This window comes from Acidovorax sp. WCS2018Noco2-16 (genome assembly GCF_031843945.1).
GTDB lineage: Bacteria > Pseudomonadota > Gammaproteobacteria > Burkholderiales > Burkholderiaceae_C > Paracidovorax.
Map to the genome: position 1 here is coordinate 227796 of NZ_JAVTJJ010000003.1, position 54397 is coordinate 282192.

Annotated in this window: 60 protein-coding genes and 1 riboswitch (2 of these 61 only partly in view); of the genes, 33 read left to right on the forward strand and 27 right to left on the reverse strand. The window is 68.0% G+C overall.

All coding sequences use genetic code 11. The annotated features are described in order from the left end of the window. The 6 genes from RQI28_RS10495 to RQI28_RS10520 form a co-directional block, all read left to right on the forward strand. Positions 1–191 carry the final stretch of a recombination-associated protein RdgC gene (locus RQI28_RS10495; protein WP_311222083.1) on the forward strand. Its footprint begins 814 nt before the window's first position, so only the last 191 of its 1005 coding nucleotides appear in the window; its start codon lies off the left edge, out of view; it ends in the stop codon at positions 189–191. 123 nt (positions 192–314) lie between these two features. Beyond that, positions 315–704, forward strand: coding sequence for a DUF6152 family protein (locus RQI28_RS10500; RefSeq protein WP_311222084.1), 390 nt, complete (start codon positions 315–317; stop codon positions 702–704). 45 nt (positions 705–749) lie between these two features. Further along, positions 750–1241, forward strand: coding sequence for a DUF2214 domain-containing protein (locus tag RQI28_RS10505; protein WP_311222085.1), 492 nt, complete (start codon positions 750–752; stop codon positions 1239–1241). 164 nt (positions 1242–1405) lie between these two features. Then, positions 1406–3856, forward strand: coding sequence for a TonB-dependent hemoglobin/transferrin/lactoferrin family receptor (locus RQI28_RS10510; RefSeq protein ID WP_311222086.1), 2451 nt, complete (start codon positions 1406–1408; stop codon positions 3854–3856). 60 nt (positions 3857–3916) lie between these two features. Continuing rightward, positions 3917–4456: an EF-hand domain-containing protein gene (locus RQI28_RS10515; RefSeq protein ID WP_311222087.1), complete on the forward strand. Its 540-nt coding sequence runs from the start codon at positions 3917–3919 to the stop codon at positions 4454–4456. 61 nt (positions 4457–4517) lie between these two features. Further along, positions 4518–5771, forward strand: coding sequence for a nucleoside recognition domain-containing protein (locus RQI28_RS10520; protein WP_311222088.1), 1254 nt, complete (start codon positions 4518–4520; stop codon positions 5769–5771). A 17-nt stretch (positions 5772–5788) separates the two neighbouring features. On the opposite strand, the gene RQI28_RS10525 is transcribed toward RQI28_RS10520, so the two are convergent. Further along, entirely contained in the window at positions 5789–7060 is a 1272-nt protein-coding gene (locus RQI28_RS10525; RefSeq protein WP_311222089.1) for an MFS transporter, read from the reverse strand. A 65-nt stretch (positions 7061–7125) separates the two neighbouring features. Here RQI28_RS10525 and RQI28_RS10530 point away from each other — a divergent pair, with 65 nt between their 5' ends. Further along, on the forward strand, positions 7126–8031 hold the full coding sequence (locus RQI28_RS10530) for a helix-turn-helix transcriptional regulator (RefSeq protein WP_311222090.1): 906 nt from the start codon (positions 7126–7128) through the stop codon (positions 8029–8031). Between the two features lie 137 nt (positions 8032–8168). On the opposite strand, the gene RQI28_RS10535 is transcribed toward RQI28_RS10530, so the two are convergent. After that, on the reverse strand, positions 8169–9086 hold the full coding sequence (locus tag RQI28_RS10535; protein WP_311222091.1) for a LysR substrate-binding domain-containing protein: 918 nt from the start codon (positions 9084–9086) through the stop codon (positions 8169–8171). A gap of 235 nt (positions 9087–9321) precedes the next feature. Between RQI28_RS10535 and RQI28_RS10540 the strand changes: the two genes are divergently transcribed. The 9 genes from RQI28_RS10540 to RQI28_RS10580 all read left to right on the forward strand — a co-directional run bounded on the left by RQI28_RS10540 (position 9322) and on the right by RQI28_RS10580 (position 17401). Beyond that, a complete protein-coding gene (locus RQI28_RS10540) occupies positions 9322–10014 on the forward strand; it encodes a substrate-binding domain-containing protein (RefSeq protein WP_311222092.1) in 693 nt (230 codons plus the stop codon). 68 nt (positions 10015–10082) lie between these two features. Continuing rightward, positions 10083–11111: an amidohydrolase family protein gene (locus RQI28_RS10545; RefSeq protein ID WP_311222093.1), complete on the forward strand. Its 1029-nt coding sequence runs from the start codon at positions 10083–10085 to the stop codon at positions 11109–11111. Between the two features lie 160 nt (positions 11112–11271). Next, positions 11272–11955: a 4-carboxy-4-hydroxy-2-oxoadipate aldolase/oxaloacetate decarboxylase gene (gene ligK, locus RQI28_RS10550; protein ID WP_311222094.1), complete on the forward strand. Its 684-nt coding sequence runs from the start codon at positions 11272–11274 to the stop codon at positions 11953–11955. 53 nt (positions 11956–12008) lie between these two features. Further along, a complete protein-coding gene (locus RQI28_RS10555) occupies positions 12009–13016 on the forward strand; it encodes a tripartite tricarboxylate transporter substrate binding protein (RefSeq protein ID WP_311222095.1) in 1008 nt (335 codons plus the stop codon). 49 nt (positions 13017–13065) lie between these two features. Then, positions 13066–14052: a tripartite tricarboxylate transporter substrate binding protein gene (locus tag RQI28_RS10560; protein WP_311222096.1), complete on the forward strand. Its 987-nt coding sequence runs from the start codon at positions 13066–13068 to the stop codon at positions 14050–14052. Between the two features lie 58 nt (positions 14053–14110). Next, a complete protein-coding gene (locus RQI28_RS10565; protein ID WP_311222374.1) occupies positions 14111–15046 on the forward strand; it encodes an amidohydrolase family protein in 936 nt (311 codons plus the stop codon). Between the two features lie 13 nt (positions 15047–15059). Then, complete coding sequence (gene ligA, locus RQI28_RS10570) at positions 15060–15524, forward strand: protocatechuate 4,5-dioxygenase subunit alpha (protein ID WP_311222097.1); 465 nt, start codon at positions 15060–15062, stop codon at positions 15522–15524. A 2-nt stretch (positions 15525–15526) separates the two neighbouring features. Further along, positions 15527–16399 (forward strand): class III extradiol dioxygenase subunit beta, encoded by an 873-nt coding sequence (locus tag RQI28_RS10575; protein ID WP_311222098.1) that lies wholly within the window; start codon positions 15527–15529, stop codon positions 16397–16399. Positions 16400–16447: 48 nt separating this feature from the next. After that, positions 16448–17401 carry a Gfo/Idh/MocA family oxidoreductase gene (locus RQI28_RS10580; protein ID WP_311222099.1) on the forward strand — a complete coding sequence of 318 codons (954 nt, stop codon included), beginning with the start codon at positions 16448–16450 and terminating at the stop codon, positions 17399–17401. Between the two features lie 186 nt (positions 17402–17587). On the opposite strand, the gene RQI28_RS10585 is transcribed toward RQI28_RS10580, so the two are convergent. Beyond that, complete coding sequence (locus tag RQI28_RS10585; protein WP_311222100.1) at positions 17588–18589, reverse strand: PDR/VanB family oxidoreductase; 1002 nt, start codon at positions 18587–18589, stop codon at positions 17588–17590. Then, positions 18586–19758, reverse strand: coding sequence for an ABC transporter substrate-binding protein (locus RQI28_RS10590; protein ID WP_311222101.1), 1173 nt, complete (start codon positions 19756–19758; stop codon positions 18586–18588). Before RQI28_RS10590 ends, RQI28_RS10585 begins: the two co-directional genes overlap by 4 nt. A 216-nt stretch (positions 19759–19974) precedes the next feature. On the opposite strand from RQI28_RS10590, the gene RQI28_RS10595 reads away from it, so the two are divergent. Genes RQI28_RS10595 through RQI28_RS10610 form a run of 4 tightly spaced genes read left to right on the forward strand, consistent with a single transcriptional unit; the run spans position 19975 to position 23258 of the window. Continuing rightward, a complete protein-coding gene (locus RQI28_RS10595) occupies positions 19975–21345 on the forward strand; it encodes an aromatic ring-hydroxylating dioxygenase subunit alpha (RefSeq protein WP_311222102.1) in 1371 nt (456 codons plus the stop codon). Further along, positions 21335–21868, forward strand: a complete 534-nt coding sequence (locus RQI28_RS10600) for an aromatic-ring-hydroxylating dioxygenase subunit beta (RefSeq protein ID WP_311222103.1) — start codon at positions 21335–21337, stop codon at positions 21866–21868. The genes RQI28_RS10595 and RQI28_RS10600 overlap by 11 nt, the downstream gene beginning before the upstream one ends. Next, complete coding sequence (locus RQI28_RS10605) at positions 21865–22464, forward strand: isochorismatase family cysteine hydrolase (RefSeq protein WP_311222104.1); 600 nt, start codon at positions 21865–21867, stop codon at positions 22462–22464. The genes RQI28_RS10600 and RQI28_RS10605 overlap by 4 nt, the downstream gene beginning before the upstream one ends. Further along, a complete protein-coding gene (locus RQI28_RS10610) occupies positions 22461–23258 on the forward strand; it encodes an SDR family oxidoreductase (protein ID WP_311222105.1) in 798 nt (265 codons plus the stop codon). The genes RQI28_RS10605 and RQI28_RS10610 overlap by 4 nt, the downstream gene beginning before the upstream one ends. A 3-nt stretch (positions 23259–23261) precedes the next feature. On the opposite strand, the gene RQI28_RS10615 is transcribed toward RQI28_RS10610, so the two are convergent. After that, positions 23262–24257, reverse strand: a complete 996-nt coding sequence (locus tag RQI28_RS10615) for an AraC family transcriptional regulator (protein ID WP_311222106.1) — start codon at positions 24255–24257, stop codon at positions 23262–23264. Between the two features lie 171 nt (positions 24258–24428). Between RQI28_RS10615 and RQI28_RS10620 the strand changes: the two genes are divergently transcribed. Both RQI28_RS10620 and RQI28_RS10625 read left to right on the forward strand, forming a co-directional pair. Next, positions 24429–25667, forward strand: coding sequence for a dienelactone hydrolase family protein (locus RQI28_RS10620; RefSeq protein ID WP_311222107.1), 1239 nt, complete (start codon positions 24429–24431; stop codon positions 25665–25667). 365 nt (positions 25668–26032) lie between these two features. Beyond that, on the forward strand, positions 26033–26278 hold the full coding sequence (locus tag RQI28_RS10625) for a hypothetical protein (protein ID WP_311222108.1): 246 nt from the start codon (positions 26033–26035) through the stop codon (positions 26276–26278). A 43-nt stretch (positions 26279–26321) separates the two neighbouring features. Here RQI28_RS10625 and RQI28_RS10630 read toward each other — a convergent pair whose 3' ends face one another. Both RQI28_RS10630 and RQI28_RS10635 read right to left on the reverse strand, forming a co-directional pair. Then, the gene (locus RQI28_RS10630) at positions 26322–26783 is read right to left on the reverse strand and encodes a hypothetical protein (RefSeq protein WP_311222109.1); all 462 of its coding nucleotides are present in this window, start codon (positions 26781–26783) and stop codon (positions 26322–26324) included. 25 nt (positions 26784–26808) lie between these two features. After that, positions 26809–27447, reverse strand: a complete 639-nt coding sequence (locus RQI28_RS10635; RefSeq protein ID WP_311222110.1) for a hypothetical protein — start codon at positions 27445–27447, stop codon at positions 26809–26811. A 17-nt stretch (positions 27448–27464) separates the two neighbouring features. On the opposite strand from RQI28_RS10635, the gene RQI28_RS10640 reads away from it, so the two are divergent. Then, on the forward strand, positions 27465–28466 hold the full coding sequence (locus tag RQI28_RS10640) for an aldo/keto reductase (protein WP_311222111.1): 1002 nt from the start codon (positions 27465–27467) through the stop codon (positions 28464–28466). 75 nt (positions 28467–28541) lie between these two features. Here the strand turns inward: RQI28_RS10640 and RQI28_RS10645 are convergent, their stop codons facing one another. Beyond that, complete coding sequence (locus RQI28_RS10645; RefSeq protein WP_311222112.1) at positions 28542–29357, reverse strand: IclR family transcriptional regulator C-terminal domain-containing protein; 816 nt, start codon at positions 29355–29357, stop codon at positions 28542–28544. 213 nt (positions 29358–29570) lie between these two features. Here RQI28_RS10645 and pobA point away from each other — a divergent pair, with 213 nt between their 5' ends. The 4 genes from pobA to RQI28_RS10665 all read left to right on the forward strand — a co-directional run bounded on the left by pobA (position 29571) and on the right by RQI28_RS10665 (position 32317). After that, a complete protein-coding gene (gene pobA / locus RQI28_RS10650; RefSeq protein WP_311222113.1) occupies positions 29571–30821 on the forward strand; it encodes a 4-hydroxybenzoate 3-monooxygenase in 1251 nt (416 codons plus the stop codon). Between the two features lie 189 nt (positions 30822–31010). After that, a complete protein-coding gene (locus RQI28_RS10655; RefSeq protein ID WP_311222114.1) occupies positions 31011–31658 on the forward strand; it encodes a flavin reductase family protein in 648 nt (215 codons plus the stop codon). 30 nt (positions 31659–31688) lie between these two features. Further along, entirely contained in the window at positions 31689–32003 is a 315-nt protein-coding gene (locus RQI28_RS10660; RefSeq protein WP_311222115.1) for an antibiotic biosynthesis monooxygenase, read from the forward strand. Between the two features lie 95 nt (positions 32004–32098). Next, positions 32099–32317, forward strand: a complete 219-nt coding sequence (locus RQI28_RS10665; RefSeq protein WP_311222116.1) for a hypothetical protein — start codon at positions 32099–32101, stop codon at positions 32315–32317. A 17-nt stretch (positions 32318–32334) separates the two neighbouring features. Here RQI28_RS10665 and RQI28_RS10670 read toward each other — a convergent pair whose 3' ends face one another. After that, a complete protein-coding gene (locus tag RQI28_RS10670) occupies positions 32335–32703 on the reverse strand; it encodes a MerR family transcriptional regulator (protein WP_311222117.1) in 369 nt (122 codons plus the stop codon). An 81-nt stretch (positions 32704–32784) separates the two neighbouring features. Between RQI28_RS10670 and RQI28_RS10675 the strand changes: the two genes are divergently transcribed. Next, positions 32785–33642, forward strand: a complete 858-nt coding sequence (locus RQI28_RS10675) for an aminotransferase class IV family protein (RefSeq protein WP_311222118.1) — start codon at positions 32785–32787, stop codon at positions 33640–33642. A 17-nt stretch (positions 33643–33659) separates the two neighbouring features. Here RQI28_RS10675 and RQI28_RS10680 read toward each other — a convergent pair whose 3' ends face one another. From RQI28_RS10680 to RQI28_RS10745, 14 genes are all read right to left on the reverse strand, one after another. Next, positions 33660–34067, reverse strand: coding sequence for a (2Fe-2S) ferredoxin domain-containing protein (locus tag RQI28_RS10680; protein WP_404976887.1), 408 nt, complete (start codon positions 34065–34067; stop codon positions 33660–33662). Then, on the reverse strand, positions 34064–35068 hold the full coding sequence (gene cobJ, locus RQI28_RS10685) for a precorrin-3B C(17)-methyltransferase (protein WP_311222119.1): 1005 nt from the start codon (positions 35066–35068) through the stop codon (positions 34064–34066). The genes RQI28_RS10680 and cobJ overlap by 4 nt, the downstream gene beginning before the upstream one ends. Before the next feature lie 9 nt (positions 35069–35077). After that, entirely contained in the window at positions 35078–35752 is a 675-nt protein-coding gene (locus RQI28_RS10690; protein ID WP_311222120.1) for an energy-coupling factor ABC transporter permease, read from the reverse strand. Positions 35753–35819: 67 nt separating this feature from the next. Beyond that, positions 35820–36257 carry a cobalamin biosynthesis protein gene (locus RQI28_RS10695; protein ID WP_311222121.1) on the reverse strand — a complete coding sequence of 146 codons (438 nt, stop codon included), beginning with the start codon at positions 36255–36257 and terminating at the stop codon, positions 35820–35822. After that, positions 36254–37063 carry a cobalamin biosynthesis central domain-containing protein gene (locus tag RQI28_RS10700; RefSeq protein ID WP_311222122.1) on the reverse strand — a complete coding sequence of 270 codons (810 nt, stop codon included), beginning with the start codon at positions 37061–37063 and terminating at the stop codon, positions 36254–36256. Before RQI28_RS10700 ends, RQI28_RS10695 begins: the two co-directional genes overlap by 4 nt. Beyond that, positions 37060–37926, reverse strand: coding sequence for a precorrin-2 C(20)-methyltransferase (cobI, locus tag RQI28_RS10705; RefSeq protein ID WP_311222123.1), 867 nt, complete (start codon positions 37924–37926; stop codon positions 37060–37062). Before cobI ends, RQI28_RS10700 begins: the two co-directional genes overlap by 4 nt. Next, positions 37923–39281, reverse strand: a complete 1359-nt coding sequence (cbiE, locus tag RQI28_RS10710) for a precorrin-6y C5,15-methyltransferase (decarboxylating) subunit CbiE (RefSeq protein ID WP_311222124.1) — start codon at positions 39279–39281, stop codon at positions 37923–37925. Before cbiE ends, cobI begins: the two co-directional genes overlap by 4 nt. After that, complete coding sequence (locus RQI28_RS10715; RefSeq protein ID WP_311222125.1) at positions 39278–40402, reverse strand: cobalt-precorrin-5B (C(1))-methyltransferase; 1125 nt, start codon at positions 40400–40402, stop codon at positions 39278–39280. Before RQI28_RS10715 ends, cbiE begins: the two co-directional genes overlap by 4 nt. Then, complete coding sequence (locus RQI28_RS10720; RefSeq protein ID WP_311222126.1) at positions 40399–41094, reverse strand: precorrin-8X methylmutase; 696 nt, start codon at positions 41092–41094, stop codon at positions 40399–40401. The genes RQI28_RS10715 and RQI28_RS10720 overlap by 4 nt, the downstream gene beginning before the upstream one ends. Beyond that, a complete protein-coding gene (locus RQI28_RS10725; protein ID WP_311222127.1) occupies positions 41091–42002 on the reverse strand; it encodes a sirohydrochlorin chelatase in 912 nt (303 codons plus the stop codon). The genes RQI28_RS10720 and RQI28_RS10725 overlap by 4 nt, the downstream gene beginning before the upstream one ends. Further along, positions 41999–42826, reverse strand: a complete 828-nt coding sequence (cobM, locus tag RQI28_RS10730; protein WP_311222128.1) for a precorrin-4 C(11)-methyltransferase — start codon at positions 42824–42826, stop codon at positions 41999–42001. Before cobM ends, RQI28_RS10725 begins: the two co-directional genes overlap by 4 nt. Before the next feature lie 140 nt (positions 42827–42966). After that, positions 42967–43218, reverse strand: a riboswitch (cobalamin riboswitch). Positions 43219–43395: 177 nt separating this feature from the next. After that, on the reverse strand, positions 43396–44445 hold the full coding sequence (locus tag RQI28_RS10735) for a peptidoglycan-binding domain-containing protein (RefSeq protein ID WP_311222129.1): 1050 nt from the start codon (positions 44443–44445) through the stop codon (positions 43396–43398). Positions 44446–44539: 94 nt separating this feature from the next. Next, the gene (locus RQI28_RS10740; protein WP_311222130.1) at positions 44540–45307 is read right to left on the reverse strand and encodes a class I SAM-dependent methyltransferase; all 768 of its coding nucleotides are present in this window, start codon (positions 45305–45307) and stop codon (positions 44540–44542) included. After that, positions 45304–46215, reverse strand: coding sequence for a LysR family transcriptional regulator (locus RQI28_RS10745; RefSeq protein WP_311222376.1), 912 nt, complete (start codon positions 46213–46215; stop codon positions 45304–45306). Before RQI28_RS10745 ends, RQI28_RS10740 begins: the two co-directional genes overlap by 4 nt. Positions 46216–46392: 177 nt before the next feature. On the opposite strand from RQI28_RS10745, the gene RQI28_RS10750 reads away from it, so the two are divergent. The 5 genes from RQI28_RS10750 (at position 46393) to RQI28_RS10770 (ending at position 51726) form a co-directional block, all read left to right on the forward strand. Continuing rightward, positions 46393–47358 (forward strand): tripartite tricarboxylate transporter substrate binding protein, encoded by a 966-nt coding sequence (locus RQI28_RS10750; RefSeq protein WP_311222377.1) that lies wholly within the window; start codon positions 46393–46395, stop codon positions 47356–47358. A gap of 39 nt (positions 47359–47397) precedes the next feature. Next, entirely contained in the window at positions 47398–48471 is a 1074-nt protein-coding gene (locus tag RQI28_RS10755) for a 4-hydroxythreonine-4-phosphate dehydrogenase PdxA (RefSeq protein WP_311222131.1), read from the forward strand. 43 nt (positions 48472–48514) lie between these two features. Beyond that, the gene (locus tag RQI28_RS10760; RefSeq protein WP_311222132.1) at positions 48515–49687 is read left to right on the forward strand and encodes an L-rhamnonate dehydratase; all 1173 of its coding nucleotides are present in this window, start codon (positions 48515–48517) and stop codon (positions 49685–49687) included. 8 nt (positions 49688–49695) lie between these two features. Then, positions 49696–50625, forward strand: a complete 930-nt coding sequence (locus RQI28_RS10765) for a dihydrodipicolinate synthase family protein (protein WP_311222133.1) — start codon at positions 49696–49698, stop codon at positions 50623–50625. Between the two features lie 336 nt (positions 50626–50961). Beyond that, positions 50962–51726: an extensin family protein gene (locus RQI28_RS10770; protein WP_311222134.1), complete on the forward strand. Its 765-nt coding sequence runs from the start codon at positions 50962–50964 to the stop codon at positions 51724–51726. A 49-nt stretch (positions 51727–51775) separates the two neighbouring features. On the opposite strand, the gene RQI28_RS10775 is transcribed toward RQI28_RS10770, so the two are convergent. The 4 genes in view from RQI28_RS10775 to RQI28_RS10790 are tightly spaced (at most 44 nt apart) and all read right to left on the reverse strand, a layout consistent with a single transcriptional unit that may run on beyond the window. Continuing rightward, complete coding sequence (locus RQI28_RS10775; protein WP_311222135.1) at positions 51776–52711, reverse strand: ParB/RepB/Spo0J family partition protein; 936 nt, start codon at positions 52709–52711, stop codon at positions 51776–51778. Between the two features lie 9 nt (positions 52712–52720). Then, the gene (locus RQI28_RS10780) at positions 52721–53269 is read right to left on the reverse strand and encodes an alpha/beta fold hydrolase (RefSeq protein WP_311222136.1); all 549 of its coding nucleotides are present in this window, start codon (positions 53267–53269) and stop codon (positions 52721–52723) included. A 44-nt stretch (positions 53270–53313) separates the two neighbouring features. Beyond that, positions 53314–54111: an AAA family ATPase gene (locus RQI28_RS10785; protein WP_311222137.1), complete on the reverse strand. Its 798-nt coding sequence runs from the start codon at positions 54109–54111 to the stop codon at positions 53314–53316. Between the two features lie 42 nt (positions 54112–54153). Next, positions 54154–54397 carry the 3' end of a LysE family transporter gene (locus tag RQI28_RS10790; RefSeq protein WP_311222138.1) on the reverse strand. 371 nt of this gene lie beyond the right edge of the window, so the window shows 244 of its 615 coding nt (coding positions 372–615); its start codon lies off the right edge, out of view; it ends in the stop codon at positions 54154–54156.

The window sequence follows — 54397 nt, forward strand, 5'->3', positions numbered from 1 at the left end:
CCGACGTGGCCATCGCCACCGGCGAGCTGAGCCAGCTGATTCCCGACCTGATCGAAGCGCTGGGCGGCGAAGGCCGCACCGGCCTGGGCGACGCCGCGCCTTCTGCATCGGCAAACGCAGCGGCCGGTGCCGACCAGCGCCCCACCGCAGCGGCCCAGGCGGCGCCGGACGACGACGACGCGCCTTTCTGAAGCAGCCCGCCCACATGCCGTGGGCGGCGAATCCAACGTGGGCGATGGGGGCATGGTTTGGTGCCGTCGCCCGCTGCATGCAGGATGTGATGCCCATCGATCACTCACCCCGGAGGCTTCGCCATGTCATCTGTCCGCCGTCCATTCACCCCCTTCGCACTGGCCGCAACCCTGCTGGCCGCTGGTGCCGCACACGCGCACCACGGCTGGTCGTGGGCTGAAGAGGCCCAGAGCGAACTCGCCGGCACCGTGCAGCGCGTGCAGGTGGCGCCGCCCCACCCGTGGATCGACGTGAAGACCGCGCAGGGCGTGGTCTGGCGCGTGGACCTGGGCAACCCGACGCAGACCGAGCGCTCGGGCTTTGCGGAGGGTTCCGCCAAGCCGGGCGATGCCATCACCGTGGTGGGCAACCGCGACAAGGACAGCTCGCGCCAGCGCATGAAGGCGGTGCAGATCAACGTGGCCGGCAAACCTTATGTGATGTATCCCGAGCGCATCGAGACCAAGCGCTGAGCGACGGCACCTCCTTCTCATCTCGTTTTTTGCGCACAAGCCGCCATGGACACCGGCTGGTTCACGTCGTTGCTGGATGGCCTGCCCGCGCTGCCGCCAGTGGCGTGGCTGGTGCGGTCCGGCACGGCCTACCTGGTGGTGAATGCCGCACACATTGCCGCGCTGGGGCTGGCTGTGGGCGCAGCCGTGCTGCTCGATCTGCGGCTGCTGGGCATTGCCGGCAGGCGGCTGCCGCTTGCACTGATCGGCCCCTTCCTTTCGCGGGCTGCTGCGGCCGGGTTGGGGCTGGCCGCAATCACCGGCCTGTGGCTGTTTTCGGTGCGGCCGGCGGACTATCTCGCCAACCCGGCCTTCCTGGCCAAGCTGGCGCTGATTGCACTCGCGCTGGCCAACGTGCTGCTGGCGCATGCGGGCGGGAGCTGGGCGCGTGCCTTGCGGGAGGGCCGCGCAGGCCTGGGGGCGAAGGTGCATGCGTCGGCATCGCTGATGCTCTGGCTGGCGGTGGTGCTGGCGGGGCGGTGGATCGGGTTTCTCTGATACCGCGCGCTGGCGAATAGCCCTGAAGCGATCATGTCGCTGCGGCGGGGCCGCGCCTTTGTATCCCTTTGTGCCCTATAGTCCTGCCCCGATAGCCAGATCACATGCCTTCTACAGTCAGAAAGCGGTCCAGCGAGACAACACTGACTGTTCGAGGATTCGGCATGGGTTATTTCACTACTTCGGTGGGCGTCAGCGACGCCCCGCGCGCCAACGGCGCGTCTGGCGTTTTTTCTTCCTCTCCTTCTTCGTTCTCTTCGCCCGGCAGCGTGCGCGCGCCTTTCGCGTGCCATGGCGTGGCACGCGCCACCGCCACGCTGGCGCTGCTGCTGGGTACGGCCGGCACGGCGCTGGCCCAGCCGCAGGCAGTGTCTGAAGCGCCTGCTGCCCAGTTGACGGCGCAGGTGCTGCCCGAAGTGCATGTGCGCGGCGAAGCGCAGCGACACGACGCCGGCACGCGCACCGTCATCACGCAGGACGACGTTGAGAAAACCGGCGCCACCAGCATGGCCGACGTGGTGCGCTACCAGCCGCTGGTGGAAGCGCCCGGCAACGTCGCCGGTGCCACGCGGGGTGCCAGCCGCTACGACCGTGGCGGTACCACGGGCTTCAACATTCGCGGCGTGGAGGGCAACCGCGTGGGGCTGGACGTGGACGGTATCGAGATGCCCGACGCGGTGGGCCGCGCGCCCATGAGCAACCGCGCGCAGGAAGGCACCTTCGGCATGGGGCGCGACTTCATCGACCCCGACATGTATTCATCGGTGGAGATTCTGTCGGGCACCACGAACGCGCAGCGCACGGCCGGCGGCATTGGCGGTGCGGTGAGCTTTCGCAGCAAGTCGCCCGAAGACTTCGTGAGCGCACACAAGCCGTTCTATGCCGGCGCCAAGCTGGGCTACAACGGCGCCAGCGACACATGGACCAAGGGCGTGACGGCCGCAGGCCTGCAAGGCGACTTCGGAGCGTTGGTGAGCTATTCGCGCCGCGACGGCCACGAGACCGAGAACCACAGCGGCGCCGTGGCCAGCTTTCCGGAAGACTGGCACACCGACGCGCTGCTGGTCAAAGGCGTGTGGCGCGCATCGCCGCAGCACCGGCTAGAGCTGGCGGCCGACATCTACCGCAAGCAGAACGATTCGGTCTTCGACGCCTGGAACCAGACGGCCACGGCGGTGACGGGCCTGGCCCGGCAGAACGCAGACACGGCGCGCAACACCGTGCATGCCGACCACACCTGGACGCCCACCGGCAGCGCGCTGCTGGACCAGCTGAACACGCGCGTGTTCTGGCAGACCACCGACATGAAGGACGTGACCCGCACTACCGCGCTGGCCAGCGGCGTGGTGGACACCGACCTGTCGCGCGACACCACGCGCACGGCGGGCTTTTCGAGCGTGGCGGACAAGCGCTGGGCCAACCATCAGGTCAAGCTGGGCCTGAACTATTCGCGTGCCGAGAACGAACACCCGTTCGAATCGACCAGCGATTCGTCCACGCGCCAGCCCTTTCCCGACACGGTGACGCAGCGCACGGGCGTGTTCCTGGAAGACACCATCGACTTCATCGTGGGCGGCAAGCGCCTGGCACTGGTGTCCGGCCTGCGCGTGGACCGGATCGATGCGCGCATCCGCAACGTGTCGAGCTTCGGCAACACGCGCATCACCGCGGCCGAGCTGGAGGCGATGTACGGCAATGCGCCGGCGCACACCATCGTCAGCCCCAGTTTCGCGGTGCTGTACGACCTGCAACCGGGCTTGACCGCCTATGCGCAATGGAAGCGCAGCGGGCGCGCGCCCACCAATGGCGAGATGTTCGGCTACTGGAATGGCGGCGGCGGCAACTACGCGCTGCTGGGCGACCGCGACCTGAAGAAGGAAACCAGCAACGCCTTCGACGTGGGCGTGAAGGGCACGCCCACGCCGGGCGTGACGCTGGCCGCGTCGGCGTTCTACACGCGCTACGAAGACTTCATCGCCTACACACGCTACACCCGCGCCAGCAACCCCGAGAGGTTCACCAACATCCAGCGCAGCCTGACCATCCTGTACCAGGCCAGCAACCGCGACGAGGCCACCATCTACGGCACCGAACTGAGCGCGCGGCTGGACCACGGCACCTGGGCGCCCGCCGCACGCGGCTTCTACAGCACCTGGGCGCTGGGCTGGAGCCGGGGCCATTCGAAGTCGAACTTTGCGGGCGACGGCGACGTGCCGCTGGACACGGTGCAACCGGCCAAGGCCATTCTGGGCGTGGGCTACGACGCGCCGCAGCGCGCCTGGGGCCTGAATCTCGTAGGCACGTTCGTGCGGGGCAAGCAGGCCGAATCCACCAACCGCAATGCGTTCAGCAACAACCCGGGTGCCACGCTCACCGATTCGACCACCATGCTGTTCCGCGTGCCGGGCTATGCGCGCTTTGATCTGGCGGGCTACTGGCGCCTGTCGCCGAACACGCGCTTGTCTGCCGGCATCTACAACCTGGGCGACAAGCGCTACTGGGCTTATTCCAACAGTCGCAGCCTGCAGCCCGCGTCGGTGCAGGACCGCCAGCAGATCGCACTGTCCACCGCGCCGGGGCGCACCTATGCCGTCAGCCTGAACGTGGATTTCTGATCCACGCTGCCGCTGTCATTGCTCTTTCCCCAAGTCCTCAATGAAGAAAGCATTTTTCACATGTCACTGCACCGCTACTCCACCCTTTTCGTTGCCGCTGCGGCCACGGCTTTGCTGACAGCCTGCGCCAGCAGCCCTGCCACCACGGCCGCAGCCCCGACCGGCCAACCCGCGCGGCCCGCAGGCGGCCACGGAGTCGAGGCCTTTCTGGGCAGCTTCGACGCTGACCGCGACGGCCATGTCACCCGCGCCGAATACGACGCCATCCGCGCACAGCGATTTCGCGCTGCCGATACCAACGGCGACGGCGTGCTGAGCGAAGCCGAGTACGTGGCCGAATACGAAAGCCGCCTGAAGCGCCAGTACTTCGACGACGGCCGCCAGCCCGACGCGACCTATGCCAGCCAGATCAAGCAGGCGCACGTGCGCTTTGGCATCGTCAACCGCGCGCGCGACGGCCGCTACACGCCCGAGGAAGACCGCGCCATTGCCGCCCGTACCTTCAAGGACCTGGACACCAATGGCGACGGCATGGTGTCCGCCGCCGATCCGCAGCGACCCCCGCAGTCCCGCGCCGCAGATGACCAGGCCGCTGACTGACTGGCTGACGCGTGACCTGAGCTGACCGAGCACCGCGCCGGGGCCGCTACCATCGCGCCCCATGGTGCTCAACTGGCTCTGGATCGGATTCTTCACGGTGGCTTTTGCCACGGCCGCCGTGCGCTGGCTGCTGGGCGAGCACGGCATCTTCCAGGCGCTGATGGCGGCGCTGTTCGACGGCGCGCGCTCGGGCTTCGAGATCTCGCTGGGCCTGGCCGGCGTGATGGCGCTGTGGCTGGGACTGATGCGCGTGGGCGAGCGCGCTGGCGTCATCGCCTTGCTGGCGCGCGTGGCCGGGCCGCTGCTGGCGCGGCTCTTTCCGGGCGTGCCGGCCGGCCACCCGGCGCAGGGCGCAATGACCATGAACATCTCCGCCAACGTGCTGGGGCTGGACAACGCCGCCACGCCGCTGGGCCTGGCGGCCATGCGCGAGCTGCAGACGCTCAACACCCGCACGCCAGACACGGCCAGCGACGCGCAGATCATGTTCGTGGTGATGAACACGGCCGGGCTGACGCTGATTCCCACTTCGGTCATCGCCATTCGCCAGAGCGTGGCGCTGCAGCAGGGCCTGGGCGCTGGCTTCAATGCGGCTGACATCTTTCTGCCCACGCTGCTCGTCACCTTCATATCGCTTTTGGCGGGCGTGCTGGCCGTGGCGGTGGCCCAGCGGCTGCCGCTGTGGCGGCCGCGCTTTTTGCTGCCGGTGCTGGCTGTGGGCGGCGTGTTGGCGGGTGCCGTGGCGGCGCTGGCGCAACTGCCGGCCGAGCAGGCCGCGCGCGTGGCGGGCACCACGGGCGCGGCGGTCATCCTGGGCATCGTGATGCTGTTCGTGCTGGCCGCCGCCTGGCGCCGCGTGAATGCGTATGACGCCTTCATCGACGGCGCCAAGGAAGGCTTTGGCGTGGCGATTCAGATCGTGCCCTACCTCATCGCCATCCTGATCGCGATCGGCGTCTTCCGCGCGGCGGGCTGCATGGACTTTCTGCTGTCGGCCATCGGCGCGGGCGTGTCCGCGATGGGCTGGGACACCGACTTTCTGCCCGCCCTGCCCGTGGGTTTGATGAAGGTGCTGTCAGGCGCCGGCGCGCGCGGGCTGATGATCGACGTGCTGCAGGTGCATGGTGTCGATTCGTTTGCAGGGCGGCTGGCAGCCATCGTGCAGGGTTCGACCGAAACCACGTTCTACGTGCTGGCCGTGTACTTCGGCAGCGTGGGCGTGAAGCACGCCCGCCACGCCCTGGCCTGCGCATTGTTTGCCGACGCCGTGGGGCTGGTGGCCGCTATCGGCGTGGGCTACGCGCTACTGCGCTGATGGTGCCTCGTTCGCTCTCAGGCGGCAGCCACCGTGCGCTGCTGGGCTGCCCGCGCCGCCACGCCGATGCCGACCACGCCGGCCGAAGCCACACCCAGCACCAGCGCGGCGGCCGAGCCGTAGAAGATGCCGGACGTCATGCCCGCATCCAGCATGGCGCCGAACACCGGTGCGGCCACCGAAAAGCCCAGGTCCAGCCCCGAATACACGGTGCCGTACACGCGCCCGGTGGCGCCGGGTGGCGCGGCGCGCTTGATGAGCATGTCGCGCGACGGGCCGGCCAGGCCGGTGCCCACGCCGGCCAGTGCCACCAGCACCATGGCGCCCATGCCGGGCAGCCAGCCGGTGCCGGCGATGACCAGCATGACGGCGGTGGCCAGCATGCACACGGTGATGGTGCGTTCCAGCCGCGCCACGCGGCCGGCCAGAAAGCCGCCCACCACCATGCCGGCGGCGCCGCACAGCATGTAGCCGGTGACCACCATCGAGGTGATGGACAGCGGCAGGCCGTACATCTGCTGCAGCGTGGGGCTGGCGAAGCTTTGAATGACGCTGAGCGAGCAGGTCGTCCAGAAGAAGAACGAGAAGCACAGCCACACGGAAGGCAGCCTCAGGAACGCCATGGGGTGTTCGGCCACGGCGCCCGCTGCCGCCTTGGCCTGTGCCGTGGCGATGGCGCCGCGCCGGTCGTCCAGCGCGTCGCGGTTCCAGACCATGATGGCCAGCACCAAGGCCGCCAGCACGCCGCCGCAGAGGCATGCCGTGCGCCATGACCCCGTGGCGGCGGTGATGCCGGCCATGAAGACGGGTGCCGTCGCCCAGCCCAAGTTGCCCGAGATGCCGTGCACCGAAAAGCCGTGGCCCAGCCGCTGCGGCGACACGCGCTTGTTCAGGATGGTGAAGTCCACCGGGTGGAAGGGCGCGTTGCCCAGGCCCGCCAGGGCGGCGGCGGCCATCAGGCCCGCGTAGCCGGTCGCCAGGCTGGCCACCACGCCGGCGGCGGCAAAGCACGACAGCGCGAAGAACATCACCGGCCGGGCGCCCACGCGGTCCACGATGAAGCCCGACAGCGCCTGCCCTACGCCCGAGATGACGAAGAAGACCGACACCAGCAGCCCCAGCTGCGAGTAGTTGAAGCCGAACTCGGCAATCAGGAAAGGAAACAGCGGCGGCAGCAGCAGGTGAAAGAAGTGCGAGGAGCCATGCGCCAGGCCGATGAGGCCGATGGTGCGGGCGTCTTCGCGCAGTGTCGCGGTAGCGGCTGCTGCGGGTGCGTTGATGGAAGTCATGGCGCTGATCTTAGGCAGGCGGCATGCGTCCGAACTACGATAGTCGGCCAAATACTGTCGCGAACATGCCAAACACGACCGCCCCCTCCTCTTCAGCCCCGCCCGCCGCGCGGCCCCGGTTGCGCCCGGCGCGGACGCTGTCGTACGTCGATTCGCTGACCCCGCACCTGTTCGTGCCCAGCGCGGCGCGGCCGGTGCGCGCCAAGACCCGCCAGCTGAGCGCCGACACGCAGGTCATGCCGCACAGCCACCCCTGGGCGCAGGTGGCGATATCGACCGCGGGCGTGATCCGCCTGACCGTGGCGCAGGGCACGTACATCGTGCCGCCGTCCCGCGCGCTGTGGATTCCGCCCGGCGTGGAGCATGCGGTGACGATGGTGGAAGACGCCGACTTGCGCACGCTGTACTTCCACCAGCCGCGCGGGCGCTGCGGGCCGGGCGTGGCGCGCCCCGACGAGGCGCCCTGGGGCCAGTGCCGCGTGCTGGAGGTGTCTGACCTGCTGCGCGCCGTGGTCTGCGAAATGCCCACCGACGCCGACGACGCCCCGCCCCTGGCGCCCGATGCGCTGCGCCGCGAGCGCCACCTGAGCGCGCTGATCCTGGAAGAGCTGCGCCGCGCCAGTGCCGTGCGCCTGGGCGTCAACTTGCCGCGCGACAAGCGCCTGCGCCACCTGTGCGAGGCCGTGCTGGCCGACCCCACCCGCCACGACACCCTGGCCGACTGGGCCCGCGACACTGGCGCCAGCCCGCGGACCGTGGCGCGGCTCTTTCGGCAAGACCTGTCCACCACCTTCACCCAGTGGCGCCAGCAGGTGCTGCTGGCCCAGGCCGTGGCGCTGGCGGCCGGGCGCCGGCCCATCAACCAGATTGCGGCGGAGCTGGGCTACAACAGCCCGAGTGCGTTCAGCGCCATGGTGCGGCGCGCAGTGGGCATGCCGCCGGTGCGGTTTCTGGGCACGCAGCACGGGTGAGCTGGCCCGGCTGTGCAGACCGGCTGGCGTGCAAAATTCAAGTGTTTTTGGCCTCTAGCGCTTGATGTATAAGCGTTAGTAGCTATAAAAATAGTAGCATTTGCCGGCCTGCGCTGGCTGGCCGCAGCTGGGCCGCGTCAGGCGCCTTCCAGTCCCGCCACCACTTCGCGAATCAAGGCAATCGTCGCCTGCTGCGCCAGCGTCGCCGCCCGCCGCGCGGAGGTGACCAGATGCAGCTGCCCCACCACCCGGGGTGATTCGATGGGGTGCAGCAGATAGCGCTGCGGGTGGGCCGCGCTGCGCACCGCGTGGCCGGGCAGCACGGCGTAGCCCACGCCTTCGGACACCAGGTCGAGGATGGCCGGAACGCCGTCGATCTCCATGGCGATGCGTGGGCTGCAGCCGATGTCGGCCATGCGCCGCTCCAGCAGCATGCGCAGGGCGTTGGGGCGGCTGGGCACGATCAGCGGGTGGGTGGCCAGCGTGGCCAGTGGCAGGGGCGCCTCGGCGCCGCCGCCGCCCGTGCCGGGGCGGGTGTCGGGGCGTGGTGCGACGGCGAAGAGTTCTTCGTCCATCAGGTGCTCGGCCGTCAGCTCGGGCGATGTGGGCGGGTTGTAGAGCAGCGCCACGTCCAGCCGGCCGGTCTGCAGCCATTCCTGCATCTGCACCGACAGGCCTTCGCTGATGGACAGGGCTGCGTCGGGCAGGCGCTGGCGGAAGGCGCGCGAGATGGGCACCGTCAGCCGCCGTGCCAGGCTGGGCGGCAGACCGATGCTGACGCGGCCGGTGAGCGCGCCGCGCGCACGGCCCAGGTCTTCGCGCGCGCGCTCCACCTGGTGCAGGATGCCGCGGCCGTGCTCCAGCATCAACTGCCCGGCGTCGGTCAGCGTCACGCCGCGGCCGTTGCGCAGCAGCAGGTTCTGGCGCAGCTCCACTTCCAGCAGTCGAATCTGCCGGCTGAGCGCCGGTTGCGCCACCGACAGCGCCAGGGCGGCGCGCGTGAAGCTGCCCAGCTCGGCCACGCGCACGAAGTATTCGATCTGTTTGAGGTCCACGGTGACAAAGGGCTCCTGAGAGTGTGGCGGCCCTGCGCCGCGCGCCGGCCATGCTACGCCAGGATCTCTACTTCGCGACATAGCTGCTGAGCCGTTATGCCTGTTTGTTCTAACTGGTAGCGGCCGCGGGCAGTGGGCAGACGCAGCCGCGCTGCGCAAAATGGTGCCCATCCAACGCGTCGCCCCGCATCGAACGGCAGGCGTCGCCAGCACAAATAGAACGGAGACATCTTCCATGGCCCCTCCCCTGGTTCGCGGTATTTCGTCGATGGCGACGCGCACGTTGCTGGCCGAGTTGCTGGCGGACTGGCAGCGCCAATCAGGCATGCAGGCCGCCATCGAATCCGTCGGCGGCGTGGATGCCGCCCGGCGGGTGCGCGAGGGAGAGTCTTTCGACGTGGTGGTGCTGGCGTCCGACGCCATCGCCAAGCTGGAGGCCGCGGGCCGCATCGTGCCCGGCAGCACGGTGGACGTAGCGCGCTCGGGCGTGGCGGTAGCGGTGCGCGCCGGCGCCGCGCACCCGCCCATCGGCACCGAAGCGCAGTTGCGCGAGGCGGTGCTGGCGGCGCCCACCATCGGCTATTCCACCGGCCCCAGCGGCGTGGCGCTGCAGCAGTTGTTCGAGCGCTGGGGCATTGCCGATCTAGTGCAAAGCCGCACGGTGCAGGCACCTGCCGGCACACCCGTAGGCACCCTGGTGGCGCGCGGCGATGTCGCTCTGGGCTTTCAGCAGTTCAGCGAGTTGATGCATCTGCAAGGCATCGACGTGATCGGCCCGCTGCCCGATGCGGTGCAGATCACCACCGTCTTCAGCGCGGCCGTGGTGGCTGGCGCGGCCGAGGAAGGCGCAGCGCGCGAACTGCTGGCCTTTCTGGCGTCGCCCGCTGCGGCGGCCGCCAAGCAGCGCCAAGGCATGGAGCCGGCCTGAACGCGGCCGCACTCCACACACCCTGCACCCCACTTTTGTCTATTGCGTACCCCACGGAGCCTCTTCGCATGATCATCGACTGCCACGGCCACTACACCACGGCGCCCAAGGCGCTGGAAAACTGGCGCAACGCCCAGATCGCGGGCATCAAGGACCCCGCCGCCAAACCCCGCGTGGCCGATCTGAAGATCAGCGACGACGAGCTGCGCGAATCCATCGAGACCAACCAGCTGCGCCTGATGAAAGAGCGCGGCAGCGACCTGACGATCTTCAGTCCGCGCGCGAGCTTCATGGCGCACCACATCGGCGACTTCGAGGTGTCCAGCACCTGGGCGGCGATCTGCAATGAGCTGTGCTTTCGCGTGTCCGAGCTGTTCCCCGACCACTTCGTGCCGGCCGCCATGCTGCCGCAGTCGCCGGGCGTGGACCCGGCCACCAGCATTCCCGAACTGGTGAAGTGCGTGGAGCAGTACGGCAACGTGGGCATCAACCTGAATCCCGACCCGAGCGGCGGCCACTGGACGAGCCCGCCGCTGACCGATCGCCACTGGTACCCCATCTACGAGAAGATGGTGGAGTACGACATTCCGGCGATGGTGCACGTGAGCACCAGCTGCAACGCGTGCTTTCACACCACTGGCGCGCACTACCTGAACGCTGACACCACGGCGGTGATGCAGTGCATCCAGGGCGATCTGTTCAAGGACTTCCCCACACTGAAGTTCGTCATTCCGCACGGCGGCGGTGCGGTGCCCTACCACTGGGGGCGCTTTCGCGGCCTGGCGCAGGAGATGAAGAAGCCGCTGCTGGAAGACCACCTGCTGAACAACATCTTTTTCGACACCTGCGTCTATCACCAGCCAGGCATCGACCTGCTGACCAAGGTGATTCCGGTCAAGAACATCCTCTTTGCCAGCGAAATGATCGGCGCCGTGCGCGGCATCGATCCGCAGACCGGCCACTACTACGACGACACCAAGCGCTATGTGAACGCCACGGCGAACCTGAGCGACGACGAACGCTTTCAGGTCTTCGAAGGCAACGCGCGCCGCGTGTTCCCGCGCCTGGATGCGCGCCTGAAGGCCCAAGGGCTTTGATCTCGCGGGCGTTATGGATCACCCCCCACCCGTTCACGCTGAGCCTGTCGAAGCGCCGCGCAGCGCCCTGGCTTCAACAGGCTCAGCCCGAACGGATGGAGGCGGAACGAACGTGATGCGCTGAAGCCTTGATGCACCCAACCATTGGAGAGAGACAAACATGTACGAACTAGGCGTTGTCTACCGCAACATCAGCCGAGCCGACCGCGCAGCGGCCGACGGCCTGGCCGCGCTGGGCTCGGCCACGGTGCACGAGGCCATGGGCCGCGTGGGCCTGCTCAAGCCCCACATGCGGCCCATCTACTCCGGCGCGCAGGTGTCGGGCACTGCGGTCACCGTGCTGCTGCACCCGGGCGACAACTGGATGCTGCACGTGGCGGCCGAGCAGATCCAGCCCGGCGACATCGTGGTGGCCGCCATCACCGCCGAATGCACCGACGGCTATTTCGGCGACCTGCTGGCCACCAGCTTTCAGGCGCGCGGTGCGCGGGCGCTGGTCATCGATGCGGGCGTGCGCGACGTGAAGACGCTGCAGGAGATGGGCTTTCCGGTGTGGAGCAAGTGCATCAGCAGCAAGGGCTGCATCAAGGCCACCATCGGCTCGGTGAACATTCCGGTGGTGTGCGCCGGCATGCTGGTCACGCCCGGCGACGTGATCGTGGCGGACGACGACGGCGTGGTGTGCGTGCCCGCTGCGCGTGCCGCAGAAACGTTGGCCGCCGCCACCAGGCGCGAGAGCTTCGAGGGCGAAAAGCGCGCCAGGCTGGCCTCGGGCGTGCTGGGCCTGGACATGTACAAGATGCGCGAGCCACTGGCCGCCGCGGGCCTGAAGTACATCGACTGACCTCCTGTCCTGGCCTTCTTCCCATTCCATTCCTACAACGAGAGACAAAAGCCATGCGCCCACCAGCCCAACGTACCTCCCGCCGTACCTTGATCGCCACCCTGGCCAGCGCCGCCTGCGCGCTGGCTGCCGCCCTGCCCCTGGCCGCGCACGCCCAGGCGTACCCGACCAAGGCCGTGCGCATCATCACGCCCTTTCCAGTGGGTGGCGGGCCTGATGGCGTGGCGCGCCTGGTGGCCGACCGGCTGTCGCGCACCTGGGGCCAGCCCGTCACCGTGGACAACCGGCCCGGCGGCAACGGCTTCATCGCCATCGATGCCTTCAAGCGCGGCGCCAAGGACGGCACGGATCTGATCGTGCTGGACAACGTGCACCTGGCCGCCTATCCGAGCCTCTTCAAAAAGCTGCCTTATGACCCGGTCAAGGACTTCGACCCGCTGCTGCCGCTCTTCAAGGCGTACTTCTTCTTCACCGTGGGCAGCACCAGCCGCTATCAGAAGGTGTCTGACCTCATCGCCGATGCCAAGGCGAACCCGGGCAAGCTGAACTACGGCTCGTGGTCGGTGGGCAACCCGGTGCATCTGGGCTCCGAGCTGTTCGAGTCGATCACCGGCACGCAGATGGAGCATGTGGTCTACAAGGAGACCACGCAGCTCTACAGCGCCGTTTCTACCGGCGACCTGGCTTTTGCCCTGGGCACCGCCGCCACGGCCGGGCCACTGCAGCGGGCGGCCAAGCTGCGCTTTCTGGCCATCGCCGCACCGCAGCGGTCGGCCTCTTACCCCGACGTGCCCACGGTGGCCGAATCGGGCGGCCCGAAGGGCTTCGAGGTCACCGGCTGGAACGCGCTGGTGGTGCCGCCGGGCCTGCCCGCCGCCGTCGCCGACAAGATCCGCCGGGACGTGGAGGACGCGCTGAAGGCGCCCGAGTTGCTGGAGAAGTTCAAGAGCTTCGCGTATGAGCCCTTCCCCACCACGCGACCCGAGTTCGCGCAGTTCATCCAGACCGAGAGCCAGCGCTTCGGCGAAGTGATCCGCAAAGCCAACGTGTCGTTGGACTGAAGCCGGAAGGACCAATGTGCCCATCTGCCCTCATCTCCTTGCCCCGTCTTTGCTTCGCGCAGATCGCCGCCGCGCGCTGACCATGCTGTCGGCGGCGGGCGCAGCCATGGCGCTGCCGCTGCAGGCATGGGCCGATGCCGCGTACCCCGCCAGGCCAGTGCGCGTCATCGTCGGCTACTCGGCCGGCGGCGCGGTCGACGCGGTGGCCCGCAGCGTGAGCCAGGCGCTGTCGGCCAGCTTGGCCCAGCCGTTCGTGATCGAGAACAAGCCCGGCGCCGGAACCAACATTGCCGTCAAGGCGACCATCGACGCGCCCGCCGACGGCTACACGCTGATGGTGACGGCCAACGCGCTGGCGGCCAACATGGCGCTCTACCAACCCGCGCCCTTCGACGCCGAGCGCGACCTGGTGGCGGTGTCGCTCATCGGCCGCGTGCCGGTGGTGATCGCCGCCAACGCCAGCGCGCCCTACGCCAGCATCCGCCAGCTGATCGCCGACGCGAAGGCGCAGCCGCGCAGCATCGCGTTCGCCTCGCCGGGCAACGGCTCCACGCCGCACATGGCGGTGGAGTTCTTCGAGCGGGCGGCGGGCATCGAGCTGCGGCACATTCCGTACCGCGGCGGCGCACAGGCGCTGACCGACGTGATCGGCGGGCAGTTGCCGCTGATCGCCGTGAATGCGCTGGAGGTGCAGCCGCACGTGCAAAGCGGCAAGCTGAAAGTCCTGGCGGTGCTCAGCCCCCAGCGCAGCGCCGTCTTTCCCGACGTGCCCACCATCGCCGAGTCGGGCTTTCCCGGCTTCGAGGCCTCGGTCTGGTACGGCGTGGTGGCGCCTGCCGCCACGCCCCTGCCGGTGGTAGAGCGCCTGCATGCCGAAGTGCAGAAAGCGTTGCAGACGCAGGCCGTGCGCGAGCGCATGACCCAGGTGGGCGGCGAAGTGCTGCCGGGCAACCGCGAGCTGTTCGTGCAGCTGGTCCGTGCCGAACGGGTGCGCTACGAGAAGCTGGTGCGCGAAGCGCAGATCAAGCCGGACTGACCCGCCCGCAGCGCGGCCCCGACCCTGTTTCATGAATTCCGAGAAAGCGATTCACACCATGAGCAAGCCGACTTCCGGCCCTTTCGAGAAAACGCCCGGCTGGCTGGACTGGTACGCCGGCCCAAGCCGCCCGCGCTTCCAATTGCCGCCCGGCAGCGTGGACGCGCACTGCCACGTGTTCGGCCCGGGTGAAGAGTTTCCGTTCGCGCCCGAGCGCAAGTACACGCCGTGCGACGCCAGCAAGCAGCAGTTGTTCGCCCTGCGCGACCACCTGGGCTTTGCGCGCAACGTGATCGTGCAGGCCACCTGCCACGGGGCGGACAACCGCGCGATGGTGGACGCGTGCCAGGCCGCGGGCGGCAGGGCGCGCGGCATTGCCACGGTACGCCGCAGCATCGGCGACGCCGAACTGCAGGAGCTGCACGAGGCCGGCGTGCGCGGCGTGCGTTTCAACTTCGTCAAGCGGCTGGTGGACTTCACGCCCAAGGACGAGTTGCTGGAGATCGCCGGCCGCATCCAGAAGCTGGGCTGGCACGTGGTGATCTATTTCGAGGCTGTGGATCTGCCCGAGCTGTGGGACTTCTTCACGCAGCTGCCCACGACGGTGGTGGTCGACCACATGGGCCGGCCCGACGTGCGCCAGCCCATCGACGGGCCGGAGTTCTCGCTGTTTTTGAAGTTCATGCGCGAGCACCCGAACGTGTGGAGCAAGGTGAGCTGCCCCGAACGCCTGTCTGTCGCCGGCCCGCCGGCCCTGGATGGCGAACAGGACGCCTACCGAGACGTGGTGCCCTTCGCGCGCCGCGTGGTGGAAGAATTTCCCGATCGCGTGCTGTGGGGCACCGACTGGCCCCACCCCAACTTGAAAGACCACATGCCCGACGACGGGCTGCTGGTGGACTTCATCCCGCACATCGCGCCGACCGCTGAGCTGCAGAAAAAGCTGCTGGTCGACAACCCGATGCGCTTGTACTGGCCTGAAGAAGTCAAGTAAGAAGGAGCACGACATGGCTCTTGACAAACCCTACCTCGACGTGCCCGGCACGATCATTTTCGACGCCGATCAAAGCCGTAAGGGCTACTGGCTGAACCAGTTCTGCATGAGCCTGATGAAGCCCGAAAACCGCGTGCGCTTCAAGACGGACGAACGGGCCTATCTGGACACCTGGCCGATGAGCGAAGAACAAAAGCAGGCCGTGCTGACGCGCGACTTGAACTGGTGCATGCGTACCGGCGGCAACATCTACTTTCTGGCCAAGATCGGCGCCACCGATGGCCGCAGCTTCCAGCAGATGGCCGGCAGCATGACGGGCATGACCGAGCAGGAATACCGCGACATGATGATCGGCGGTGGCCGCAGCATCGAAGGCAACCGCTACACCGGCGAAGAAGGCTCCGCGCAGCCGCACCGCCAGCCGCAGGGCGCGTCGCACGCCACGGCCCCCGTCACGACGCAAAAGAAGGAAGGCTGACCATGGCCCGCATCACCGCATCCGTCTTCACATCGCACGTGCCCGCCGTGGGCGCCGCGATGGATCTGGGCAAGACGCAGGAGCCTTACTGGGCTCCCCTCTTCGCCGGCTACGAGTTCTCGCGCCAGTGGTTGAAGGACAACAAGCCCGACGTGATCATCCTCGTGTTCAACGACCATGCCACGGCCTTCAGCATGGACATGATTCCCACCTTCGCCATCGGCACCGCAGGCGAATACCTGTCGGCCGACGAAGGCTGGGGCCCGCGCCCCGTGCCCAAGGTGGTGGGCCACCCCGAACTGGCCGGCCACATCGCGCAGAGCGTGATCCAGCAGGACTTCGACCTCACCATCGTCAACAAGATGGACGTGGACCACGGCCTGACGGTGCCGCTGTCGCTGCTGTGCGGCGAACAGCACCCGCAGCACGGCGCCTGGCCCTGCCCGGTGATTCCTTTCGCCGTGAACGTGGTGCAGTACCCGGCGCCCAGCGGCCAGCGCTGCTTCAACCTGGGCCGAGCCATCCGCAATGCGGTCGAGTCGTTCGACGAAGACCTGAACGTGCAGATCTGGGGCACGGGCGGCATGAGCCACCAGCTGCAGGGCGCGCGCGCGGGCCTCATCAACGCCGACTGGGACAACCGCTTTCTCGACCGCCTGATCGCCGAGCCGGCCGAGCTGGCCAAGGTGCCGCACATCGAATACGTTCGCGAAGCCGGCAGCGAAGGCATCGAGCTGGTGATGTGGCTGATCGCACGCGGTGCCATGGCCGACGTGGCAGGCGGCCCGCCGCCGCGCGTGGCGCACCGCTTCTTCCACGTGCCGGCCTCCAACACCGCCGTGGGACACCTCATCCTCGAGGAAGCCAAGGCCTGATCTGCTCGGCCCCCTTCCGTTCGATACAAGAACATAGGAACTCGCAACATGACTATCAAAGTCGCACTGGCAGGCGCTGGCGCCTTCGGCATCAAGCACCTGGACGGCATCCAGAACATCGACGGCGTCGAGGTTGTCTCGCTGATCAGCCGCGACCTGGAAAAGACCCGCGAAGTGGCCACCAAATACGGCATCGGCCACGTCACCACCGATCTGAACGCTGCGCTGTCGCTGCCCGAGGTGGACGCCGTGATTTTGTGCACGCCCACACAGATGCACGCCGAGCAGACCATCGCCTGCCTGAAGGCCGGCAAACACGTGCAGGTCGAAATTCCACTGGCCGACAGCCTGAAAGGCGCCGAAGACGTCGTGGCGCTGCAAAAGCAGACCGGCCTCGTGGCCATGTGCGGCCACACGCGCCGCTTCAACCCCAGCCACCAGTACGTGCACCAGCAAGTGCAAAAGGGCGCGTTCAACATCCAGCAGATGGATGTGCAGACCTACTTCTTTCGGCGCACCAACACCAACGCGCTGGGCCAGGCCCGCAGCTGGACGGACCACCTGCTGTGGCACCACGCAGCGCACACGGTCGATCTGTTCGCCTACCAGGCGGGCAGCCCCATCGTGCAGGCCAATGCCATCCAGGGACCCATCCACCCCACGCTGGGCATCGCGATGGACATGAGCATCCAGTTGAAGGCCGAAAGCGGTGCGATCTGCACCCTCAGTTTGAGCTTCAACAACGACGGCCCGCTGGGCACGTACTTCCGCTACATCGGCGACACCGCCACCTACCTGGCGCGTTACGACGACCTGTACAACGGCAAGGACGAGCAGATCGACGTGAGCCAGGTCGACGTGTCGATGAACGGCATCGAACTGCAGGACCGCGAGTTCTTCGCCGCCATTCGCGAGGGCCGCGAGCCCAACGCCAGCGTGGGCCGGGTGTTGGGTTGCTACCAGGTGCTGCACCAGCTGGAGCAGCAGCTGAACGCGGGTTGATTTCAAGCAAAATCGTGCTCTAGCGCTTGTCAATAGGTCATATATTGCTATAATATTTATAGCAATCAATGGTCTGAAGTCTTTGGCGATGAGGGGTGTGCGCCGGCGCAGGCCGATGCGGGTATCGCATCGGCCGCCGGTCATTCGCCCGGGTTGTGTGCCCCAGCCTCGCGTGACGGCTGGGGACTACAGCTTCAACACCAGCAGCGGGCCTTTGCACCGCGACACGCATGGGTGCATGACCTGGCCCTTCTTTTTCTCGTTCTCGGTCAGCACGTAGTCGCGGTGGTCGATGTCGCCGGAGACCACCGGCACCATGCACACGCCGCATTCGCCGCGTTCGCAGTCGAACAGCACGTCGTAGCCGGCTTCGTTCAACACGTCCAGCAAGGTGCGGTCTGCGGGCACATGCAGCCTGCGGCCGCTGCCTGCCAATTCCACGTCGAAAGCCTTGTCCGCCGCCTCGCCCTGCGGAGCGGAAAACAGCTCGAAATGAACCCGCTCCGAACCCCAGCCCAACTGGGCCGTGTGGCGCAGCACGGCATCCAGCATCGGTTGCGGGCCGCACACATACACGTGATCTTGCAGCTGGCAGCCCGCCAGGATGTCGGCCACCCCGAGTGGCCCGCCCTGCTCGTCGTCCGCATGCACCCGCAGGTCGTCCCCCAGTAGGGTTTGCAACTCGGGCAGCCAGGCCATCGATGCGCGGCTGCGGCCTGCGTAGTGCAGCGTCAAGACCTGCCCGATGGCCCGCCCGTGCGCGGCCATGCTGGCCATGGGCGTGATGCCGATACCGCCGGCGATCAGCACCGAGCGAGCCTTGTGCGCAGCATGCGCAAAATCGTTGCGCGGCGGCTCGATGACCAGCGTGTCCCCGGTCTGCACTGCATGGTGCATGTGGTGCGAACCGCCGCGGCTGGCGGGATCCAGGCGCACCGCCAGCAGATAGTCGGCGGGCGAGTCGGTGGCGCAGGGCGTGGGATCGAGGTTGACCAGTGAATAGCGCCGCCAGTCGTCTCGGCCATCGTGCGTGCGCACCTGCACGTTGACATGGGCGCCTGCCGTGAAACCGGGCAAGGCGTCGTCGCTACGCAGGCGGAACACCCGCACATCGCCGGCCGTCAGCCAGGTCTCTTCAACCCGCACCTTGATCGTCGTGCCAACGGGAGCAGCCGCCGCGACCATCATTTCATCGTGCAGGAGGCCACGAAGGCGTCTGCCTGGTTTTCCAGCGTGGTGCCCAGCAGCCGGTTGGTGATGCGGCCCTGGCTGTCTTTCTCGACCACCCGCATGTAGATGTTCTGGATGGGGTATTGGTTGGTGTTGAACTTGAAGGCGCCTCTGACTGACTGGAAGTCGGCTGCCTTCAAGCCCTTGAGGAACAGTTCGCGATCTTCGATTTTGCCGCCGGCCGTCTTCACCGCGCCGTCGATCAGCAAGGCGGTGTCGTAGCCCTGCGAGGCGTACATGCTGGGCGCGCGGCCATAGGTTTTCTGGAAGTCCTCGACGAATTTCTTGTTGACCGGACCGGGCAGGTCGGGGGACCACTGCGAGCCGTTGTAAGTGCCCAGCAGCGCAGGGCCGACAGCCCTGAAGGTGTCTTCATCGGCTGAAAACCCCGGGGCCAGCAGCGCCATTTGCTTGCCCAGGCCGGCGGTACCGAATTGCTTGATGAAGTTGACGCCCGTGCCGCCCGGCAGGAAGAAGAAGACCGCATCAGGCTTGCCGGCACGCAAGGTGGCGAGTTCGGACGAAAAGTCGAGCTGGCCGACCTTGGAGTAGAGCTCCTGGGAAACTTCGCCCTTGAATAGTCGTTTGAAGCCGGTCAGGGATTCACGGCCGCCGGGGTAATTCGGCGCGATCAGTGCCACGCGGTTGAATTTCTTTTCGTTGGCAAATTTGCCCATGGCCACTGGAATATCTTCGTTCTGCCACGCGGTCGCGAAGAAGTTCTTGTGGCATTTCGCGCCCGCATAGTCCGCCGGGCCGGTATTGGGGCTCAGGTAGACCGTGCCGCTGTTGAGAATCATCGGCAGCACCGGCAGCAGCACGTTCGAGAATGCGATGCCCGTCACGATGTCCACCTTGTCGCTCTTGATCATGCGGTCCAGGGCCTGCCGGGCGATGTCCGGGCTCTGCTGGTCGTCCACCAGTTTCAGCGTGACCGGCAAACCGCCCAGCTTGTCCCCGCTGTGCTTGATGCCCAGGGCGAAACCGTCACGCAGCTCCTCGCCGATCACCGCGCCAGGCCCCGAGAGGGTGGTGACGAAGCCGATCTTCAGGGGCTCGCTGGCGTGGGCGGTGGCGGCCAGCGCAAGGGCAGAAATCGCAAGGCAGGCCAGTCGGGGTTTTTTCATGGGGCGGTCCAGGCAGTGGAAGGAAGGACGAGGTGGTGCATAAAGTCTGGTGGCCGCAGTGGGCGGACGCTATCCGCAAATCGCACCGGACTCGTCCGATTTCAGAGGCTCCCCCTTCGCTGCCGATACCGGACGAAGCTTTGCGGATGTTGGCTATTGCCGCTGCTCCAAGCTGCCCACACTGGGTGCACTAGATCACTCAGCAGAGGTTTGGACATGATCAGCAAGGAAGAAATAGACAGTCTTGTGCGGCCCGACAGCGTGCATAAACGCGTCTATACCGACCCCGAGATATTTGCCCTGGAGATGGAGCGTATCTACGGGCAGGCCTGGATCTACGTCGGCCATGAGAGCCAGGTGCCCCAGACCGGGGACTACCACACCACACGCCTGGGCGATCAGGACGTGGTGATGGTGCGGGCCGCCGACGGCGGTGTGAAAGTGCTCTACAACCGCTGCCCGCACAAAGGCGCCAAGCTGGTGGCGGAAGGCGACGGCTGTGCCGGCAAGTTCTTTCGCTGCCCCTACCACGCGTGGACTTTCAAGCTCGACGGCTCGCATTTTTCGGCGCCCCTGCGCACGGCCTTCGAGGGCACCGAGTACGACCCCGCCAATCCGCAGTTTTCGATGATGCCGCTGGCCCGCGTCGATAGCTATCGGGGTTTTGTCTTCGCCAGCCAAAGCCCTACCGGCATCGATCTCACAGCTTTCCTCGGTGGCGTGGCATCGTCCATCGACAACCTGTGCGATCGATCGCCCGTGGGCGAGGTCGAGGTGGCGGGCGGCGTGTTCCGCGTCGAGCAGCCGTCGAACTGGAAGGTGTTCTACGAAAACCTGCACGACACGATGCATGCGCGGGTGACGCACGAATCTTCCTTCGTGGCGGCGCGAGAAGAGGCCGAGGCCATCGGCGAGATGCCTTTCGAGCTGCTCATCCAGGACGGCAATGGCGAGCCCTATGCCTTCTGGGAAAAGCTCGAGCTGCGCGCCTACCGTTACGGGCACGGCTACATGGAGGGCATCTTCGACGCCCGCGCTGCCACCCGCGACCCGGTCGCACGTGCGCATTTCGCTTGCCTTGCAGAGGCGCGCGGCGAAGCGCAGGCGCAGGCGGTGCTGGGCATGAGCCGCCACAACACCGTGCTGTACGGCAGTGGTTCGCCGCACAACGTGTTTCAGCAGTTCCGGGTGATACGACCGCTGGCCGTGGACCGCACGCTGGTGGAGATCCAGCTGTTTCGCTGCAAGGGCGCGCCGCGCGAGGTGTGGGATCGCGCGCTGACTTACGCCAACGTGGTCAATTCGCCTTCGTCCAACGTGATGCCTGACGACGTGGAGGTCTACCGCCGCTGCCAGGAGGGCAACAACACCCGGGGTGGCGACTGGGTCAGCCTGCACCGCTACCTGGGCACTGACACCGTGCTGCCCGACGGCGCGGTGTCCACCAATGGCACCAGCGAGCTGCCCATGCGCAACCAGTTCGCCGCCTGGCGCGAGTACATGGTGGTGGAGGGGTCGCCGAAGGTGATACCGATCCACCGCGAAGGCGCTGCCTCGGCATCGTCGGAGTGTTCCCATGCTGCTTGACCATCGTATCGACCTGGCGCTGGCGCCCACCGAACCCTGCGACCTGGATCTGGCCGCCCTGCGCGGCGTGGAGCAGGCGCTGTTCCACGAAGCACGCTTGCTGGACGAGCGCCGCTTTCACGAATGGCTGGCCCTGTGGACCGACGAGGGCCGCTACTGGGTGCCGCGCCACCACGACCAGGTGGATCCCTTCGAGCAAATTTCATTGTTCTGGGAAGACCGCATGCTGCGCGAGACCCGTGTGAGACGGTTGCTGAACGCGCGCAACTGGTCGCAGCAACCTGTGACCCGCAGCAGCCGGCTGGTGGGCAACATCCAGGTCGAGGGTTTCGACGCCGCCGGCCATCTCATCGTGCGATCCAACCTGCAATACACCGAATACCGGCTGCAGCAGCGGCAACTGGCCGGCCAGGTGTTCCACAAGCTGGCGCCGGCAGGCGGCGGTGGCTGGAAGCTGCAGCTCAAAAGGGTGAACCTGGTGAGCTGCGACAGTGTGTTCGCCAGCCTGGAGGTATTTATTTGACGACCACCTCCGCCTCTTCCACCGCCTTGCTGGCCCTGCACTACCAGAACGACGTGGTGCACCCCGAGGGCCGCATCCGCGTCGGGCTGGGCGAGGACGACGCTGCCCGCGCGGCTGTCACCCAGGCGGCTGCGCGGCTGCTGGCCGGTGCCCGGCACCAGGGCTGGACCATCGTGCATGTGCGCATCGCCTTCCGGCCCGACTATGCCGACTGCCCGCGCAATACGCCCATCTTCCGCCAGGCCATCGCGCTGGGCGCAGCGCGTGATGGCGACTGGGGCAGCGAGTTCTTCGAGCTGCTGGCACCGCAGCCGGGCGCGGACGAATTCGTGGTTACGCACACACGCATCAGTGCCTTTGTCGGCACGCCTGTCGGGCAGTTGCTGCGCATGCGTGGCGTGCAGCACCTGGTGGTCGCGGGGGTCTCCACCCATTCCGTGGTCGAGAACACGGTGCGGGATGCGGCCGACCAGGGCTTTGATGTCCGCGTGGCGGCAGACGCCTGTGCGGCCGCCGCGCCTGGCGTGCACGCGGCGGCGCTGCGCAGCATGTCGTTGGTGGCCACCATCGGCGACGTGGCGGAGGCCCTGGCGTGAGCGCGGCGGCGCGCCTGCTCGGCAAGGTAGCCGTCGTCACCGGCGCGGCACAGGGTTTGGGGCGAGACATTGCCGCCCGGCTGGTGGCGGACGGGGCCGACGTGCTGCTGGTCGACCGCCAGCGGCAAGCCGGCGAGGCCGCCGCGCGGCACATGGGCGCGGCCGCCACGTATGTCGAAGCCGACATCACCGACGACGACCAGATCCAGGCCGCCATTGACACCGCCATGGCGCGCTTCGGCCGGCTCGATTTTCTGGTCAACAACGCGTGCGTGTACGCCGATCAGGGCCTGGCGTCTCCTCGCGAAATGTGGCTGCAGACGCTCAACGTCAATCTGGTGTCGGCGGCGATGTTCACGCACCTGGCGTCGGCGGTGATGGGGCACGGCTCGGTCATCGTCAATGTGGGCAGCACTGGCGGCAAGTTCGGTGCGGCAGGGCGGGCGCTGTACCCGGCGTCGAAGGCGGGGCTGCTGCAGATCACCCGCAACATCGCGGTCACTCTGGCACCCCGCGGCATTCGTTGCCTGAGCGTTTCGCCGGCCTGGACCTGGTCGCCCGCCATGGAGGCCATGACCGGCGGCGATCAGGCACGCGCCGATGCGGTGGGTGCCCGGTTGCACCCGCTGGGGCGTGTGGGGCGCGGCGAGGACGTGGCGGCGGTGGTGGCCTTCGCCTGCTCGCCCGATGCCGGCTGGATCACGGGTGTGGATCTGCCGGTGGACGGCGGCTTTTCAGCGCTGGGGCCGGATCAGGGGCGCTCGCCGCGCCAGTGGCTTGCCGACTCTGAATGACACTCAGCGGCGGGCGGTTGTCTCGCGCGGCAGCTCGCCAAAACGCTGCTGGTAATACGAAGAAAACCGTCCCAGGTGGCCGAAGCCGTGGTCCATCGCCACGTCGGTGATCCGGCAGTCGCGGCCGCTGCTGAGCTTTTGCCGTGCGGCGTCCAGCCGCATCTGGCGCAGCCACACCATGGGGCCTACGCCGAACCGACGCTTGCAGTACAGATGCAGCGTGCGTGAACTGACCCCCGCCGCCCGGGCCAGATCTTCCAGCGACAGCGGCGCGCACAGCCGAGCCATGGCGTAGCGCTCGGCGGCGGCCAGGGGTTCGGAATCGGCGCGCGGCGTGGTCAAGCCGTCGTCCGCAGGGGTGTCGCCCAGCCGGCGCTGCTGCGTCAGAAGAAACAGCGCAAGGCCGAATTCCACCTCTTCGAGCCAGGCTGGCACCTGGGCATCATCGCCAGGCAACCCCGACATCAAACCCTGCACCAAACCGGCCCAGCGCGAATAGTCCACGCCATCCATGCGGGAGGCCGGAGTCAGTGTTCCATCGACCGGCCCGTGGCGTGACCGCCAGCTTCCGCAGGCTTGGGCGGCCTCGTGCATCAGCTGGCGGGGCAGCCGCAGGATGAGTTGTTCGGAGTCGCGGCTCAAATTCAGCCGCAGCTCGCGCTGGGGCGCGACCACCACCGCCTGGCCGGCCTCGACCGTCATGCGATGCCCGTCGCTCAAGATGTCGACGCAGCCGCGCAGCGGCATCTGCACGAGAAAAAAGTCCTGGAAGCCGCCGCAGTGGACTTCCACCTCGGGGCCGTAGCGAAGAATCATCATCTTGGCCCGCCGCGAGTGGGCGCTGTGCAGGCTGTAGTCGATGTCGCCTGCGCCGCAGCGCAGCCGGTGTTCCGACAGCTCTGGCCCCAACTGACGGCAGGAGTCGGGGATGCTGGTGGTGCGGAACACCGGGTGGCTGTAGACGCGGGACAGATCCATGGCGTGGGGAAACGCGCTCATATGGGCCTCATCGGGGGCTATTCTTGTGGAACGTTCATGCAATTGCATGCCGTTGACCTGCCGCCGCTGGCGTTGTTGGCCGAATTCGGCAATTGCCATTTCTGGCTAGTCCAGCTGAGTGATCGGGTGTCTCATAGCAGCATCGCACTCCACCCCCCATGAAGGAACCCCATGCATTCCACATTGACAGTCGCCAGCCTGGATGGCACTGGTAATTTCTCCGCCCACATTGCCTACCCCGCATCGGGCCGGGGGCCTGGCGTGGTGATCTGCCAGGAGATTTTTGGCGTCAACGCCAACATGCGCGCGGTGGCCGCGCAATACGCGGCAGAAGGCTACGTGGCCATCGTGCCCGACCTGTTCTGGCGCGAAAAACCCGGCATCGAACTGGGGTTTGGCCCGGCCGATTTCGAGCAAGCCTTTGGCCATTTGCAGAAGTTCGACCTGGACAAGGGCATTGAAGACATCCAGGCCTGCCTGAACCTGCTGCGCACCCTGCCCGAAGTGGACAAGGCGGTCGGCCAGGGCCTGGTCGGTTTCTGCCTGGGCGGCCGGCTGGCCTACTTTGCAGCCTGCCGCACGGATGCGGCGGTGTGCGTGGGCTACTACGGCATGGGCATCGAACACGCGCTGCCCGAGGCCGCCCACATCACCGGCCGGCTGGTGCTGCATTTCGCCGAGCTCGACCATTACTGCACTGCCGATGCAAGAGCTGCCATCGCTGCGGCCATCGGTGGCAAAAAGGGTGTGGAGATCTACACCTATCCGGGCGTGGATCATGCATTTGCGCGTGCCGGTGGGGCGCACTTCGACAAGCTCGCATCGACCATGGCGCACCAGCGCACCATCGCCGCGCTCAAACGCGAGATCGGCCCCGAATTCGATTTGTCCGCCCTGTGGGACAAGCACTGCGAGTACGAGTTCGGCACCCGCAACGTGGACGACACCATGGCGACCATGGTGGCCGAGCCCTACGTCAACCACATCCCCACCATGACCGGCGGCGTGGGTTACCGCCAGCTCTACCGCTTCTACAAGCACCACTTCGTGCACGGCAATCCGCCCGACATGGTGCTCAAGCCCTTGTCCCGCACCATCGGCGCGAACCAGGTCGTGGACGAATTCATCCTGGAGTTCACCCACAGCACCGAGATCGACTGGCTGCTGCCGGGCCTGGCACCGACCGGCCGCAAGGTGACCGTTCCCATGCTGGGCGTCATCCGGTTCATCGGCGACAAGCTGTGCCACGAACACATCTACTGGGATCAGGCCAGCGTGCTGGTGCAGATCGGCGCGCTCGACCCCACCGGCCTGCCGGTGGCCGGTGCCGAGACGGCCGGCAAACTGGTGGACGAGACGCTGCCGTCCAATACCCTGATGGCGCGCTGGAGCAGCAGCGAAGCGCTCTGAGTCACCCGGCCGCCGGAGCGCAGCCGGCGGCCTTCTTTTCTTGCCTGCTCCGCGTGGGGGCCGGCGACGCCCACGCCAGCGTGGCGCGCATGCGGGCCTGCCACCAGGTGCTGCACCAGCCAGGGCAGCCGTTGAACAGAGCAGGATGTTTTGAGTCAAATGAGGCTCTGGCGCTTACTGGATAAGCGCTAGTCGCTACTTTTTCCATAGCAGTGCAGATGGTGAGCCAGCCAGGCTGGTGCGCTAGCCACGCGCTGCTTCTGCCCGTTTGGACGGCCTAGAATGCGCCCCTTTGCTCTCTGCCCTCTGTTTGCCGGTCTCTGCCGCCGTCAACGGCCTTGGCCCTGCACTCCCGACGCCCACTCATGCCCGCCACCGAAATCACTGTCACCCCCGCCGGCAAAGTGGCCGGCAAGGACATGCTCATCCCGACCGGGCAGGAGGGTGCGTACTTCCCGCATATCCAGGACTGGCTGACGGCCCAGCTTCAGGCCAAGAAGGCGGTGCGTGACGTGAGCACGCAGGTGCTGGTCAAGGGGATCAAGCAGTGGGCCGCGTATGAACAGAAGGCGGGCGGCAAGAAGGTGCTGACGGTCTTCAAGATCACCTGAGATCGCCGTCAGGTGCTGGGGGCCTGTGCCCCGCAGCGGCCAGCTAACCCGCGTATTGCTTGAGCACGACCGGCTCGGCAGCCGTTGCCGGCCAGAGCTGCAGGTGGTAGCGGTCGTCTCCCTCCAGGCCGCTGCCAGACACCGTGCCCAGCCCGGCGCACGCAAGGCGCACGCGGTACATGCCTGGTGCCACGGGAATGCGTGCTGCATCGGGCAGGTAATCGCTGCTGCCGGCAATCACCAGTTGGCCGCTGGACGCCACCAGAGTGCACTCGACCACGTGGTCCCAGGCGGTCAGGTCCAAGGCCGGTGCTTCGCCCAGCAGCTCCAGCGACACCGGCACGCTCATGTTGCGCGCCGTGCCTATGCCCACCACGCCGGGCCCCACGGTCAGCATGCGCGCCACGTCGTCATCGCTCCACTGCGCTGCGATATCGCGGCCCTCTGCGTGATCGTCTTGCAGATAGAACTGAAAGTAGTCGGCGAACAGGGTGACGTGGAGCATGTTGGTGTTTAGCGGGCAGCAGGACTCAAGGCGCCTGCAATGGCACGCGCTGCTCGATGAGCGCGTAGGTTTCGGGGGTGAGGATGGCCTTGGGCACCGGCAGGCACACGGCGTTGTCCACGAACAAAAACACCAGCGTTTCGCTCTCCTGCCGGCTATGAAAGCCTGCCCATTGCCAGAAGCAGTGCGTTGCGCGGGTGCGCTGCTCGATGCAGTCGCCCCGCACATCCACTGACTGGGGCGAAAGGCAGTAGCCGTCGTCCCGGAACATCGCTTGTTGAATCGCATGGGTGCCTGAGCTGAACAGCGCCCACACCCCGAACACACCCACCACCAGCCCGACGGCGCCTACGGCCAGATGGGTACCCACGCTGGGCAGCGATTCGATCCAGCGCATCAGGAACACCAGAACCACCACGGATGCGACCCACAGCAGAGCGGCCCGCCACCACGGCATGGATCGGCGGCCCGCACCGCTGCGCAACTGGGCCTTGGCATGGGCCAGCATGCGCTTTTGCAACTCGGCGTTGTCGCTGCGCGTCAGGGCGAAGGACGGAATGGGGTGGTTGGGTTCGGTGTGCACCACGCCACTATAGGACGGGCCATCACGCCCTTGGCCGCTGGCATGGCGGGTCGCCGTGGGGGGCTCGCTGCGCCTGTGCATGGCGTTAAGCTCGTGCCATGCAACAACGAAACCTCGGACCTTTCTCCGTCTCGGCCATCGGCCTGGGCTGCATGAACCTGTCGCACGCCTACGGCCCGCCGGCTGCGCCCGAGCAGGCCGAGCGCGTGCTGCTCGCCGCGCTGGATGCGGGCGTGACGCTGTTCGACACAGCGGCGCTCTACGGCTTCGGCGCCAACGAAACGCTGGTCGGCCGCGTGCTGAAAAGCCACCGCAGCCGCTTCACGCTGGCCAGCAAATGCGGCATGCAGGGTGTGGACGTGAAGGGCGACGGCAACCTGGTGCGCGTGATCGACGGCCGTCCGGCCACGCTGCGCAAGACCTGCGAAGACAGCCTGCGCCGCCTGCAGACCGACGTGATCGACCTGTATTACCTGCACCGTTGGGACAAGAGCGTGCCCATCGAAGAGAGCGTGGGCGGCCTGGCTGAGCTGGTGCGCGCGGGCAAGATCCGCAGCATCGGCCTGTCGGAGGTGTCGGCCACCACACTGCGGCGCGCGCATGCCGAGCACCCCATCGCCGCCGTGCAGACCGAGTATTCGCTGTGGACGCGCAACCCCGAGATCGCCGTGCTGGACGCCTGCCGCGAGCTGGGCACCGCCTTCGTCGCCTTCAGCCCGGTGGCGCGCGGTTTTCTCTGCGGGCCGCTCGATGTGGCCGCGCTGGACGCCAAGGACATTCGCCGCGCCATGCCGCGCTTCGCGCCCGACAACTACGCCGTCAACGCGCGCCTGCTGAAGCCTTTCACGGCCCTGGCGGGCGAAGCCGGCTGCACGCCGGCGCAGCTGGCGATTGCGTGGCTGCTGCACCGGGGCGAGCACATCATTCCGATTCCGGGCACCACCAGCGTGGCGCATCTGCAGGAAGACCTGGGCGCTGCGGATGTGCGCCTGTCGGCCGACGTGGTGGCGCGGGCCGAGGCGCTGATCAACCAGCAAACCGTGGCGGGCGGGCGCTACAACGCGCAGGGCACGGGCGAGGTGGATACCGAGTCGTTCTGACCCGTGCCCATTGGCTTGCTATTGACTTGATAGCTGCAAGCGCTTGATGGATAAGCGCTAGAGGCCAATAACACCTTAAAGCAAGGGCCGCAGCTCGCGCGCAGCGTCCTGCAGCATCGGCAGCAGGTCGCGCTGCAGGCGAGCGGGAGGCAGCCGCTGCGGCGACGTCACCACGTTGAGCGCGGCCACCGTGCGGCCCTGCAGATCGCGCAGCGGCACGGCCAGGGCCACCACGCCCAGCTCGTGCTCTTCGCTGGCGATGCAGCAGTCGGCCGTGCGGGCCGCGTCGATGGCGGCGCGCAGCGCGGGCGCCTCGGTCTGGGTGTAGGCCGTCAGGCGCGGCAGCGGGTGGCCGCGCAGCCAGTCGCGCACAGCGCTCTTGGGCAGGGCCGCCAGCAGCATGCGGCCGGTGGAGGTGGCGTGCGCGGGCAGGCGGCTGCCCAGGTGCAGGCCGTAGGCCAGCACGCGGTCGCCCGCGTCGCCGCTCCGTCCATTGCCCTGCTGGGCGGTGCTGCGCGCCACGATGACGACCTCGCGCCCTTCCAGCACCACGGCGGAAAACGGCAGCTGCGTCTGCGCGGCCAGCCGGTTGAGCGTGGGCTGCACCACGCGCGGCAGCCGTGCCGACGCCAGGTAGCTGCCCGCCAGCCGCAGCACCTTGGGCGCGAGCCAGAAGTACTGCCCGTCGGTTTCAAGATAGCCCAGGTGCGCCAGCGTGAGCAGATGGCGCCGCGCAGCCGCGCGCGTCAGGCCCGCGCGCTCGGCCGCCAGCGTGGCGTTGAGGCGCTGGCGCTCGGTGTCGAAGCTCTCCAGCACGGCCATGCCCTTGGCCATGCCGGCGATGAAGTCGGCATGGGCGATGCCGGCCGCGGATGTGGTGCGAGTTGCCATCGTTGCCTGATGTGGTGCGGTGGTGCGCTGGGCGGTCGAATAATAGTACTGCGCGATCATCGCATGGGCTGCGCGATGATCGCGCAGTCAATGGTCGATGGCACTGGTGCCTGACCGATGGCGCTTCTACGCTGTGGGCTGTTGATTGATTATTTAACGGACTCACATCGAAACACCAGCGCCCGCCCCAGGCAGGCGGCCAAAGACACGCCCATGACTTCCCTTGAAGCTGCACCTACTTCGTCCTCTGCTGCTGCGGCAGCCGTAGCCGTTCCATTCACCACCCAGGTCGCCATCATCGGCGCCGGCCCGTCCGGCTTGCTGCTGGGGCAATTGCTGCACCGTGCGGGCATCGACGCGGTGATCATCGAGCGCCAGCCGGCCGACTACGTGCTGGGCCGCATTCGCGCCGGCGTGCTGGAGCAGGTGACCATCGACTTGCTGCAGCAAGCCGGCGTGGGCGAGCGCATGCAGCAAGAGGGCCTGGTGCATGGCGGCTTCGATCTGCTGCTCCATGGTCAGCGCCACCGCATCGACCTGCAGGCGCTGACGGGCGGCCAGCACGTGATGGTCTACGGCCAGACCGAGGTGACGCGCGATTTGATGCAGGCGCGCGCTGCAGCAGGCTTGCCCACCGTGTATGAAGCCGCGAACGTGCAGGTGCATGACTTCGATTCGGCCCGCCCGCGCGTGACCTACGAGAAGGACGGCGTCACGCATACGCTGGCCTGCGATTTCATCGCGGGCTGCGACGGCTTTCACGGCGTGTGCCGCGCCAGCGTGCCGCCAAGCGCGCTGCAGACCTACGAAAAGGTCTACCCCTTCGGCTGGCTGGGCATGCTGTCGGACACGCCGCCGGTGCACCACGAATTGATCTACGCGAACACGCCGCGCGGCTTTGCGCTGTGTTCGCAGCGCAGCGCCACGCGCAGCCGTTACTACCTGCAGGTGCCACTGACCGACAAGATCGAGCAGTGGAGCGACGACGCCTTCTGGGCCGAGCTGCGCCTGCGCCTGGACCCGCAGGCGCGCGAGCACCTGGTGACCGGCCCCAGCCTGGAAAAGAGCATCGCCCCGCTGCGCAGCTTCGTCACCGAGCCGCTGCGCTTTGGCCGCCTGTTCCTGGCCGGCGACGCCGGGCACATCGTGCCGCCGACGGGCGCCAAGGGCCTGAACCTGGCAGCGACCGACGTGAAATACCTGTCCGGCGCGTTCATCGAGTTCTATGCCGAGCGCAGCGAGGCCGGCATCGACGGCTATTCGGCGCGGTGCTTGAAGCGCATCTGGCGCGCCGAGCGCTTTTCCTGGTGGTTCACGCAACTGATGCACAACTTTCCGGGCGACGACGCGGCGATGGCGGCAAAGTTTCAGGCGGCGGAGATTGACTACCTGCTGCATTCCGACGCGGGCGCGCGCACCATCGCAGAGAACTATGTGGGCCTGCCGCTCGACTTCGGCGACTAAGCCTGCCACCGCCACCGCCACCGCCTTGGCTTGCTCGGCCGGTGGTGGAGGCGGAGACATCAGCGCACCTGCCGTCGGGTCAGGGGTTTCAAGCCTTTTAGGCCTCCAGCGCCCGTTTATCAAGCGCTAATAGCTATAAAAATAATAGCAATTGCGGCACACGACCAATGCCGGTATCGTGGCAGCCACATGATCGATCCATCCCGCTCCATCACCGCCGACGCGCGCTTTCACAGCTACGAGCCCCGCCAGGGCCACGGCCTGCCGCACGACCCGTTCAACGCCATCGTCGGGCCGCGCCCCATCGGCTGGATCAGCACGCAAAGCGTCGCGGGCGTGCGCAACCTGGCGCCCTACAGCTTCTTCAACGCGTTCAACTACACGCCGCCCATCGTGGGCTTTGCCAGCATCGGCGCCAAGGACACGCTGGCCAACGTGCAGGCCACGGGCGAATTCGTCTGGAACCTGGCCACGCGCGAGCTGGCCGACGCCATGAACGCCAGCTGCGCGGCGGTGCCGCCCGAGGCGGATGAATTCACGCTGGCCGGGCTGAACGCCCTGCCCTCGCAGCGCGTCGCTGCGCCACGCGTCGCCGAGAGCCCCGTGACCTTCGAATGCCGCAGCACGCAGATCGTGCAACTGCAGGGCGCAGATGGCGTGCAGGTGCCGACCTGGCTGGTGCTGGGCGAGGTGGTAGCAGTGCACATCGACCGTGCGCTGCTGAAAGACGGCGTGTACGACACGGCGAATGCGGGGCACATCTTGCGCGCGGGCGGCCCGGCCGATTACTTCACCGTGGGGCCGGAGCAGCTGTTCAAGATGTTCCGCCCGCGTTGAGCGGCCAATCGAAGTGACAGGTCGTTTGCCATGATTCTGGAATCCGCACCCCTGCAGGTGCGCGCCGGCCACGAGGCGGACTTCGAAGACGCCTTCCGCCAGGCGCAGCGCATCATCGCGGCCATGCCGGGCTACCGCTCGCACCGGCTCGAGCGCTGCATCGAGCGCCCGTCCGAATACCTGCTGCTGGTGGAATGGGACACGCTGGACGCGCATGAAACCGGCTTTCGCACATCGCCCCAGTACCAGGACTGGAAGCGGCTGCTGCACCACTTCTACGAGCCGTTCCCCACCGTGCTGCACTATGCAGCGGTGCAAGGCGCCAGCGCCTCGCTTCGGCCGTAAGCATTCGTCGTTGTGGCATGCTGCCGGCGCCAGCAATTGCCTTGGCTTCACCCTGGCGCCGCGAGCGGCGCCGCATACACAGAGAGTCCGACGACATGAACCCCATTCGACTGGTTGCCATCGTGCTGATTGCGGCGGGGGCGCTGGGCCTGGCCTATGGCGGCTTCAGCTATACCAAAGAGACGACCGTGGTGAAGGTCGGCCCGCTGGAGATATCGGCCCAGGAAAAAGAGACCGTCAACATTCCGCTGTGGGCCGGCATCGGCGCCATCGTGGTGGGCGGGCTGCTGCTGGTGCTGGGCGGCAAGCGCTGAGCGCTGCCGGGCTAGGCTTAGGGCCTGCTGGCGGGTCTTTCTTCAAGACCCTCCAGGTAACTGGCGACGATGCGGCGGCTTTCGGCCAGTGCGTGCAGGTGGTGGTCGAGCCTTGCGAGTTCCTGCTGCAAAGTGGCGCGAATGGGGTCGCAGGCGTCGAATACGCCTGGGCCGTCGACCATGCAGGGCAGCAGGACTTGGATGGCGTCCAGCTTCAGCCCCGACGCGCTGAGCAGCCGTATGCGCAGCGCGGCCTGCAACTCGGCTTCACCGAAGTCCCGGTAGCCGGCCTCGGTGCGTGCCGGGCGCAGCAGGCCTTGCTGTTCGTAGTAGCGCAGCATTCTTTGGCTGACGCCGCTGCGGCGCGAGAGTTCTCCGATCTGCATGGCGATTCTTTCCGGGTGCGCTTGACTCTGACACCGCTGTCAAAGTTTAGCCTTGCTGCTCTATGAAACTGGAGCATGCCTATGGACAAAGCAAACGCCTTCGACGCCTCGAACGTATCGGACTCTCCTGACGCTGGAGGGGTCACGGCCCAGCGCAACGGTCACACGGCAACGGCGCGCGAACTGGCGGGCCTGGCCTTCGCCGGCTATGCCCATTTCACCGCCATGCAGGTGCGCGGTGGTGCGGTACGTGGCCTGGATCTGCATGAGCAGCGGCTGCGGAACGCATCGAACGCCCTGTTCGGGCAGGCTCTGCCGGACGATGCATTGCGCGGAATGCTACGCGCAGCGCTGCTTGCCTGCCCGGGCGGCAACGCCTCGCTGACGGCCACGGTGTATTCGCCGGCCGGCGAGTTCACCGATGCCGTCGGATCGATGCGGCCCGACGTGCTGGTGCGCACTGCGCCACCGGCGCAGGGGCCGGCAGGGCCGCTGGCGCTGGCGGCCCTGCCGCACGAACGCGTGCTGGCGCACATCAAGCACGTCGGCGAAGTGGCAAAGACCTGGTTGCTTCGGCAAGCCGTATCCCAAGGCTTCGACGATGCGGCTTTCGTGGATGGCCAGGGCCGTCTGAGCGAGGCGACCATCTGGAACCTGGTGTTCTGGGATGGCCGCACGGTGGTCTGGCCAGAGGCCGCGATGCTGACCGGCACCACCATGGGCGCGGTCGGCCGGCAATTGGAACGCCTGGGCATCGCGCAGCGGCGGCAACCCATCACCCTGGCGGACCTGCCCGGTCTGAGCGGCGCGGCGGTGATGAACTCGTGGACGCCCGGCGTCGCGGTGCATCGAATCGGGCCGGTGCAGATACCGCCGGCGCCTGAGTTTCTGGCGCTCCTGCACCGTGCCTACGCGCAAGAGCCGTGGATCGCTCCGTGAGTCCGCTGGGCTTTCTGTCAACCGCCCGAAGGCCCCTGGTGAAACACCAGGTCTTCCACGGGCCTGCCGCCCACCAGGTGCTGGTCGATGATGCGGTCCATGTTGGCGGGTGTTACGTCGTAGTACCAGGTGCCGTCGGGCTGCACGCACATCACCGGGCCGCCCTTGCAGGCGGCAAAGCAGCTGACGCGGCTGCGTTTGACGCGCAGCTCGCCGTCGTTCAAACCGGCGGCTTTGAACTTGTCGCCCAGGCTGTCGAACAGGGCCTGCGCCTGGCCGTCTTCGGCGCAGCGTGGGCCGGTGCAGATGAGGATGTGGCGGCGGTAAGCGCCGATCTTCGGCTTGATGGCGACGCGCACGCCTTCGGGCGCTGCGGTTGCGTTGGTGGTGGTGGTCGTCACGGTGGTGGGGTCTTGTTGGCTCATGCCTCTTCCTCGGTGGTGGCGACGGCCTCGGCGGCCAGAGGCTGGGCCAGGGTCTCGCGGATGTAGTCGGCCGGCAGGCGGTGGCGCCGGGCCAGGGCCTCGATGGTTTCGCCGGCCGCGTGGTCGAGCTGCAGATTCTCCAGCCAGCCGTTCAGCCCGGTGGACAGCGACCGGCCCGGCCGCTCGCCGGCCAGCGTGGTGCCGCCGCCTTCCACGTCGTATTTGTTGGCGTAGCCGCGTGGCGTGACCATCAGCCCGTGCCGCACGATGGTGTTGCTGTTGCCGATGAGCACGGTGCTGAGCATGCCGATGTCGGCATCGCACATGGTGGCCAGCGTGGCGAACTCGATGCGCTCGCGGCGGCGGTACGCGCTCTTGACGATGGCCACGGGCGTATCGGGGCTGCGGTGGCGCAGGAAGAGGCGCTGGGCCTCCTCGATCTGGCGCGTGCGGCGGCCGCTCTTGGGGTTGTACAGCGCGACCACGAAGTCGGCCAGCGCGGCGGCATCGAGCCGGCGGGCGATGGTGGGCCAGGGCGTGAGCAGATCGGACAGCGAGATGGCGCAGAAGTCGTGCGTGAGCGGCGCGCCCACGCGGGCCGCGCAGCTGTTGATGGCCGAGGCGCCGGGCACGATCTCGACCTCGATGCCGCCGGGCTCGACCACGCCGTTTTCATCGAAGGCGGGGGGCGTCCAGCCGGCCTGGAACAGCACCTCGAACGTGGGGCCGGCCATGCCGTAGACGCCCGCATCGCCCGACGAGATGAGCGCCACCTTCTTGCCCTCGCGTGCGCGGGCCAGCGACTCGATGGCGCGGTCCAGCTCCTCGGTCATGGACTTGCGGATGATCTCCTTGCCCTCGATGAGGTCGGCCACCAGCTTGATGTAGGTGACGTAGCCAATGATGGTGTCGGCCTCGGCGATGGCGGCGCGGGCGCGCGCCGTCATGTGGTCGGTGCTGCCGGGGCCGATGCCCACGAGCATGATTTTTCCTGCGGACATGGGTTGCTTTCAGGTGGCGGCGGAAGGTGCAACTGCGGCTACGCGGGGCAGCGCGCGCTCGTCCAGGCAGGCAGTGAGCCAGCGGCGCCCACGCACATGGCGTTGCAGGCGGGCAGCGCCCAGCAGCAGGCCGATGGTGAGCAGCGGCTCCAGCGCCACCAGGCTCAGGTACGACGCTGCGAACAGCGCCCAGTCGGCGACGGGTGCCGCATCGCTGCTGATGGACAGCCAGAAGCCCACCATCAGCGTGACGCCCGCGTAGTAGGCCGCGTCGAGCTTGAGCACGTTGGCCACGCTGATGCCCTGCATGCGGCGGCCCAGGGCGTGGTGGGTCGCGACCAGCGGCACCGCCAGGCTCAGGAAGTTGATGGCCAGGTGCGCCAGATCCTGCGGCTCGAAGACGAGCGCCTGCACCAGCAGCCCCAGGCCGAAGCCGAACAGCGTGGGAATGAAGCCGAACAGCAGGTAGATGGGCATGGCGCCCACGAGGTGCAGCTCCGACGGGCCCACGGGAAGGTGCCAGGCCTGCATCAGCAGGCTGAAGAAAAACGCGGCCAGCGCGGTGCGCAGCCAGGCCGTGGGGCTTTTGAGCAGGCCCATGGCGTGTGCGCCCAGCAGCGCCGACGCGGCGGCCGAGGCGTAAGCGATCTTGTCTTGCGAGAGGATGCCGATTTCGATGTGCATGGTGTGAGCCTTTCGGACGGGATAGGAAGAGAAAAACGGGGATGAGAAAGAAGGTGGACAGGGGTGGTCAGCCGGCGCCCGCCGCGATGCGTGCGATCGACACCGTGGCGTTGCGCCCGTCGCCGCCGCGCAGGCGGTGCTTTTCCACCAGCAGGGCCGACGCATCGTGCGCGGCACCCGCCGCCAGCAGCGCTGCGGCTTCGCTGACCGAGGGCGTGCCCATGTAGCGCAGCACGGTGTCCGACGGGTTGGGCACCGGCACGGCGGCCAGTTGCGCCGCGCTGTACCACCGCAGCGGCCAGCCGTGGCGCGCCGCCAGCGACAGGAAGGCGGCTTCGTCGGCCTTCGCTTCGATGCTGGCCGCGACCGCCACCTGCGCGATGTCGGCCCCGGCGTGGGCCAGTGCCGCGCGCAGGCAGGCCTCGACCGTGGCCTCGGGCGTGCCGCGATCGCAGCCCAGGCCCACAGCCAGGCGCAAGGTGCCGCTGCCGGGCGCCGTGGTCATGCGGCGGCGCTTTCCACCGGCGGGCGATAGACCACCAGGCGCTCGTGCAGGGCCTCCCACTGCGCGGGCGGCACGTCGGCGTGCGTGACCCACAGCACGGCCCGGTAGTGCGCCAGATCGACATCGCCCAGGCGGTCGAAACGCGCGATGTTCGCGGGCAGCGGCGTGGGCCGGTTCCACCAGTCGCGGCGGCCGGCCTCCTGCACCACGGCGATGGGCTCGCCGTTGACGACATGGGCCGACACGCGCGTGATGTTGATCTTGGGCGCCTCCACGCGCCAGCCCAGGTGGCGGCCGAGGATGTCCACCGGAATGGTCTTGCCCACGTCGGACGCGGTGGTCAGCACGGGCGTGGCGCCGATCAGCGAGGCGATGCGCTCGCTCCATTCGTTCGCGCCGCCGACATGGCCCGACAGCACCGGAATGACGAACTGGCCGGCGTCATCCACCACTGTCACGCCGGGGTCTTCGTCCTTCGACTTCAGCACCGGCGCGATCAGGCGCACCACGGCGCCCAGCGACACGAAGAACACCAGCTGATCGTAGCCCGCGAACAGCGGCGCGATCTCGTCGCGCAAGGCGCCTTCGTAAGCGCGCACGGTGTTGGGCAGGCCGTCGAACGCGCTGGCGAACTTGGCGGCCGTGCACACATGGGCCTGCGGCACATCGCGCGCCAGTTGCGCTGCCTGCGCGGCGCCGTGGCGCGTGATGGCCACGAGGCACACGCGCACCGACTCGGGGGCGATGGCCGGGGCGGAGAGCACCACGGGGTTGGGGTCTGGGTTCGGGGTGGGGGTCGAGGTCATTCGTCTGGCTCCGTTTCGGCAAGTGAGAGGCCCGCAGCGCCGGCCAGCGGCGCGGTGGGCGAGGTTTTCTTGAGGCAGCCCTTGATGCGCTCGCCCCGGATGCGATGCGGGTTCTTCACCACCATGAGCGAGAGGTAGCTGACCTTGGTGCCGCGCAGCGCGGGCAGGTCCACCCCGTTCACGCTGCGCTCGTCGGGCGCGCCCACGCGCTCGATGAACTGCGTGTGCGGCAGCAGTTCGCGCTGCATGAGCCAGTCGATCAGGTCGTCCATCAGCGGCTTGACCTTCATCAGCACCAGCGTGTCGAAGTCGGTCAGCAGGCGGTCCACGGCGCTCACGCCGTAGGCGGCGGGGACGATGGCGATGGTGTCGTCCTGCTCGGCCAGCGGCATGCCGCGCACGGCGCAGGCGGCAGCGAAGGCGTTGACGCCCGCGATCACCGGGGTGTCGATGCGCGCGTCGAGCGCCCGAACCGTGCGCGCCAGGTGGCCGAAGGTGGCGTAGGTGCTGGCATCGCCCTCCACCAGGAACAGCACGTCCTGCCCGGCCAGCAGCCAGGGCAGCACGGTGTCGGCCGCACGCATCCACGCGCGGGCCAGCTTGTCGCCGTCGTGCGTCATCGGAAAGAGCAGCGTCTGGTGCTGCGCGGGCGGCGCCAGGCCGGCGCGCTGCACGATGTCGAACGCATAGCTGGGCGTCTTGGTGCTGCGCGCGGGATAGGTCCACACGGTGCCGGTGCGCTGCAGCTGGGCCCACGCGGCGCGGGTGATGAGGCCCGGGTCGCCCGGCCCCAGGGACACGCCGATGAGGCGGCCCAATGGCGCGACCGCCAGCGTGTTGCCAGGCGTGGCGAGGCCGGTCATGCGCCCACCTCCGTCGGCGCGGCCGGCGCATCGCCAGGGCCTGCCGGCTGCGCGCAGACGATCCACACCGGGTTCTCGGCCGCCATGCGGTGCATGTGCAGGATGGGCTTGCTGCGCGCGGCCTGCAGTTGCAGCACGTCCCACGCGGCGCCGGCCTGCTGCAGCGCCTGCGTGGCGGCGGCCAGGTTTTCCAGCGTGACGAAGTTCATCACCAGCCAGCCGCCCGGGCGCAGGCGCGCCAGGCACAGCGCGATCAGCTCGGCCAGTTCGCCGCCCGAGCCGCCGATGAAGACGGCGTCGGGGTCGGGCCACGCGTCCATGCCTTCGGGCGCCTTGCCGTGCACCAGCGTGTGGTTGGACACGCCGAAGGCCTGCACGTTCTGCCGCGCAATGGCCACGTCGCCCTCGTTCTTTTCGATCGCCCAGACGTGGCCCTGCTGGCACAGGCGCGCGGCCTCCAGCCCGACCGAGCCGCTGCCGGCGCCGATCTCCCACACGCGGCTGTTGGCGCGCAGCTGCAGGCGCGCCAGCGACACCGCACGCACCTCCTGCTTGGTGATGAGGCCCCCTTCTCCACCACCCCTGGGCTGGCGCTGGTAGTAGGCCGCATCGGCCAGGCCGAAGCGCACGGGCTCGGGCCGCTGGCGCGTGCGCACCAGCAGCACCACGTTGGGGTCGGCAAAGGTCTGCGTGGCGGCATCGGCAGGTGCGAGGTCGGCGCACACGCGTTCGCAGGGCGTGCACAGGCGTTCGGCCACGCTGACCTGAAAGTCTTCGCCCAGGCCTTCGGCCAGCAGCAGGCGGGCGATGCGCGCGGGCGTGTTGTCGGGGCTGGTAAGCACGGCCAGGCGGTCGTGCGCGCGCACGGCCTGCGCCAGCGCATAGAGGCCGTGCGCTGGCGGCGCGCCCACCGTCCATTCGCCGGCATCCTTGGCATGCACGGAGACGATGCGCGCGTCCTGCCACGCCAGCCCCAGGCGCGCGCAGGCCAGCTGCAGCGTGGAGACGTTGGGCATCACTTCCAGCGCCTGAATGCACAGGCGCGAGGCCAGGTAGCTGGCGATGCCGTGGCAGAGCGGGTCGCCCGTGGCCAGCACCACGCAGGCCTGCTGGGCAGCGCGCGCTTCGGCGATCCAGCCGGGCACGGAGGGCAGGCAGCCGGTCAGGTCGCGCCGCGTGGCATGCGGGGCGATGTCGTCTTCCAGCAGCGCCAGCATGCGCGTGCCGCCGATCACCAGGTCGGCGCGGCGCAGCAGCGCGAGCGCGGTGGCGCCCAGGCTGGCGGCGCCGTCGTCCAGCACGCCGATCACGCGGCAAGGCTGGGGGTCTTTTTCAAGCAGGGTCGTCATCGTCATGCGCAGGCGGTGGGGCCAGAGGTGGCCTCGGTGATCTTGGTGCCGTCGAAATCGCAGACGAGCACGGTGAGGTGGAAGCGCTCGCCGTAGCGGTCGGGCGCGGTGAGGGTGCGCACCACGGCCTGCGCCAGTGCGGAGTGGAATGCAGGCCCCAGGCCCAGCGCCTGCATGCGCTCGGCGCCGAAGCGCGCGGTTTCTGCGGCGGCGATTTCGGCGCACACCTCGGGTGGCGCGCCCACGCCGGCGGCCAGGTCGGCCAGCAGCTGCGTGTCGACCTCGGCCCGGTTGGCGTGGGTGATGGTTTCGCCCTGCGCGATCTTCGTGAGCTTGCCCACCATGCCGCCGATGACGACCCGCTGCACGCCCTGCGCCACGGCCTCGTCGAGCGCGTAGCGCAGAAAGTCGCCCATCTGTACGAAGCAGGCTGCGGGCAACTCGGGCCGTTCCTTCATGGCGAACTGTTCGGTGCGCCCGCCGGTGGTGAGCACCACCACGCCATGGCCCAGCGTGGCGGCCACCTGCACGCCCTGCACCACGCTCGCGCGGTAGGCAGAGGTGGAATACGGCTTCACGATGCCGGTCGTGCCCAGGATGGAGATGCCGCCCAGGATGCCAAGGCGCGCATTGAGCGTTTTCTTGGCCATCTCCAGGCCCTGCGGCACGGAGATGGTGACTTCCAGCCCGGCGCGCGCCAGCAACGCATCACCCACGGCGCGCACGTTCTCTTCGATGTTCTTTCGTGGCACGGGGTTGATGGCCGGGCCGCCCACTTCCAGTCCCAGCCCGGCCATGGTGACGGTGCCCACGCCGAAGCCGCCCTGCAGCAGGAAGGCGCCTGACTGGCCTGGCAGTACGCGCACGTCGGCCGTCAAGTGGGCCTTGTCAGTGCAGTCAGGGTCGTCGCCCGCATCCTTGATGACCATGGCGTGGGCGGTCTGGCCGTCGCACTGCCCGTCCTGCACGGCAAAGCGCACCACGTCGCCGTTGGGCAGCAGGCAGTCCACCGCGTCGGGCACGCTGCCGTGCACCAGGCCCAGCACGGCGGCGCGCGCGGCGGCGGCCGAACACGCGCCGGTGGTGAAGCCGGTGCGCGTGCCGCGGCGCACGGTCTTTTCCATCATGGCGATGGCGTCCCTTGGGCTGTGGCTTTCTGGCGGGCTTCGGCCAGCGCCAGCAGCGCATGCAGCGTGGCCACCACCAGCGTGGAGCCGCCCTTGCGGCCGCGAATGACGATCCACGGCACGTCAGCCACCTGCGCCATCAGCGCCTTGGATTCGGCGGCCGAGACGAAGCCCACCGGCATGCCCACCACCAGCGCCGGGCGCACGCCCTCGTCCGTGATCAGCCGCACCAGCTCGATCAGCGCCGTGGGCGCGTTGCCGATGCCGACGACGGCACCGTGCAGCAGGCCCTGCCGGTGCGCCTTGCGCATGGCCTGCACGGCGCGCGTGGTGTCCTCCCTTTGCGCCTGGGCGATCACGTCGGCATCGCTGATGAACTGGTGCGTGCGCATGCCGAAGTGGCCCAGGCGCGGCTGCGACAGGCCCGAGCAGATCATCTCCACATCGGCCACCACGGGCGCGCCGCCGCGCAGCATGGCGGCGATGCCGGCCTCCACCGCTTGCGGGTGGAAGGCGGTCAGGCCGTTGAATTCGAAGTCGGCGTTGGCGTGGATCATGCGGCGCACGATGGGCCACTGCGCGGCCGTGTAGGGGTGCGGCCCGGCTTCGGCGTCGATGATGGCGAAGCTGTCGTGCTCGATGGCCTGGCCGGCGCGCGTGAGCTGCTCGGTGACGGTGTTGACGGTGCTCATGCGGGTGCACCTGCTGGCTGCGGCGCATGCGCATGCACCTGCACTTGCACGGGGGCGTGCGCATGGGTGTGCTCATGGCTGTGCCCATGGCCCAGGTCGTGCGCGATCTCGCGGTATTTGCAGCCGTCGCAAGGCAGCAGGCTGCCCGCCACGCCGTCCAGCAGGTCGTTCACACGGCTGTCCAGCAATTCGAAAATCTCGCGCTCCAGGCCAAAGTGCTGCGACTGGGCGAAGCGCACCTGCGGGTACTGCGCGCGCAGGTGTTCCACCTGCCGGGCTATGCGCTGCATCAGCGTGCCGGTGTAGAGGTAATACGGAAGTACCACGATCTGCCTCATGCCCAGCAGCACCTGGCGCTGCACCACGCGCTCCAGGCGTGGCCAGGTGATGCCGGTGAAGGCGATCTCGACCAGCTCGTGGTGGCCGCCTTCCTGCAGCCAGCGTGCCATCTTGGCGACGTCGCCGTTGGCCTGGCGGTCGGACGATCCCCGGCCCAGCAGCACCACGCCGGTGGTGGTGGGGTCGGGCACATCCAGCGCATTCATGCACTGGCGCAGCTGGCGCTGCAGGATTTGCAGGATGGGTTCGCACGCCGTGAGGTGCGGGCCGTACAGAAAATCGACGCCCGGGCAGTGCGCGCGCGCATGCTCGATGGCCTCGGGAATCTCCATCTTCACGTGGCCGGCGGCGTTCAGGATGAGCGGCAGCACCAGCACGCGCCGGCTGCCCTGCGCGGCCTGCAGCAGGCCGTCGTGCAGGCCGGGCGGCGCGAATTCGATGAAGCACACCTCGATGCGCCAGCCGGGCCGGCGTGCGCGCCATTGCGCCACGAAGGCGTGGATCTCGTCATTGCCCTCGGGCTCGCGCGAGCCGTGGCCGATCAGCAGGATGGTGGTGTGGTCGTTCATGGGGCGATGGGGTCTGAAGGGTCGGCGGCAGGGCCTGCCGCTGGCTGGCTGGCGCGGCGAAAGCGGTGGGTGAAACTCGCGTCGTAGAGCTTGGATTTCGCCAGCTCCTGCCATTGGCGCGCGCCCAGCGTGGGGCTGGCGATCACCATGGCCTGGCTCACGATGCCGGCGGCGCGGCAGCGCTCGCGGATGTCGGCCAGCGTGCCGCGCACGATGATTTCCTCGCCCGGCCAGCTGGCCTTGTGCACCACCAGCAGGGGCGCGCTGTCGGCCCAGCCGGCCTCGCGCAGGCCGGCCTGCACCTTGTGCAGCAGCGTGATCGACAGAAAGATGCACAGCGTGCAGTGGTGGCGGCCCAGCTCGGCCAGCGACTCGCCCGGCGGCATGGGCGTGCGGCCTTCCACGCGCGTGAAGATCACGCTCTGCGTGACCTCGGGCAGCGTGAAGCTTTCCACCGCCGCTGCGGCCGACGCCATCGCGGACGACACGCCCGGCACCACGCGCACCGGCACGCCGGCGGCGTCCAGCGGCTGCACCACCTCGATCAGCGCGCCGTACAGCGCCGGGTCGCCGGTCTGCAGGCGGATCACGGTGTCGTGCTTTTGCGCCTGCAGGATGAGCCAGGCAGCCATCTGCTCGAGCGTCATGTCCTTGCTGTCGGCAATGCTGCAGCCGGGTGGCGCCCAGCGGGTGGCGGCCTCGTTGACGAGCGAGCCCGCGAACAGAATGGCGCCGGCGCGCTCGATGAGGACGCGGCCCTTGACGGTGATGAGCTCGGGATCGCCCGGGCCGGCGCCGACGAACCAGACGGTGCCGGGCGTCATGGCGTGCACGGTGGGGGCGCAACGGCCCGCACGAAAATAACTGGCATGGGAAGAGACGACAGGAATGCAAATGCCCGGACCCCTGCCTCCCCGCAGGTTCCGTGAAATGAGCGGCGCCGCCTCAGGCCCTGAAGCCTTCGGCGACGCCGCCCCCTGTCGGCCGGTATCCGGGCTGGCGACGCTGCAGTGGGCCCTTCCCAAAAGGCGTTGAGCCTTTCAGTGGGCGTGTCTTCCACGCAGTTGATGAAGCCGGCGGTGTGCCGTCTTCGTCGCTTACCGTTGCGGGGGCAGCCCAGGTTGGGGAGCCATCCTTGGTGGACGCTCCCTCCCTGGTTCCCGTTTAACTGCTCGGCCGCAATGGCCTTGCGAGCACCAACGGGCGTGAGTATAGGGCGGTGCCGGCTTGTGTCCGGAGGTTACAAGTGTTTTTGGCCTCTAGCGCTTGATGGATAAGCGCTTGCAGCTATAAAAAGAGTAGCGTTTATGCTTGGCCGCCAACGAAAAACCCGGCCGAAGCCGGGTCTGTCGTCTGCAAGGAGCCGCTGCAGCGCGGCGGCCCCGTCGGCCGCTCAACGCGAGAGCGCGTCCTGCGTGGCCGTGTCCAGGCGCCCGGTGACCGGAATGCCCTTGTCCTTCTGGAAGTCGCGCAGCGCCTTGGTCGTGCGCGGGCCGGCCGCGCCGTCCGGCGTGCCCACGTTGTAGCCCAGCCCGCCCAGGCGTTCCTGGGCTTCGCGCATCGAGATCGAGGCACCCGCCTTGGTCTGCGAGGGCGCCGCCGCACCGTCCACGCCCAGCCGCCCGCCACCGCCCAAGCCCTGGCCCTGCACGCTTTGCGCCTTGTAGTTGCGCAGCGCCACGACCATCTGGTTGTACGCGTCCATGAAGGCGGCGGTCAGCACCTTGCCTTGCGCCGTGTTCTGGTAGCCGCCCACCGCACCCCCGGCCGAGCCGCCGAAGAGCCCGCCAAAGCCGGCGAAGTCGCTTTTGGACGCACTGCCCTCCGATGCCGAGACCTGCACGCCCGAGCGGTTGTCCACCAGGGTCAGCATGGCGCTGGCCTCGCGGGTCTTCAAACTGCCGCCGATGGCTGCGATGGCCGCACCGCGCCCGCCACCCAGCAGGCCGCCCAGGGCACCGCCGATGCCGCCGGCATCACTGTTGGAGAAGATGATTTCGGGCGACATGCCGTAGTCGGAGGCAACCATCTGGCCTTGGCCGAAGTTGCTGCCCCCGCGCATCTCGCCCGAGCCCATGAGTGCACGCTCGCGGTTCATGGCGTTCATGCCGGATGCGCTGCGCTCGACCACGATGAAGCAGTTCGATTGCTGGATCAGCAAACGCAGCAGGTTGGAGGTGGGAGGCAGCTTGTATTCGTTGCGCAGGATGGTGTACCAGCCGGCGTCCTGGTTCTCGACCAGGGAGACGGTGCCCAGGGGGCTGGAGCACTTTTGCAGCTGGGCGCTCTCGCCGGCTGCGGAGGCGCCGCCAGCGGCGCCGGTGGCGACGGTCTTGGCCTCGGGGCTGCCCATGCGCATGTTGGTGGTCTCGCAGCCGGCCAGCAGGGCCACTGCGGCGCAGGCCGTGGCCAGCAGGGTGAAGGTCTTGGTCTTCTGGGTCATGATTGGTCGGCGCCTCTCTCTTGGTGGAATAACGGTGCGTTGGAAGGACAACAAGCAGTCAGCAGAGCCCGCCACGCGGGCTGACGGCGGGGCATCATAGCGCTGCGCCTGGCAGTTCCCCGGTGGGCATGGAGACGCGGTAGAGCCACACGGGCTTGGCGCCCTCTGCGTGCAGACAGGCATCGGCCACGCGGCCTGGCACGGCGAATTCCAGGCTGGCCAGCCAGGCGCCGGGCGCCATCTCGGCATCGGCCTTGGCGGCGGCGCGTGCCATGCTCTCGGGCCGCTGGAACAGGTAGACGAGCGGGTAGGCGCCCCAGTCTGCGGCCCAGATGTCGCCCCGCCGCACGCGCGCCCAGGGGCAGCGCAGCGCGCACAGTGCCCGCAGCGGCCAGCTCCATTCCAGCCCGTGCAGCTGTGCGTCAGGGTAAGCCTGGCGTAGCGCGATGAGCCCGTCGCCCAGGCCGCAGCCAGCGTCCAGCACCCGCGCGCCGGCCGGCAGCGGCGCCAGCCCGGCCAGGCCCTGCAGCGCGCCGCGCGGTGTAGGAAAGAGCGGTGCGTCGCGCCACGCATTGAGCGGGTAGACCAGCAGCAGCAGCGCCAGCGGCACCAACCAGGCCCAGGCCGGCACACCGGTGGCCGTGCCCGTGAGCGCCAGCGACAGCGGAAAGCCCGCCGCGATCAGCCCGCGCCGCCACCAACTGCGCCCCAGCAGGCTGGCGGCCGTGCCCACGGCGCAGCCCAGCGCCAGCGCCGCGGCGGCGGGCAGCCAGCGCTGCAGTCCCACGAATGCCAGCCAGGCAGCGCCCCAAGCCAGCAGGGCGGGTAACGGCCAGGGCAGCCAGGCGAGCGTGCGGGTCATGGTGGTGCGCCCTCCGCTCCCAGGTTTGCGGCCGGGTCGTGCAGCAACTCGAGGAAATGTTCCAGTGCCGCAGAGGCCGGCCGGTCGCTGCGCACCACGCTGCCGTAGGCGGGCAGGCGGTTGCGCACCGTATAGGGCAGCACGCGCAGCAGGTCGTGGCGCTCGTAGCGCAGCGCGATGGAGGCGGGGATGACGGCCACCATCTCGCTGCGCGCGATGAGGTGGGTGGTGGTGAGGATGGAGGCGGTCTCGATCAGCCCGCCGGGCAGCGGCTGGTGGTGCAGCGCGAATTCCTGCTCCAGCACGTCGCGCATGGGGCTGCCGGCGGGTTGCAGGATCCAGGTGCAGGCCTGCAGATCGGCAAAGCGCAGGGACTTGCGCTTGGCCAGCGGATGGCCGGTGGCCACCACGACCGACAGCGCCTCTTCGTCCAGCGGCCGAAAGTGGCAGTCGCCGCCGCTGCTGCCCGGCATGCGGCCGATCACCACGTCCAGGCGGCCCTCGCGCAGCCGCTCCATCAGGCGGTTGCTGGTGTCCACCGTGATCTCCACCGTCAGCAGCGGGTAGGCGGCCTTCAGGCGCACCAGCGCGTCGCTGAGCACCTCGGGCGCGGCGGCCATGATGCAGCCGATGAAGAGCTTGCCGGCGCTGCCCAGATGCAGGGCGTCCAGCTCGCGGCGCATGGCCTCCAGGCCGCCGCGCATGCCGCGAAAGTACTGCGTCACGCAGGCGCCAGCCGCATTCACCTTCAGGCCGCGCCCTACCCTCCCGAAGAGCGGATGGCCGAGCGCGCTTTCCAGCTCGTGCAGCATTTTGGTGGCGGCGGGCTGCGTCATGCCCAGTTCGGCCGCCGCCGCGCGCAGCGTGCCGCGCGATTCGATGGCCAGCAGCAAAGCCACCTGGCGCATGCGCAGGCGGTTCAGCAAGGGGAAAGGGTCGTCTTCACGGGAGGCCGTCACTGATAACTCCAGGCGATCAATCCATCATTTCATTTCATTTTACGGAAAGCAAAGCGCGGCCTAGGATGCCCCCAATGCCATGGAAATCGGCATGTATACGAAACACATCCAGGAGACAAAGACATGTTGCAACGCCGCACCCCGCTGCTCGCCTTTTTATTGGCTGCCGCCCTCGTTCCGCTGGGCGCTGGCGCCCAGGAATGGCCCACCCGCTCGATGCGCATTCTGGTGGGTTCCGCCCCCGGCGGCGGCACCGACGCCATGGCCCGTGCGGTGGCCGACCGGCTGGGGCCGCTGCTCAAGCAGCCGGTGGTGGTGGAGAACCGCCCGGGCGTGTCGAACACGCTGGCCGCCGATGCCACGGCCAAGGCCACCGACGGGCACACGCTGCTGATGGGCGTGGTTACGGCGCATGCCATTGCGCCGCACCTGCTCAAGCTGGGCTACGACAACAACCGCGACCTGGTGCCGGTCGCTTTTGTAGGCGCCGTGCCCAACGTGCTGGTGGTCACCACCGCCCTGCCCGCGCAGTCGGTGGCCGAGTTGGTGGCGCTGGCCAAGAAGGAGCCCGGCAAGATCAACTTTGCCAGCAGCGGCGCGGGCAGCACGCAGCACATCGCGGCCGAGATGTTCAAGGACGCGGCGGGCGTTGACCTGACCCACGTGCCGTACAAGGGCAGCAGCGCAGCGCTGGTGGACCTGGTGAGCGGGCAGGTGCAGATGAGTTTTGACACCATGCCCTCGGTGCTGGGGCAGATCAAGAGCGGCAAGATGCGCGCGCTGGCCGTGACCACCGCCCTGCGCAATCCGCAGCTGCCCAACGTGCCGACCATGGCCGAATCCGCCCTGCCGCAGGTGGAGGTGAGCGCCTGGTACGGCATCTACATGCCCGCCGCCACGCCCAAGGCGGTGCAGCAGAAGGTGCATGACGCGGTGAACGAAGTGCTGGCCATGCCCGAGACGCAGACCCGCCTGGGCGCCGTCGGGGCCGAACTCAAGCCCATGTCGCAGGCCGACTTCATCGCCTTCCAGAACGCCGAATTCAAGCGCTACGGCGACCTGATCCGCAAGAACAACATCCGCATCGACTGACATCGACCGCGACTCGATTGCAAGCCAAAGAAGCTGCCCATGAACACGCAAGACCGGCCCGTGGTGGCCCTGACGCTCGGCGACCCCGCCGGCATCGGCCCCGAACTCATCGCCCGCCTGCTGGCCAAGCCTGACGCCGCGCAGCGCGCCAACATCGTGCTGGTGGGCGACCCTTGGCTGTGGGAAGACGGCCAGCGCATTGCCGGCGTGCAGGTGGCGACCGATGCCATTGGCGCACTGGCCGATGTGCGCGGCCGCGCAGACACCTCCCGCCCCGCCTTCCTGGCGGTGAACACGGTGGCCGCTGCCGACGTGCACCGCAGCCGCGCCGAGGCGGCCGGTGGCCGCTCGGTGCTGCAGGTGCTGGACCGCTGCATGGACGCCGCCCAGGCGGGCGAGATCGACGCCATCTGCTTTGCGCCGCTGAACAAGCAGGCCATGAAGATCGGCGGCATGCAGCACGAGGACGAGCTGCACCACTTTGCGCAGCACCTGGGCGTGACGGGCTACTTCTGCGAGTTCAACACGCTGGGCGACCTGTGGACCTCGCGCATCTCGTCGCACGTGCCGCTCAAGGACGTGGCGAGCTACCTGAGCGTGGAGCGCATCCAGCAGGCGGCCGAGCTGATCTACCACTCGCTGCTGGCCAGCGGCGTGGCGCAGCCGAAGGTGGCGATTGCCGCCTTCAACCCGCACGGCGGCGATGGCGGCGTGTGCGGGCGCGAAGAGATCGACATCATCGCGCCCGCCGTGGCCGCGCTGCAGGCGCGCGACTGGCCCACCGACAGCCCGTTTCACGGCCCCTTCCCGGCCGACACCATCTTTTTGAAGGCGCAGGCGGGCGAATACCAGGCCATCGTGACCATGTACCACGACCAGGGCCAGATCGCGATCAAGCTGCTGGGCTTCTCGCGCGGCGTGACGGTGCAGGGCGGCCTGCCGATCCCGATCACCACACCGGCGCACGGCACGGCCTACGACATCGCCGGCCAGGGCAAGGCAAGCGTGGAAGCGACCTGGCAGGCCTTTCAGATCGCTTGCCGCATGGGGGCGGCGCAGCGCAGCCAATTTTTAGCCTCTACAGCCCTCTGGCGCTTATCCAGCAAGCGTTAACAGCTATGTATTTGATAGCAAATCATTTTTCAGCGACACCATCATGAAAATCAAATCCGTCCGCGCCCGTGTGTTCCAGTGGAAAGGCAAGACCGTGCCGCCGCAGGGCAACTTCTGCTCCAACGCCATGGACCTGCTGTATTCGCCATCCGAGAGCATGAGCACCTTCCGCTTCCATTCGTGGACGGTGGTGGAGATCGAAACCGACGACGGCATCGTCGGCCTGGGCAACGTGGCGCTGGCGCCGAAGATCGCCAAGGCCATCATCGACGAGTACCTCGCGCCCCTGGTCATCGGGCAAGACCCGTGGGACTACGAATACCTGTGGCAGCGCATGTACCGCAGCACGCACGCCTGGGGCCGCAAGGGCGTGACCATGGCGGCGATCTCGGCGGTCGACCTGGCCATCTGGGACATCTTGGGCAAGAGCGTGAACAAGCCCGTCTTCAAGCTGCTGGGCGGGCGCACCAAGGAAAAGATCCCTTGCTACTACTCGAAGCTCTACCGCACCGACCTCAACGAGATGCAGGACGAGGCGCAGAAGTTTCTCGACCAGGGCTTCAAGGCGTTCAAGATGCGCTTCGGCTACGGCCCGGCGCACCTGCAGCACGGCGTGCAGGAGAACCTGAAATCCGTCGAGGCCATCCGTGAGGTCATCGGCTACGACACCGACCTGATGCTCGAGTGCTACATGGGCTGGAACCTCGAATACGCCAAGCGCATTTGCCCCAAGCTGGCCAAGTTCGAGCCGCGCTGGCTGGAAGAGCCGGTGATCGCCGATGACATCGACGGCTATGCCGAATTGAATGCGATGAACATCATCCCGATCTCGGGCGGCGAGCACGAGTTCAGCCTGTACGGCTTCAAGCAGCTGCTGGACAAGAAGGCCGTGAGCGTGGTGCAGTACGACACCAACCGCGTCGGCGGCATCACCGCCGCGCACAAGATCAACGCGCTGTGCGAGGCGTATTCCGTACCCGTCATTCCGCATGCCGGCCAGATGCACAACTACCACCTGACCATGAGCACGCTGGCATCGCCCATGGCCGAGTACTTTCCGATCTATGACGTGGAAGTGGGCAACGAGCTGTTTTGGTACATCTTCGACGGCGAGCCCATCGCCGAGAACGGCTTCTTGCAGCTCAAGGACGACGTGCCGGGCCTGGGCCTGTCGCTCAAGACCGAGTACCTCGACCAGTTCGACATCCTGGAGTGAGCAGCGCCATGCCCGGACTCTCCAACCCCCGCTACCGCGGCATCTTCCCCGTCGCGCCGACCACCTTCCACGAAGACGGCACGCTGGATCTGGCCAGCCAGAAGCGCTGCCTCGACTTCATGATCGACTCGGGCGTGGATGGCCTGTGCATCCTGGCCAACTTCTCCGAGCAGTTCCTGCTGTCGGACGAAGAACGCGAGGTGCTGACGCGCACCGCGCTGGAACACGTGGCCGGCCGCGTGCCGGTGATCGTCACCACCACGCACACCTCCACCCGCATCTGCGCTGAACGCAGCCGCCGCGCGCAGGACATGGGCGCGGCGATGGTGATGGTCATGCCGCCGTATCACGGCGCGACCTTCCGGTTCGGCGAGGCGCAGGTGCGCGCTTTCTATCAGGGTATCTCGGACGCCATCGACATTCCCATCATGGTGCAGGACGCGCCGGCGGCCGGCACGTCGCTCTCGCCCGCCTTTCTGGCGGACATGGCGAAGACCATCGAACAGCTGAGCTACTTCAAGATGGAAACGGCCGGCGCCGCGAACAAACTCCGCGAGCTGATCGCCCTGGGCGGCGAGGCCATCGAAGGCCCGTGGGACGGCGAGGAAGCCATCACCCTGCTGGCCGACCTGGAGGCCGGCGCCACCGGCGCGATGACCGGCGCAGGCTTTGCCGACGGCATTCGCCCCATCATCGAAGCGCACCGGCGCGGCGATGCCGACGCAGCGTTTGCCCAGTACCAGCGCTGGCTGCCGCTCATCAACCACGAGAACCGCCAGGCCGGCTTTCTGGCCGCCAAGGCGCTGATGAAGGAAGGCGGCGTGATCGCCTGCGAGGCCCCGCGCGCGCCCTGGCCGCCGATGCACCCGGAGGTGCGCCGCCAGCTGATCGACATCGCACGCAGGCTCGACCCGCTGGTGCTGCGCTGGGGGCGATAACGCCGGGGCGGCAAGCGCTTGCCCATCCGCGGCGGCTGCGGACAGCGACTAGGGCCAAGCAGGACGTGCGTGAATGGCGTGTGATGCCAGCAGATCGCTGACAAGCCCAGAGGCGACCGTCTGGCCCTGGAGCGGGTGCTGCGCTGCCCACAATGGCGGCAAAGCTTGTGCCACTTCACCCCACGCCCTCTGCCCGCTTCATGCCGATTGACCGCCTGCCACGCCTGAACCGCCTGCGCGTGGTTACCGCAACCGCACCTGGGCATCGGCACCGAAGCCGTTGTCTGCCTCGCGATCAGCGTGCGGGCTCCGGTGGCGGCCTGACGCCGTCGACACATGGCTGACTCGGCCGCGCCGGCACGCGGCCTGTGGCGCCTGCTGGGTGCGGCGCTGGTCAGCCTCGTGTCGGGCCTGGTCATCGGCTACCTGGGCGGCTGGGTCAACGTCCCGTCACGCTGGGACCCCATGGCCGCGCTGGACGTGACCGAAACGCCGAACTGGCTCACGCCTTTCAAGATGCGCCGGGCGCGCGCCGATCCCGACCAATGCCTCGCGGCCCTGCGCGGCGCAGGACTGCGCTTCGCCCCGGTGGCGGACCGCCCGCCCGTGCAGGGTTGCGGCTTCACGAACGCGGTGCGACTGGAGTCCGGGCACCGCGTGCAATTGAACCGGGCCACGGTGCTCAGCTGCCGCGCGGCACTGTCCTTCGCGCTGTGGGAGCGGCACGACCTGCAGGCTGCCGCCCATGCCGAGCTGGGCCAGGGCGTCAGCCGCGTCGAACACCTGGGCAGCTATGCCTGTCGTGACGTCAACACCGGCGACGGCCGCGACACCGGCCGGCGCAGCCGCCACGCCACGGCCGACGCGCTGGACGTGAGCGGTTTCACGCTGGCCGATGGCCGCCGCATCCAGCTGCTGCGCGACGCACCGCAGCCCTGGAACGACGTGCCAGCCCTGCATGCCGACCCGGTCGCGCGCTTTCTCCACGCTGCGCACAAGGGCGCCTGCCGCCGCTTTGATGGCACGCTGGGCCCGGGCTACAACCGTGCGCACCGCGATCATTTCCACCTGGAAGTCGGCGGCTGGCCGCTGTGCCGCTGAGTCGGGCCGCATCGCGCGTGCGCCCACGCCGCCCACCCCGCTCAGGCTGCTAGCCGCGCAGCTTCTCGATCAACCCGTTGAGCGCATCCAGCGAGCCGAACTGGATCGCCAGCTCGCCAGTTTCCTCGGTCTGGCCGTTGCGCTTGACGCGCTTCTTGATGCGCACTTCGACCTCGGCCATCAGCAGGTCGGAGAGTTCTTCTTCCACGCGCTTCAGGTCGCGCGACTTGGCGTCTTTCTTGTTCTTCTGCGGCGTCAGGCTGAATTCGGCGCTGAGCTTTTTCACCAGCGCTTCTGACTCGCGCACCGACAGCTTCTTGGCCGCGATCTGGTTGCCTGCCGTGATCTGCGTGGCGCGGTCCAGCGCCAGCAGCGCGCGGGCGTGGCCCATGTCGATGTCGCCGGCCATCAGCATGGTCTGCACGGGCTCTGCCAGGTTGAGCAGGCGCAGCAGGTTGCTGGCGGCGCTGCGCGAGCGGCCGACGGCCTGCGCGGCCTGTTCGTGCGTCAGGCCAAATTCCTTGACCAGCCGCGCCAGGCCCTGCGCTTCTTCCAGCGGGTTCAGGTCTTCGCGCTGGATGTTCTCGATCAGTGCCATGGCGGCGGCGGCCTCGTCGGGCACGTCGCGCACCAGCACCGGCACCTCGGCCAGGCCCGCCAGCCGCGAGGCACGGAAACGCCGCTCGCCCGCAATGATTTCGTACTGGCCGGCGTTGTCGCCCGTGGTCAGCCGCCGGACCAGAATGGGCTGCATGATGCCCTGGGCCTTGATGGACTCGGCCAGCTCGTAGAGCGCGCCTTCGTCCATGCGCGTGCGCGGCTGGTACATGCCGGGCACCAGGGCGCTCAAAGGCAGGACGCTGGGCGTGCCGGTGTTGGCGGCCGGAGTGTCGGGCGTGGAGCCGGCGGGCGGCGCGTCGGCGACCTTGGGGCCGAGCAGGGCTTCGAGTCCGCGGCCGAGGCCCTTGGGTTTCTTGGTGACCATGTCTTCGTCTCAGTTCGGAGTGGGGTTCGTCAGGGAGGCCAGCAGCGCCCGGCCCTCGGGCCAGTCGCCCAGGCCGGATTCGGCGTTCAGGTGGCCGCGCGCGCCGGCGTCGTGCAGGCGTGCGCCCCAGTCAGCGGCCAGCGCCTGGGCGCGGTCGAATGCGCAATACGGATCGTCGTGGCTGCCGACGAGCACGGCCGGGAACGGCAGCAGCTGTCGCGCAATGGGGCTCCAGCTGGGCAGCAGCGGGGCGATGTCGGGGTGTTCCACATCGCCGGGCGCCACCAGCAGCGCGCCTTGCACCCGATGGGTGTTGCGCGAATGCGCGGCCCACCAGGCCGTCAGGATGCAGCCCAGGCTGTGCGCCACCAGCACCACCGGGCCGCCAGCGTCGACCACGACCTCTTCCAGTCGCGCCGACCAGTCGCCGCGGAGCGGGCGCATCCAGTCGTGCTGCTCTACGCGCTGGTAGCCGTGCAGCGCCTCCCAGCGCGACTGCCAGTGGCCTTCGCCAGAGTTCTGCCAGCCGGGCAGGATCAGGACACGCGTCGGTTCCATGGATGGTTGATGCTCACTTATTAATAGCTGCTCGCGCTTATGCATCAAGCGCTAGAGGCCGATTTGGCACTTAAACCTTGCTGAACGCGCTGCACCATCTCGCGCGCGAATTCCAGAAAGGCCTGGCTGCCGCGCGCGTTCGGGTCGAACACCACGCCGGGCAGGCCGTAGCTGGGCGCTTCGGCCAGGCGCACGTTGCGCGGAATGACGGTGTTGAACACCTTGTCGCCGAAGTGGTCCTTGAGCTGCGCGCTGACCTGGGCCTGCAGCGTGATGCGCGGGTCGAACATCACGCGCAGAAGGCCGATGATCTGCAGGTCGCGGTTGAGGTTGGCGTGCACCTGCTTGATGGTGTTGACCAGGTCGGTCAGGCCTTCGAGCGCGAAGTATTCGCACTGCATGGGCACGATCACGCCGTGGGCGCTGCACAGGCCGTTGAGCGTCAGCATCGACAGGCTGGGCGGGCAGTCGATCAGGATGAAGTCGTAGTCGCCGGCGACTTCTGCCAGGGCGGTCTTCAGGCGGCGCTCGCGGTTGTCCAGTGCGACCAGTTCCACCTCGGCGCCGGCCAGTTCGCGGTTGGCGCCCAGCACGTCATAGCCGCATTGCTCGGCGGCCACGGCGGCCTCCTTGATGGAGGCCGATTCCAGCAGCACGTCGTACACCGTGAGTTCCAGCGCGCGCTTGTCCACACCCGAGCCCATGGTGGCGTTGCCCTGCGGGTCCAGGTCGACCAGCAACACGCGCTGGCCCACCTTGGCCAGGCCGGCGGCCAGGTTGACGGAGGTGGTCGTCTTGCCGACGCCGCCCTTCTGGTTGGCAATGCAAAAAATCTGGGCCATGGCTGCGGGTGCTTCTTTTTTGAACGGGGAACGCGAAGAGAATTATTTGGACAGCGCCAGCTTGAGGCCGAACCCGATGAGGAACACGCCGGCTGTCTTTTCCAACATGCGCGCCACCTTGGGGTTGGCCCGCATACGCGCGGCCAGGTGGTGCGTGAGCAGCACGACGATCAAGCCGTAGGCCAACGTCAGCGCCGCGATGGTGGCCGCCATCACGCCGAAGGTCAGAAGGCCTTGGTGGCGCACCGGGTCGACGAACAGCGGAAAGAACGCCATGTAGAAGACG

Coding starts and splice junctions, on each gene's coding strand:
- RQI28_RS10500 (WP_311222084.1), top strand. CDS start 315: ATGTCATCTGTCCGCCGTCCATTCACCCCCTTCGCACTGGCCGCAACC.
- RQI28_RS10505 (WP_311222085.1), top strand. CDS start 750: ATGGACACCGGCTGGTTCACGTCGTTGCTGGATGGCCTGCCCGCGCTG.
- RQI28_RS10510 (WP_311222086.1), top strand. CDS start 1,406: ATGGGTTATTTCACTACTTCGGTGGGCGTCAGCGACGCCCCGCGCGCC.
- RQI28_RS10515 (WP_311222087.1), top strand. CDS start 3,917: ATGTCACTGCACCGCTACTCCACCCTTTTCGTTGCCGCTGCGGCCACG.
- RQI28_RS10520 (WP_311222088.1), top strand. CDS start 4,518: ATGGTGCTCAACTGGCTCTGGATCGGATTCTTCACGGTGGCTTTTGCC.
- RQI28_RS10525 (WP_311222089.1), bottom strand. CDS start 7,060: ATGACTTCCATCAACGCACCCGCAGCAGCCGCTACCGCGACACTGCGC.
- RQI28_RS10530 (WP_311222090.1), top strand. CDS start 7,126: ATGCCAAACACGACCGCCCCCTCCTCTTCAGCCCCGCCCGCCGCGCGG.
- RQI28_RS10540 (WP_311222092.1), top strand. CDS start 9,322: ATGGCCCCTCCCCTGGTTCGCGGTATTTCGTCGATGGCGACGCGCACG.
- RQI28_RS10545 (WP_311222093.1), top strand. CDS start 10,083: ATGATCATCGACTGCCACGGCCACTACACCACGGCGCCCAAGGCGCTG.
- ligK (WP_311222094.1), top strand. CDS start 11,272: ATGTACGAACTAGGCGTTGTCTACCGCAACATCAGCCGAGCCGACCGC.
- RQI28_RS10555 (WP_311222095.1), top strand. CDS start 12,009: ATGCGCCCACCAGCCCAACGTACCTCCCGCCGTACCTTGATCGCCACC.
- RQI28_RS10565 (WP_311222374.1), top strand. CDS start 14,111: ATGAGCAAGCCGACTTCCGGCCCTTTCGAGAAAACGCCCGGCTGGCTG.
- ligA (WP_311222097.1), top strand. CDS start 15,060: ATGGCTCTTGACAAACCCTACCTCGACGTGCCCGGCACGATCATTTTC.
- RQI28_RS10575 (WP_311222098.1), top strand. CDS start 15,527: ATGGCCCGCATCACCGCATCCGTCTTCACATCGCACGTGCCCGCCGTG.
- RQI28_RS10580 (WP_311222099.1), top strand. CDS start 16,448: ATGACTATCAAAGTCGCACTGGCAGGCGCTGGCGCCTTCGGCATCAAG.
- RQI28_RS10585 (WP_311222100.1), bottom strand. CDS start 18,589: ATGATGGTCGCGGCGGCTGCTCCCGTTGGCACGACGATCAAGGTGCGG.
- RQI28_RS10590 (WP_311222101.1), bottom strand. CDS start 19,758: ATGAAAAAACCCCGACTGGCCTGCCTTGCGATTTCTGCCCTTGCGCTG.
- RQI28_RS10595 (WP_311222102.1), top strand. CDS start 19,975: ATGATCAGCAAGGAAGAAATAGACAGTCTTGTGCGGCCCGACAGCGTG.
- RQI28_RS10600 (WP_311222103.1), top strand. CDS start 21,335: ATGCTGCTTGACCATCGTATCGACCTGGCGCTGGCGCCCACCGAACCC.
- RQI28_RS10615 (WP_311222106.1), bottom strand. CDS start 24,257: ATGAGCGCGTTTCCCCACGCCATGGATCTGTCCCGCGTCTACAGCCAC.
- RQI28_RS10620 (WP_311222107.1), top strand. CDS start 24,429: ATGCATTCCACATTGACAGTCGCCAGCCTGGATGGCACTGGTAATTTC.
- RQI28_RS10625 (WP_311222108.1), top strand. CDS start 26,033: ATGCCCGCCACCGAAATCACTGTCACCCCCGCCGGCAAAGTGGCCGGC.
- RQI28_RS10630 (WP_311222109.1), bottom strand. CDS start 26,783: ATGCTCCACGTCACCCTGTTCGCCGACTACTTTCAGTTCTATCTGCAA.
- RQI28_RS10635 (WP_311222110.1), bottom strand. CDS start 27,447: ATGCACAGGCGCAGCGAGCCCCCCACGGCGACCCGCCATGCCAGCGGC.
- RQI28_RS10640 (WP_311222111.1), top strand. CDS start 27,465: ATGCAACAACGAAACCTCGGACCTTTCTCCGTCTCGGCCATCGGCCTG.
- RQI28_RS10645 (WP_311222112.1), bottom strand. CDS start 29,357: ATGGCAACTCGCACCACATCCGCGGCCGGCATCGCCCATGCCGACTTC.
- pobA (WP_311222113.1), top strand. CDS start 29,571: ATGACTTCCCTTGAAGCTGCACCTACTTCGTCCTCTGCTGCTGCGGCA.
- RQI28_RS10655 (WP_311222114.1), top strand. CDS start 31,011: ATGATCGATCCATCCCGCTCCATCACCGCCGACGCGCGCTTTCACAGC.
- RQI28_RS10660 (WP_311222115.1), top strand. CDS start 31,689: ATGATTCTGGAATCCGCACCCCTGCAGGTGCGCGCCGGCCACGAGGCG.
- RQI28_RS10665 (WP_311222116.1), top strand. CDS start 32,099: ATGAACCCCATTCGACTGGTTGCCATCGTGCTGATTGCGGCGGGGGCG.
- RQI28_RS10670 (WP_311222117.1), bottom strand. CDS start 32,703: ATGCAGATCGGAGAACTCTCGCGCCGCAGCGGCGTCAGCCAAAGAATG.
- RQI28_RS10675 (WP_311222118.1), top strand. CDS start 32,785: ATGGACAAAGCAAACGCCTTCGACGCCTCGAACGTATCGGACTCTCCT.
- RQI28_RS10680 (WP_404976887.1), bottom strand. CDS start 34,067: ATGAGCCAACAAGACCCCACCACCGTGACGACCACCACCACCAACGCA.
- cobJ (WP_311222119.1), bottom strand. CDS start 35,068: ATGTCCGCAGGAAAAATCATGCTCGTGGGCATCGGCCCCGGCAGCACC.
- RQI28_RS10690 (WP_311222120.1), bottom strand. CDS start 35,752: ATGCACATCGAAATCGGCATCCTCTCGCAAGACAAGATCGCTTACGCC.
- RQI28_RS10695 (WP_311222121.1), bottom strand. CDS start 36,257: ATGACCACGGCGCCCGGCAGCGGCACCTTGCGCCTGGCTGTGGGCCTG.
- RQI28_RS10700 (WP_311222122.1), bottom strand. CDS start 37,063: ATGACCTCGACCCCCACCCCGAACCCAGACCCCAACCCCGTGGTGCTC.
- cobI (WP_311222123.1), bottom strand. CDS start 37,926: ATGACCGGCCTCGCCACGCCTGGCAACACGCTGGCGGTCGCGCCATTG.
- cbiE (WP_311222124.1), bottom strand. CDS start 39,281: ATGACGATGACGACCCTGCTTGAAAAAGACCCCCAGCCTTGCCGCGTG.
- RQI28_RS10715 (WP_311222125.1), bottom strand. CDS start 40,402: ATGATGGAAAAGACCGTGCGCCGCGGCACGCGCACCGGCTTCACCACC.
- RQI28_RS10720 (WP_311222126.1), bottom strand. CDS start 41,094: ATGAGCACCGTCAACACCGTCACCGAGCAGCTCACGCGCGCCGGCCAG.
- RQI28_RS10725 (WP_311222127.1), bottom strand. CDS start 42,002: ATGAACGACCACACCACCATCCTGCTGATCGGCCACGGCTCGCGCGAG.
- cobM (WP_311222128.1), bottom strand. CDS start 42,826: ATGACGCCCGGCACCGTCTGGTTCGTCGGCGCCGGCCCGGGCGATCCC.
- RQI28_RS10735 (WP_311222129.1), bottom strand. CDS start 44,445: ATGACCCAGAAGACCAAGACCTTCACCCTGCTGGCCACGGCCTGCGCC.
- RQI28_RS10740 (WP_311222130.1), bottom strand. CDS start 45,307: ATGACCCGCACGCTCGCCTGGCTGCCCTGGCCGTTACCCGCCCTGCTG.
- RQI28_RS10745 (WP_311222376.1), bottom strand. CDS start 46,215: ATGCGCCAGGTGGCTTTGCTGCTGGCCATCGAATCGCGCGGCACGCTG.
- RQI28_RS10755 (WP_311222131.1), top strand. CDS start 47,398: ATGAACACGCAAGACCGGCCCGTGGTGGCCCTGACGCTCGGCGACCCC.
- RQI28_RS10760 (WP_311222132.1), top strand. CDS start 48,515: ATGAAAATCAAATCCGTCCGCGCCCGTGTGTTCCAGTGGAAAGGCAAG.
- RQI28_RS10765 (WP_311222133.1), top strand. CDS start 49,696: ATGCCCGGACTCTCCAACCCCCGCTACCGCGGCATCTTCCCCGTCGCG.
- RQI28_RS10770 (WP_311222134.1), top strand. CDS start 50,962: ATGGCTGACTCGGCCGCGCCGGCACGCGGCCTGTGGCGCCTGCTGGGT.
- RQI28_RS10775 (WP_311222135.1), bottom strand. CDS start 52,711: ATGGTCACCAAGAAACCCAAGGGCCTCGGCCGCGGACTCGAAGCCCTG.
- RQI28_RS10780 (WP_311222136.1), bottom strand. CDS start 53,269: ATGGAACCGACGCGTGTCCTGATCCTGCCCGGCTGGCAGAACTCTGGC.
- RQI28_RS10785 (WP_311222137.1), bottom strand. CDS start 54,111: ATGGCCCAGATTTTTTGCATTGCCAACCAGAAGGGCGGCGTCGGCAAG.